Source organism: Marinobacter sp. HL-58, from assembly GCF_001314605.1.
Lineage (GTDB): Bacteria > Pseudomonadota > Gammaproteobacteria > Pseudomonadales > Oleiphilaceae > Marinobacter.
This window is the reverse complement of the sequence record NZ_LIHP01000002.1, coordinates 113,964-171,634: the sequence shown is the minus strand read 5'-3', so window position 1 is coordinate 171,634 and position 57,671 is coordinate 113,964. Positions and strand designations below refer to the sequence as shown.

The 57,671-nt window shown below is 58.9% G+C and carries 51 protein-coding genes (2 of these 51 cut by a window edge); 11 read left to right on the top strand and 40 right to left on the bottom strand.

Annotated features, from left to right (window positions below):
- The 5 genes from HLUCCO03_RS02945 to HLUCCO03_RS02925 all read right to left on the bottom strand — a co-directional run.
- Positions 1-180, bottom strand: partial view of an NADH:ubiquinone reductase (Na(+)-transporting) subunit D gene (locus HLUCCO03_RS02945; protein ID WP_027832491.1) — the 5' portion only. It extends 486 nt beyond the left edge of the window; 180 of the gene's 666 nt are visible here — the first part of the coding sequence; the start codon lies at positions 178-180; its stop codon lies off the left edge, out of view.
- Positions 181-182: 2 nt separating this feature from the next.
- Positions 183-986, bottom strand: coding sequence for a Na(+)-translocating NADH-quinone reductase subunit C (locus HLUCCO03_RS02940; RefSeq protein WP_027832492.1), 804 nt, complete (start codon positions 984-986; stop codon positions 183-185).
- Complete coding sequence (locus HLUCCO03_RS02935) at positions 979-2,184, bottom strand: NADH:ubiquinone reductase (Na(+)-transporting) subunit B (protein WP_027832493.1); 1,206 nt, start codon at positions 2,182-2,184, stop codon at positions 979-981. The genes HLUCCO03_RS02940 and HLUCCO03_RS02935 overlap by 8 nt, the downstream gene beginning before the upstream one ends.
- Before the next feature lie 3 nt (positions 2,185-2,187).
- The gene (locus tag HLUCCO03_RS02930) at positions 2,188-3,534 is read right to left on the bottom strand and encodes a Na(+)-translocating NADH-quinone reductase subunit A (RefSeq protein ID WP_027832494.1); all 1,347 of its coding nucleotides are present in this window, start codon (positions 3,532-3,534) and stop codon (positions 2,188-2,190) included.
- Positions 3,535-3,877: 343 nt separating this feature from the next.
- On the bottom strand, positions 3,878-5,347 hold the full coding sequence (locus tag HLUCCO03_RS02925) for a glyceraldehyde-3-phosphate dehydrogenase (RefSeq protein WP_027832495.1): 1,470 nt from the start codon (positions 5,345-5,347) through the stop codon (positions 3,878-3,880).
- A gap of 199 nt (positions 5,348-5,546) precedes the next feature.
- Here HLUCCO03_RS02925 and mfd point away from each other — a divergent pair, with 199 nt between their 5' ends.
- Positions 5,547-9,056 carry a transcription-repair coupling factor gene (mfd, locus tag HLUCCO03_RS02920; protein ID WP_027832496.1) on the top strand — a complete coding sequence of 1,170 codons (3,510 nt, stop codon included), beginning with the start codon at positions 5,547-5,549 and terminating at the stop codon, positions 9,054-9,056.
- A 23-nt stretch (positions 9,057-9,079) separates the two neighbouring features.
- A complete protein-coding gene (locus tag HLUCCO03_RS02915) occupies positions 9,080-10,024 on the top strand; it encodes a CsiV family protein (protein ID WP_036198172.1) in 945 nt (314 codons plus the stop codon).
- On the opposite strand, the gene HLUCCO03_RS02910 is transcribed toward HLUCCO03_RS02915, so the two are convergent.
- The 5 genes from HLUCCO03_RS02910 to HLUCCO03_RS02890 all read right to left on the bottom strand — a co-directional run bounded on the left by HLUCCO03_RS02910 (position 10,005) and on the right by HLUCCO03_RS02890 (position 14,295).
- Positions 10,005-10,787: an S-methyl-5'-thioinosine phosphorylase gene (locus tag HLUCCO03_RS02910; RefSeq protein ID WP_027832498.1), complete on the bottom strand. Its 783-nt coding sequence runs from the start codon at positions 10,785-10,787 to the stop codon at positions 10,005-10,007. The two genes, HLUCCO03_RS02915 and HLUCCO03_RS02910, sit on opposite strands and share 20 nt — an antisense overlap.
- The gene (locus HLUCCO03_RS02905; protein ID WP_027832499.1) at positions 10,784-12,025 is read right to left on the bottom strand and encodes a mechanosensitive ion channel family protein; all 1,242 of its coding nucleotides are present in this window, start codon (positions 12,023-12,025) and stop codon (positions 10,784-10,786) included. Before HLUCCO03_RS02905 ends, HLUCCO03_RS02910 begins: the two co-directional genes overlap by 4 nt.
- Before the next feature lie 76 nt (positions 12,026-12,101).
- Positions 12,102-12,608, bottom strand: a complete 507-nt coding sequence (locus HLUCCO03_RS02900; RefSeq protein WP_036197585.1) for a L,D-transpeptidase — start codon at positions 12,606-12,608, stop codon at positions 12,102-12,104.
- A 58-nt stretch (positions 12,609-12,666) separates the two neighbouring features.
- Complete coding sequence (locus tag HLUCCO03_RS02895; protein ID WP_027832501.1) at positions 12,667-13,341, bottom strand: TetR/AcrR family transcriptional regulator; 675 nt, start codon at positions 13,339-13,341, stop codon at positions 12,667-12,669.
- 60 nt (positions 13,342-13,401) lie between these two features.
- Positions 13,402-14,295, bottom strand: a complete 894-nt coding sequence (locus HLUCCO03_RS02890; protein ID WP_027832502.1) for a hypothetical protein — start codon at positions 14,293-14,295, stop codon at positions 13,402-13,404.
- Positions 14,296-14,502: 207 nt separating this feature from the next.
- Between HLUCCO03_RS02890 and HLUCCO03_RS02885 the strand changes: the two genes are divergently transcribed.
- Complete coding sequence (locus tag HLUCCO03_RS02885; protein WP_027832503.1) at positions 14,503-15,117, top strand: riboflavin synthase; 615 nt, start codon at positions 14,503-14,505, stop codon at positions 15,115-15,117.
- Here HLUCCO03_RS02885 and HLUCCO03_RS02880 read toward each other — a convergent pair.
- The 5 genes from HLUCCO03_RS02880 to HLUCCO03_RS02860 all read right to left on the bottom strand — a co-directional run bounded on the left by HLUCCO03_RS02880 (position 15,096) and on the right by HLUCCO03_RS02860 (position 24,417).
- Positions 15,096-16,241, bottom strand: coding sequence for a methyltransferase (locus HLUCCO03_RS02880; protein WP_027832504.1), 1,146 nt, complete (start codon positions 16,239-16,241; stop codon positions 15,096-15,098). The genes HLUCCO03_RS02885 and HLUCCO03_RS02880 overlap by 22 nt on opposite strands.
- A gap of 162 nt (positions 16,242-16,403) precedes the next feature.
- Complete coding sequence (locus tag HLUCCO03_RS02875; protein ID WP_027832505.1) at positions 16,404-17,255, bottom strand: UDP-2,3-diacylglucosamine diphosphatase; 852 nt, start codon at positions 17,253-17,255, stop codon at positions 16,404-16,406.
- A gap of 82 nt (positions 17,256-17,337) precedes the next feature.
- Complete coding sequence (locus tag HLUCCO03_RS02870) at positions 17,338-18,384, bottom strand: methyltransferase (RefSeq protein ID WP_027832506.1); 1,047 nt, start codon at positions 18,382-18,384, stop codon at positions 17,338-17,340.
- A 403-nt stretch (positions 18,385-18,787) separates the two neighbouring features.
- Entirely contained in the window at positions 18,788-19,465 is a 678-nt protein-coding gene (gene can, locus HLUCCO03_RS02865; RefSeq protein ID WP_027832507.1) for a carbonate dehydratase, read from the bottom strand.
- Between the two features lie 65 nt (positions 19,466-19,530).
- Positions 19,531-24,417: an NAD-glutamate dehydrogenase gene (locus HLUCCO03_RS02860; RefSeq protein WP_027832508.1), complete on the bottom strand. Its 4,887-nt coding sequence runs from the start codon at positions 24,415-24,417 to the stop codon at positions 19,531-19,533.
- A gap of 143 nt (positions 24,418-24,560) precedes the next feature.
- Between HLUCCO03_RS02860 and HLUCCO03_RS02855 the strand changes: the two genes are divergently transcribed.
- From HLUCCO03_RS02855 to HLUCCO03_RS02830, 6 genes are read left to right on the top strand one after another with little or no spacing between them, the layout of a single operon-like run.
- On the top strand, positions 24,561-25,523 hold the full coding sequence (locus HLUCCO03_RS02855) for a MoxR family ATPase (protein ID WP_027832509.1): 963 nt from the start codon (positions 24,561-24,563) through the stop codon (positions 25,521-25,523).
- Positions 25,524-25,534: 11 nt separating this feature from the next.
- Positions 25,535-26,479: a DUF58 domain-containing protein gene (locus HLUCCO03_RS02850; protein ID WP_292016605.1), complete on the top strand. Its 945-nt coding sequence runs from the start codon at positions 25,535-25,537 to the stop codon at positions 26,477-26,479.
- Between the two features lie 19 nt (positions 26,480-26,498).
- Entirely contained in the window at positions 26,499-26,969 is a 471-nt protein-coding gene (locus HLUCCO03_RS02845) for a DUF4381 domain-containing protein (RefSeq protein WP_027832510.1), read from the top strand.
- Positions 26,963-27,985: a VWA domain-containing protein gene (locus HLUCCO03_RS02840; protein ID WP_027832511.1), complete on the top strand. Its 1,023-nt coding sequence runs from the start codon at positions 26,963-26,965 to the stop codon at positions 27,983-27,985. Before HLUCCO03_RS02845 ends, HLUCCO03_RS02840 begins: the two co-directional genes overlap by 7 nt.
- Entirely contained in the window at positions 27,978-29,786 is a 1,809-nt protein-coding gene (locus HLUCCO03_RS02835) for a VWA domain-containing protein (protein ID WP_027832512.1), read from the top strand. The genes HLUCCO03_RS02840 and HLUCCO03_RS02835 overlap by 8 nt, the downstream gene beginning before the upstream one ends.
- On the top strand, positions 29,780-31,528 hold the full coding sequence (locus tag HLUCCO03_RS02830; RefSeq protein ID WP_292016604.1) for a BatD family protein: 1,749 nt from the start codon (positions 29,780-29,782) through the stop codon (positions 31,526-31,528). Before HLUCCO03_RS02835 ends, HLUCCO03_RS02830 begins: the two co-directional genes overlap by 7 nt.
- Positions 31,529-31,533: 5 nt before the next feature.
- Here HLUCCO03_RS02830 and ccmI read toward each other — a convergent pair whose 3' ends face one another.
- The 9 genes from ccmI to ccmA are packed head-to-tail and all read right to left on the bottom strand — an operon-like array spanning position 31,534 to position 38,779.
- Positions 31,534-32,811 carry a c-type cytochrome biogenesis protein CcmI gene (gene ccmI / locus HLUCCO03_RS02825; RefSeq protein WP_027832513.1) on the bottom strand — a complete coding sequence of 426 codons (1,278 nt, stop codon included), beginning with the start codon at positions 32,809-32,811 and terminating at the stop codon, positions 31,534-31,536.
- 57 nt (positions 32,812-32,868) lie between these two features.
- The gene (locus HLUCCO03_RS02820) at positions 32,869-33,351 is read right to left on the bottom strand and encodes a cytochrome c-type biogenesis protein (protein ID WP_027832514.1); all 483 of its coding nucleotides are present in this window, start codon (positions 33,349-33,351) and stop codon (positions 32,869-32,871) included.
- The gene (locus HLUCCO03_RS02815; RefSeq protein WP_027832515.1) at positions 33,351-33,887 is read right to left on the bottom strand and encodes a DsbE family thiol:disulfide interchange protein; all 537 of its coding nucleotides are present in this window, start codon (positions 33,885-33,887) and stop codon (positions 33,351-33,353) included. Before HLUCCO03_RS02815 ends, HLUCCO03_RS02820 begins: the two co-directional genes overlap by 1 nt.
- Positions 33,884-35,896 (bottom strand): heme lyase CcmF/NrfE family subunit, encoded by a 2,013-nt coding sequence (locus HLUCCO03_RS02810; RefSeq protein WP_027832516.1) that lies wholly within the window; start codon positions 35,894-35,896, stop codon positions 33,884-33,886. The genes HLUCCO03_RS02815 and HLUCCO03_RS02810 overlap by 4 nt, the downstream gene beginning before the upstream one ends.
- A 39-nt stretch (positions 35,897-35,935) precedes the next feature.
- The gene (gene ccmE / locus HLUCCO03_RS02805) at positions 35,936-36,412 is read right to left on the bottom strand and encodes a cytochrome c maturation protein CcmE (protein ID WP_027832517.1); all 477 of its coding nucleotides are present in this window, start codon (positions 36,410-36,412) and stop codon (positions 35,936-35,938) included.
- 14 nt (positions 36,413-36,426) lie between these two features.
- The gene (gene ccmD / locus HLUCCO03_RS02800) at positions 36,427-36,654 is read right to left on the bottom strand and encodes a heme exporter protein CcmD (RefSeq protein WP_027832518.1); all 228 of its coding nucleotides are present in this window, start codon (positions 36,652-36,654) and stop codon (positions 36,427-36,429) included.
- Between the two features lie 4 nt (positions 36,655-36,658).
- On the bottom strand, positions 36,659-37,402 hold the full coding sequence (locus HLUCCO03_RS02795; protein ID WP_036197588.1) for a heme ABC transporter permease: 744 nt from the start codon (positions 37,400-37,402) through the stop codon (positions 36,659-36,661).
- Positions 37,403-37,425: 23 nt separating this feature from the next.
- Positions 37,426-38,088 carry a heme exporter protein CcmB gene (gene ccmB, locus HLUCCO03_RS02790; RefSeq protein ID WP_292016606.1) on the bottom strand — a complete coding sequence of 221 codons (663 nt, stop codon included), beginning with the start codon at positions 38,086-38,088 and terminating at the stop codon, positions 37,426-37,428.
- Between the two features lie 52 nt (positions 38,089-38,140).
- A complete protein-coding gene (gene ccmA, locus HLUCCO03_RS02785) occupies positions 38,141-38,779 on the bottom strand; it encodes a cytochrome c biogenesis heme-transporting ATPase CcmA (protein WP_027832521.1) in 639 nt (212 codons plus the stop codon).
- 217 nt (positions 38,780-38,996) lie between these two features.
- On the opposite strand from ccmA, the gene HLUCCO03_RS02780 reads away from it, so the two are divergent.
- Together HLUCCO03_RS02780 and HLUCCO03_RS02775 are read left to right on the top strand one after the other, a co-directional pair.
- The gene (locus HLUCCO03_RS02780) at positions 38,997-40,262 is read left to right on the top strand and encodes a flagellar hook-length control protein FliK (protein WP_367142334.1); all 1,266 of its coding nucleotides are present in this window, start codon (positions 38,997-38,999) and stop codon (positions 40,260-40,262) included.
- Positions 40,259-40,576: an EscU/YscU/HrcU family type III secretion system export apparatus switch protein gene (locus HLUCCO03_RS02775; RefSeq protein ID WP_027832523.1), complete on the top strand. Its 318-nt coding sequence runs from the start codon at positions 40,259-40,261 to the stop codon at positions 40,574-40,576. Before HLUCCO03_RS02780 ends, HLUCCO03_RS02775 begins: the two co-directional genes overlap by 4 nt.
- Here HLUCCO03_RS02775 and HLUCCO03_RS02770 read toward each other — a convergent pair.
- From HLUCCO03_RS02770 to flhA, 16 genes are all read right to left on the bottom strand, one after another.
- Positions 40,562-41,665: an AAA family ATPase gene (locus tag HLUCCO03_RS02770; protein ID WP_027832524.1), complete on the bottom strand. Its 1,104-nt coding sequence runs from the start codon at positions 41,663-41,665 to the stop codon at positions 40,562-40,564. The genes HLUCCO03_RS02775 and HLUCCO03_RS02770 overlap by 15 nt on opposite strands.
- A complete protein-coding gene (locus tag HLUCCO03_RS02765; RefSeq protein ID WP_027832525.1) occupies positions 41,662-43,938 on the bottom strand; it encodes an ATPase, T2SS/T4P/T4SS family in 2,277 nt (758 codons plus the stop codon). The genes HLUCCO03_RS02770 and HLUCCO03_RS02765 overlap by 4 nt, the downstream gene beginning before the upstream one ends.
- A 26-nt stretch (positions 43,939-43,964) precedes the next feature.
- Positions 43,965-44,357, bottom strand: a complete 393-nt coding sequence (locus HLUCCO03_RS02760) for a DUF2802 domain-containing protein (RefSeq protein ID WP_027832526.1) — start codon at positions 44,355-44,357, stop codon at positions 43,965-43,967.
- Between the two features lie 68 nt (positions 44,358-44,425).
- The gene (locus HLUCCO03_RS02755) at positions 44,426-44,914 is read right to left on the bottom strand and encodes a chemotaxis protein CheW (RefSeq protein ID WP_027832527.1); all 489 of its coding nucleotides are present in this window, start codon (positions 44,912-44,914) and stop codon (positions 44,426-44,428) included.
- A 128-nt stretch (positions 44,915-45,042) separates the two neighbouring features.
- On the bottom strand, positions 45,043-45,741 hold the full coding sequence (locus tag HLUCCO03_RS02750; RefSeq protein WP_027832528.1) for a chemotaxis protein CheW: 699 nt from the start codon (positions 45,739-45,741) through the stop codon (positions 45,043-45,045).
- Complete coding sequence (locus tag HLUCCO03_RS02745; RefSeq protein WP_027832529.1) at positions 45,734-46,531, bottom strand: ParA family protein; 798 nt, start codon at positions 46,529-46,531, stop codon at positions 45,734-45,736. The genes HLUCCO03_RS02750 and HLUCCO03_RS02745 overlap by 8 nt, the downstream gene beginning before the upstream one ends.
- A 195-nt stretch (positions 46,532-46,726) precedes the next feature.
- Positions 46,727-47,509 carry a flagellar motor protein MotD gene (gene motD / locus HLUCCO03_RS02740; protein ID WP_027832530.1) on the bottom strand — a complete coding sequence of 261 codons (783 nt, stop codon included), beginning with the start codon at positions 47,507-47,509 and terminating at the stop codon, positions 46,727-46,729.
- 31 nt (positions 47,510-47,540) lie between these two features.
- Positions 47,541-48,278, bottom strand: a complete 738-nt coding sequence (locus HLUCCO03_RS02735) for a flagellar motor protein (RefSeq protein WP_027832531.1) — start codon at positions 48,276-48,278, stop codon at positions 47,541-47,543.
- Positions 48,278-49,417, bottom strand: coding sequence for a chemotaxis response regulator protein-glutamate methylesterase (locus HLUCCO03_RS02730; RefSeq protein WP_027832532.1), 1,140 nt, complete (start codon positions 49,415-49,417; stop codon positions 48,278-48,280). Before HLUCCO03_RS02730 ends, HLUCCO03_RS02735 begins: the two co-directional genes overlap by 1 nt.
- Positions 49,418-49,455: 38 nt before the next feature.
- Positions 49,456-51,588: a chemotaxis protein CheA gene (locus HLUCCO03_RS02725; protein ID WP_027832533.1), complete on the bottom strand. Its 2,133-nt coding sequence runs from the start codon at positions 51,586-51,588 to the stop codon at positions 49,456-49,458.
- A gap of 17 nt (positions 51,589-51,605) precedes the next feature.
- A complete protein-coding gene (locus HLUCCO03_RS02720; RefSeq protein WP_027832534.1) occupies positions 51,606-52,394 on the bottom strand; it encodes a protein phosphatase CheZ in 789 nt (262 codons plus the stop codon).
- A 21-nt stretch (positions 52,395-52,415) separates the two neighbouring features.
- Entirely contained in the window at positions 52,416-52,799 is a 384-nt protein-coding gene (cheY, locus tag HLUCCO03_RS02715) for a chemotaxis response regulator CheY (protein ID WP_027832535.1), read from the bottom strand.
- Positions 52,800-52,965: 166 nt separating this feature from the next.
- Positions 52,966-53,697 (bottom strand): RNA polymerase sigma factor FliA, encoded by a 732-nt coding sequence (locus HLUCCO03_RS02710; protein WP_027832536.1) that lies wholly within the window; start codon positions 53,695-53,697, stop codon positions 52,966-52,968.
- Between the two features lie 30 nt (positions 53,698-53,727).
- On the bottom strand, positions 53,728-54,540 hold the full coding sequence (locus tag HLUCCO03_RS02705) for a MinD/ParA family protein (RefSeq protein ID WP_027832537.1): 813 nt from the start codon (positions 54,538-54,540) through the stop codon (positions 53,728-53,730).
- Positions 54,541-54,594: 54 nt separating this feature from the next.
- A complete protein-coding gene (gene flhF / locus HLUCCO03_RS02700) occupies positions 54,595-55,890 on the bottom strand; it encodes a flagellar biosynthesis protein FlhF (RefSeq protein ID WP_027832538.1) in 1,296 nt (431 codons plus the stop codon).
- Between the two features lie 59 nt (positions 55,891-55,949).
- Positions 55,950-57,671, bottom strand: partial view of a flagellar biosynthesis protein FlhA gene (gene flhA, locus HLUCCO03_RS02695; RefSeq protein ID WP_027832539.1) — the 3' portion only. Its footprint extends 447 nt past the window's final position; the window shows 1,722 of its 2,169 coding nt (coding positions 448-2,169); its start codon lies off the right edge, out of view; its stop codon occupies positions 55,950-55,952.

Below are 57,671 nucleotides of genomic sequence, written 5' to 3'. Positions count from 1 at the left end.
CAGCGATACCGCCAGGTTTGAGAAGGCGGTTACGGCGATAACTGCAGCACACATGACCAGGGTCACGTTCATGCTGGTGGTCACCGCCAGTGCGGAACAGATACCCAGTATCTGCAGCGCAATCGGGTTGTTACTGAAAATCGGTTCGAAGAGAACCTGTTTGGCTGAAGCGTCTGCCATGATCAGACCTCCCCTTCACGAAGTTTTTTCAGGTAGGGTGCAAATCCCCGGTCGCCCATCCAGTAGTTGACCAGATTTTCCACGCCGCGGCTTGTTAGGGTGGCACCGGAGAGCGCATCCACCTTGTGCTCCCTGTCGGCGGCGTCGGAGCTCACACCACCCTTGACCAGCTGGATCCTTGGTTCCTCACGCTCATCACCGTAGACTTCCTTGCCCACCCACTGGCGCTTCCAGCGCGGGTTGTCCACTTCGCCACCTAGGCCCGGGGTTTCTGCATGATCATAAAAACCAAGCCCTTCAATGGTATTGGCGTCACCTTCCAGGGAGACAAAGCCATACAGGGTAGACCAGAGCCCGTAACCGTGAACCGGCACTACAACACGCACCAGCTCGCCGTCCTCTTCCAGGACATAAACCTTGCCCACGTTCGGGCGGCGCTTGATGCCTGCCTTGTCTTCCTTGGAGGGAATACTGCTGGACCGCTCGGGGTCAGAGGCGGCCTTGTACATATCGTACTTCATCGCGTCTTTAACACCGACTTCGGACGGTTCAACGTACTCACCGGTATCCAGGTCCACCAGGCGAACGTCGAAGCGGGAGAACGCCTCTTCGATCTCTTCGGTACTGGCGCCCGGCTCAAGCATGCCTGCTGCTGCAAGCATGTTGGAGCGAATATCCAGATTCTGGTTCGTCACCTGGACCGGCCTTAGCATGACCGCAGCGGTGGAAACCACAACGGAGAATGCAATACTCAGCACCAGCGCAACCATCAGCGTTCTGGAGACAGTTTCTTTAGCTTTAGCCACGAGCGAGCCTCCGTTTGATGTTGGCCTGAACCACATAGTGGTCCATCAGCGGTGCAAAGAGGTTGGCAAACAGGATTGCCAGCATGATGCCTTCGGGGAACGCCGGGTTGATAACACGGATCAGCACGGTCATTACGCCCACCAGGATACCGAAACACCAGCGGCCGGTGTTGGTCATGGCAGCCGAAACAGGGTCCGTGGCCATGAACATCATACCAAAGGCGAAACCACCCATTACCAGATGCCAGTGCGGAGGCACGTCAAACATCGGATTGGTCTCCGAGCCGACAATATTCAACAGCAGTGACATACCGATCATGCCGATCAACACACCGCCGACGATTCGGTAGGAGGCAATCTTCATTACCAGCAGTATGATGCCGCCAATCAGCACCGCGAGCGTAGACGTTTCACCCATGGAACCCTGGATGGAGCCCATAAATGCCGACATCCAGCCAATCTCGGTTTCCAGCGCTTCCAGTCCGCCGCTGGCAGCCCAGCTGAGCGCGGTTGCACCGCTGAAACCATCGACCGCGGTCCAGACCGTGTCGCCGGAAATCTGCGCCGGATAGGCGAAATACAGGAAGGCACGACCAGTCAAAGCCGGGTTCAGGAAGTTTTTGCCGGTACCACCGAAGACTTCCTTGCCGATCACCACACCGAAGGTGATACCCAGGGCTACCTGCCACAGTGGGATCGTCGGCGGGCAGATCAGCGCAAAAAGCACGGACGTGACAAAGAAGCCTTCGTTCACTTCATGACGGCGCACGGTTGCGAACAACACTTCCCAGAAGCCACCCACCACGAACGTCACGAAATAGATGGGTACGAAATAGGCCAGGCCGTAGACAAAGTTGTCCCAGAGGCTGGCAGCATTGTTGCCGGCAAGGGCGCTGATAAACGCAGTACGCAGGCCACCGTCGCCCATCAGGGCATCCGGATTCTCAGCCAGGTAGCTGTTGGCCTGAAAGCCAATGTTCCACATGCCGAAGAACATTGCCGGGAAGGTACACAGCCACACCGTAATCATGATGCGCTTGAGGTCTACACCATCACGCACATGGGACGTGGTCGAAGTGACCGATCCGGGAGTGTAGAAAATGGTATCGACGGCTTCGTACAGAGCATACCAGCGCTCGTACTTGCCACCTTTTTCAAAGTGGTGTTCTATGCCATCGAGAAACTGTCGAATTGCCATCTGTTAGCCCTCGATCTCGATTCGGGTCAGGTTCTCACGGAGAATCGGACCGTATTCGTATTTACCCGGGCACACGAACGTGCACAGTGCCAGATCTTCTTCGTCCAGTTCCAACGCACCCAGTTTCTGCGCCATCTCTGTGTCGCCGACAATCAGCGAGCGCAGCAGCTGCGTTGGCAGAATATCAAGCGGCATTACCTGTTCGTACGCACCGACCGGAACCATGGCGCGTTCGCTGCCATTCGTGGTAGTGGTGAAGTCAAACAGCTTGCCCCCTGCCAGCTTCGACAGGTAGATATTCAGGACCGAGAACTTGTTCGGGCCCGGAGAAAGCCAGCCCATGAACTCCCGCTTATAGCCTTCTTCCAGAACCGAAACCTGGTTGGCAAAGCGACCAAGGTAGTTACAGGGCCCGTCGCCACGACGACCACCGAACACGGAACCGGAAATGGTGCGAACCTCGCAGTCTGTGGCAATCTCACCATCGAGAAGTTCCTGAAGGCTTGCACCAATGCGGGTACGGATCAGGCGCGGTTTCAGGGCTTTGGGCCCACCAACAGCGATAATCTTGTCTACGGGAAGCTCACCGGTTTCGAACAGCTTCGCAATATCGATAACGTCCTGGTAACCGATGCTCCATACCACCTTGTCTCCGGCAATCGGATCAAGATAGTGGATGTGGGTACCCACATTACCGGCAGGATGAACGCCATCAAACTGTTGCACTTCCACCTTGTCGTCGGACGGCACCGGCACATCGGAACCGGGCTTGCCGGTTACAAATACCTTTCCATTGGTCAGTTTGGTGAGAATCTTCAGGCCCTTTTCAAAGGCTGCACCATTCTCGCGGATGATAACCGTCGGATCTGCCGCCAGGGGATTGGTATCCATCACAGAGACAAAGATGGAGTGTGGCGCAGAGTCAATGGCGGGCACCTTGCTGTAGGGACGGGTCTTGAAAGTTGTCCACAAACCTGATTCAACCAGGTTATCAACAACCTGCTGACGCTCCAGGCCGGCCACATCGGATTCGCTGTAACGCGCGAAGGTCTCAGCATCGTCACCGTCAATTTCAATGACAATGGATTGAAACACGCGGCGCTCACCGCGGTTTATTTCCTTGACCACACCGGCAGCCGGTGAGGTATAACGAACGCCTTCGGTCTTCTTGTCCGTAAACAGCAGCGTACCGCGCTTTACACGGTCCCCTTCTTTCACAGCCATCGTCGGCTTCATGCCGATATAGTCAAAACCGATCAATGCCACATGGCGAACGGGTTTGCCGTCAGTAATGGTCTGTTCAGGAGCGCCGCTGATGGGAAGATCCAGGCCTTTTTTGATCTTGATCATTAGCCTCATCCAATCATCAGAAACTGTTCGATGGATTTGTAACGCCCGACGCTTGCAGCCCAGTAACCGATCCGGCTTGTACCGACTGGCGTTGCCAGAGCGGTTAAGGCACCAGTGCCAACGACGTGCCAGGCATCCGGCGACAGGAAAGCGATGGGAAGCGGGTGTCAGACGTACCCAAAATCGCGCCAATTATAGAGATTAAGGAATACTATTTCCACCAGAAACCCTGCGTACTTTGTGCCCGAACGTAAACACAGGATGGTTTACAGGCACGCAAAAAGAAACCCCGACCGCAAAAACGGCCGGGGTTTCTTTTTCAGGCGGAATTACCAGGAGCTGATCAGCCCCTGGCCCGTTTCGGGAAGATCGGATAGGTTACGCCTGCCATCTGATTGACGACACGGATAACCTGGGCACTGTAGCCCGCCTCGTTGTCATACCATACGTAGAGAATCAGGCGCTTGCCGCTGGCGATGGTGGCCTGGGCGTCGACGATACCGGCGTGACGGGACCCCACGAAGTCCGTGGAAACCACCTCCGGAGAGTTCACGAAGTCGATCTGCTTTTGCAGTTCCGAGTGCAACGCCATCTCCCTGAGATACTCATTGACCCCCTCCACCGTGACTTCTTTCGCCAGGTTCAGGTTCAGAATCGCCATGGATACGTTCGGCGTTGGCACACGAATGGCGTTACCGGACAACTTGCCCTTGAGCTCCGGCAAGGCTTTGGAAACCGCCTTGGCGGCACCTGTTTCGGTAATAACCATGTTCAGGGGCGCACTACGGCCGCGGCGGCTGCCCTTGTGGTAGTTATCGATCAGGTTCTGGTCGTTGGTGTAGGAGTGAACGGTCTCGACGTGCCCGTCCTCAATGCCATATTCGTCCACGATCGCCTTGAGTACAGGGGTGATGGCATTGGTCGTACAGGACGCCGCGGACAGGATGCGATCGCTGTCGGTAATCCAGTCGTTGTTGATGCCGTGCACGATGTTCTTGATATCGCCCTTGCCCGGCGCAGTCAGCAAAACACGGCTGACGCCCTTTGACTTCAGGTGCAGGCCAAGGCCGGCCTCATCACGCCAGATACCGGTATTGTCCACCACGATGGCGTTATTGATACCGTACTGGGTGTAGTCCACCTGGTCGGGGCCCGGGGAATAGATCACCTTGATGAAATTGCCGTTGGCGATCAGGGCGGAGTTTTCTTCGTCTACCGTGATGGTGCCATTGAAGGGACCATGGACGGAATCGCGGCGCAGCAGGCTGGCGCGCTTCTCCAGATCGTTGGCAGCACCGCCCTGACGCACCACAATGGCCCGCAGGCGAAGATTGTTACCGCCACCGGCTTTCTCGATAAGGATACGGGCCAGCAGGCGACCGATACGGCCAAAACCGTAAAGCACAACGTCCTTGGTATCGTTTTCCGCATCCTGCTCGGACTGCGTCTGATACTGGCCGACAATCGGACCGATTTCGCGCTTGAGGAACTCCTCGAGGGAGCCGCCCTCATCCTTGAACTTTACGGCCAGCTTGCCAATATCGACATGGCCCCGCCCCAGGTCCATCTTGTCCATGGCTTGCAGGATAGGGAGCGTGTTGTGAACCGACAACTCGTTGTCTTCAACCTGGCGCACGAACCGGTGTGCACGAATGATATCAATAACCGACTGGTTGATGATGGCGCGACCATAAACGGAAGTGACCACATTGTTTTTGCGGTAAAGGCGGCCAATCAATGGAATCATGGCTTCCGCAGTGGATTCTCTTTCCGTCCAGTTGGACAAGTGCTGGTTGATCTGTTCGTGACTCACGCTTGAACCTCTGCAGTTGGGACCTGGAAAATTAGGCGCACATTATCCAATGTTCTGCTTCAGACAGCAAATACGGACATCCACTCTCCCTGTCAGCAGTATGGCACTGGTGTCATGACAGCGACATCCCCGGTCGGTAGAATACGCGCCTCGCCATTTCCCGCGCCACCAATATAATATCAGGAGAACCACAATCACCATGAGCCAAGGTGACTCCCAATCCGAAAACGCAACTGCGCTGGTGGCGCCCACTGCGCTGCACAAGGCGGCGGATCATCGTACCTGGGGGCAGTTACACGGTAGCAGCGACGCTCTGGCAATCTGCGAGAGCGCACAGGCTCACGCCGGACTGACACTGGTCATTACCCGCAGTACCGACGAAGCCATCCGGCTGGAACAGGCCATGCGTTTCTACCTTGGCCTGCCCGCCGATGAAGACCAGGCCGCCATAACACCGGACGGCCTGGAGGTGTTGTCGCTGCCGGACTGGGAAACCCTGCCCTACGACCTGTTCTCGCCGCACCAGGACATCACCTCCAGGCGTATCCGGGCGCTGCACCGACTACCCTCAACCAACCACGGTGTACTCGTTGTGCCGGCGCGCACACTGATGCATCGCCTGCCACCAGTCAGCTACCTGCAGGGCAACACCCTGCTGCTGGAGGTGGGGCAGTCGCTGGACATTGACACCTGGCGCATGCAGCTGGAAGCGGCGGGTTACCGGCATGCAGAGAATGTCTATGAGCACGGTGAATACGCGGTGCGCGGTGCCATCCTGGATATTTTCCCCATGGGCGCCACGCTGCCCTACCGGATTGACCTTTTCGACGATGAAATCGAGACACTCCGTACGTTTGATCCGGAAACCCAGCGCTCCATCGACCGGATCGAAAAAATTGAACTGTTACCGGCCAACGAGTTTCCCTGGCACAAGGAAGCCCGCTCAGGGTTCCGTAACCGCTGGTTCGAGCAGTTTCCCCATGCTGACAAGGACGCGCCGATCTATCAGGATGTCACCCACGGCATTACCCCACCGGGAATCGAATACTACCTGCCGCTGTTTTTCGAACAGACAGCAACCCTTTTCGACTACCTGCCGGGAGAAACCCTGGTATTTACCGCTGCCGGCCTTCATGAGGCTGCCGAACATTTCGATGCGGATACCCGGGCACGCTACGAGGAGCGCCGCCATGACCGGATGCGGCCCATTCTTCCTCCGGCACAACTGTTCCTGCAGCAGGACGAACTGTTTGGTCAGCTCAAGCATTTCCCCAGAGTCACGCTGACCACCGAGACAACCGACTCGGCCGGCGGGAACAATTGCCCTACCGACGTTCTGCCCGATGTGTCCATGGACGGCCGTGCGGCCGATCCGGCTGCCCGTCTCAAGCGCTTTATCAATGAATTCCACGGCCGGGTGCTGATATGCGCAGAGTCCTCGGGGCGCCGCGAGGCACTGATAGAGAACCTGGCCGATCACGGACTACGGGTGACGGCGCTGGACAGCTGGCGAGACTTCACGGAGGACCGGGACTGCACTCTTGGTATCACCGTGGCGCCAATGGAGTACGGCCTGGTTCTGCCCCAGCAGCACATTGCGCTGGTGACAGAAACGGCGCTTTTCGGTGAACGGGTATTGCAGCGCCGGCGTCGGGAAAAGCCCACCGAAGCGGACGATTCCGGCTATCGTGATCTCTCCGAACTGCGAATTGGCGCTCCGGTGGTGCATATCGACCACGGTGTCGGCCGCTACCAGGGGCTGGAGACCATCACCGTGGAAGGGGAAGCCAGCGAATTCCTGATGCTGGAGTACGCCGGCGGTTCGAAACTCTATGTGCCGGTCTCCAGCCTGCACCTGATTTCCCGCTATACCGGCTCCGATACCGACCACGCGCCCCTGCACAAGCTGGGCACTGATCGCTGGAGCAACGCCAAACAGAAAGCCCTGGAGAAGATTCGCGACACCGCGGCCGAACTTCTGGATGTCTATGCACGCCGGGAAGCGCGCAAGGGTTTCTCCTTCGAGGACCCCAAGGAAGCCTACCGGGCCTTTGCCGCCGGCTTCCCGTTCGAGGAAACACCGGACCAGCAGGCAGCCATCGAGGCGGTTTTCCAGGACATGATCAGCGAGAAGCCCATGGACCGCCTGGTCTGTGGTGACGTGGGCTTCGGCAAAACCGAAGTGGCCATGCGTGCGGCCTTTATGGCCACCTACTCCGGCAAACAGGTGGCGGTGCTGGTGCCCACCACCCTGCTGGCACAACAGCACTACGAGTCCTTCCGGGATCGCTTTTCCGACACCGCCGTCAACGTGGAACTGCTCAGCCGCTTCCGTAGCGGCAGCCAGACCAGCAAGGCCCTTGCCGCCATCGAAGCCGGCAAGGCGGACATTGTGATTGGCACCCACAAACTGCTGCAGGGTGATATCCGATTCAGGAACCTGGGCCTGGTAATCATCGATGAAGAACACCGTTTCGGCGTACAGCAGAAAGAACGCCTGAAAGCCCTTCGGGCCGAAGTCGACATGCTGAACCTGACAGCCACCCCGATTCCCAGGACCCTGAACATGGCCATGGGCCACCTGAGGGATCTGTCGATCATTGCCACTCCGCCTGCCCGGCGCCTGTCCGTCAAAACCTTCGTCCGGCAACGGGACGAAGCCATGGTCAAGGAAGCCATCCTGCGGGAAGTCCTCCGTGGCGGTCAGGTGTATTTCCTGCACAACGATGTGGCCACCATCGAGAAAACCGCCGAAGATCTGCGGCGGCTGATTCCCGAGGCCCGCGTGGGTGTCGCCCACGGCCAGATGCGGGAGCGTGAGCTGGAACAGATCATGTCGGACTTCTACCACAAACGCTTCAACGTGCTGGTGTGCACCACCATCATCGAAACCGGTATCGACATACCCAGCGCCAACACCATAATCATCGAACGTGCCGACAAATTCGGGCTGGCCCAGCTGCACCAGTTGCGGGGACGGGTCGGGCGCTCCCACCACCAGGCCTACGCCTACCTGCTGACACCACCACCCAGATCCATCACGGCAGATGCCAAGAAACGCCTGGAGGCCATCTCGGAAGCCCAGGACCTTGGCGCCGGGTTCATGCTCGCCACCCACGACCTTGAGATCCGCGGGGCGGGAGAGCTTCTGGGCGAGGAACAGAGCGGACAGATTGAGAGCATCGGCTTTACCCTGTACATGCAACTGCTGGACGAAGCAGTACAGGCCATTCGCGAGGGCCGGACTCCCAATGCCGAGCTGCCCCTGAGCCACGGTACCGAAATGAACCTGCGGATACCGGCGCTGATCCCCGACGACTACCTGCCCGATGTTCACAACCGGCTGATGCTCTACAAACGCATTGCCAGCGTCAGCGACAGGGAAGGATTAAAAGAACTTCAGGTTGAAATGATCGATCGCTTCGGATTGTTACCGGAGCCGGCCAAAAATCTCATCCGCCAGTCGGAGCTCAGGATCCGCGCGGAAGCCCTGGGAATTGTGAAAGTGGACGCCGGCAAGGAATGGGCACGGCTGGAATTTGGCAGTTCCACCCCGGTGGATCCGCTGGTGCTGGTTAAAAAAGTGCAATCCTCACCGGATCAGTATCGGCTTGAAGGTGCCAACAGTTTCCGTTTCCGGCTGAACGACACCTCAACCAGTGGTAAACTCGACGGCATTTCCGACATGCTGGACCAACTGGTTTCATGATACCCCCGGCCCAGAGGCCCCTGATGAACAACAGGAACATTGGAGCAAAGCCCTTGCGAACGCCCGGTAACGTATTACTTGAAAAGTCTTTTATGATTTTTGCAGTGGCGCTGATCCTGTCACCACTGGCATCAGCTCAGCAATCCTCCGAGGAGGCTGCAACCGTTGATATTCCGGAAGAGCAAGACGGAAACGGCGAAGCGACTGAACCGGGCGAACCCCGCAAAGACTACTATCGTGCCGAGTTCGTGATCCTTGAGCGCAAGACCGCACCCGAGAATATCAATGAACGGATGGCCAGCCGCATCCCCGAACCCCCCAGCCCGGATATCGAAGAAATCCTGCGGGCAGTCAACCGGGATGGCAGCAGCGAAACCACCCTGGAACTGGTTTCACGGAGTGACCTTCACCTGAACTCGGCCGCCAACCGGCTGGAAAACAGTGGCCGGTACCGGGTACTGCTGGCCACGGGCTGGTACCAGTCGTTCCCACCTGACTTTGAAGGAGAGCCATTACGGGTAGCCATTGGTGACTGGCTGGAAGAAGCGGGGCACCGCGAGGTGGAAGGCCACATTACCATCGACAGGCAGCGCTACCTGCATGTTGGCGTGCAACTCAACCACTGGCTCCCCGGGTCCGTTGAGAGCCATTCACCCAGCCCTGACGCGCTGGCACCAGGTGAGGGCAAGGAAGACAACATTCAGCCTATTGAAGGCGACGGAGATTCTCTGCCTGCTGGCGGCGACGCAGCCCCGCTCGACGAAGACACCGAAAGCGCGGTGGCCGCCCTGGCGGACACCGGAGACGTAACCGAGGGAAACCAGACGCTGATTTCCGGCGCCAACTGGCCACGGGCAGAGCTGCTGACCTGGATCCGCGAGACTCGACGCATGCGCAGTGAGGAGGTCCATTTTCTGGACTCACCCACCATCGGCGTACTGGTTTTCTTCAAGAAAATTGAGGAGTAAGGCCGCCGAGGCCAGCCATTGAGACTTCGAGGATCCGCTTGATGCCGGACATCCCCTGTTCGATGGCGGCCTCGATTTCAGTCATCGTAATGATGTGGTCAGACTTTCCGGCGGCCCGGTTTACCACCAGTGCCAGGCACACATAGTTCATCTGCAGTTCAGCGGCCAGCGCGGCTTCCGGCATACCGGTCATACCCACCAGATCACAGCCGTCCCGCTCGAGCTTCAAGACTTCCGCGGCCGTCTCCAGTCTCGGCCCCTGGGTGGCCCCGTAGACACCGAAATCGGAAAATGACAGTGCTTCGTCCCGGGCGGCACTGATCAGCAGTTCACGGGCCTTTTCAGTGTAAGGCCAGGTGAAGTCGATATGCGTGGTCTCTTCCAGCTCACCCTCGAAAAAGGTACTTGCCCTGCCCCAGGTGTAATCAATGATCTGGTCAGGAATGACAATGTGCGCCGGCCCCATGTCAGGGTGAATCCCACCGACGGCATTGACACCCACAATGGTGCGGACACCGGCATCATGGAGTGCCTGCACATTGGCGCGGTAGTTGACCTGATGCGGAGGAATACGATGGGGATTACCGTGGCGGGCAAGGAATACAACCGACTGGTCGCCCAGACGCCCCTCCACCAGCTTCGACGAGGGTTGCCCCCATGGTGTATTCACAGAACGCTCACCCGTTATCTGCAGCCCCGACAGAGTCGTGAGCCCGGTACCGCCAATAATGCCTACCGGCTGCCCGGTATTCTCTGTGCTCATGATGAATCCCCTGTTGCCTCTGCACTGTCCCCCTGCGTCTCGCTGGAGTTTTCGCTGCCGTCCACCGGCGCACTGGAAGCCCCGGGCTCGGCACTGGAAGCATCCCTGTCACTGCCCTTGTCGGACCCGTTACCGGCCACGCGTACACCATCGGGCATGTGAAGTGTGCGTGTCGGGAAGGCAACCTCCGCCCCGTGGGCTTCGATAATATCGCTGATCTTCAGCAGCACGTCCTGTTTGACTTCATGAAACCTTACCCACTCGATGGTCCGGGTGAAGGTATACACCATGATGTCCAGTGACGACGCATTGAAAGCCAGGAAATTGACGATCAGGGTCTGGTTCTGGTCAATATCCTCATGGTTTTCAAGCATGGATCGTATGTCTGCAACAATCTGCGCCATACTACCGACATCCGCATAGCGAATCCCGATGGTCTCTGAAATGCGGCGGTTGAGCATTCGGGAAGGATTTTCCACGGCGATGGAAGTAAACGCCGCATTGGGAACATAAAGGGGGCGCTTGTCAAAAGTCCGGACCGTTGTCAGGCGCCAGCCAATCTGTTCGACAGTACCCTCAATGTTGCGGTCCGGCGACCGGACCCAGTCGCCCACCTTGAAAGGCCGGTCCAGGTGAATGATAAAGCCGCCAAAAAAGTTGGCCAGCAAGTCTTTTGCCGCAAACCCGACCGCGATACCGCCAACACCGCCAAACGCCAATACCCCGGAAATACTGAACCCCATGGACTGAAGCGCCGTCAGCGAGGCAGTGATAATAACGACGGCGCGGGAAAGCTTGCTGATGGCATTGACCGTGGTGTAATCCATCGGCGTTTTCATCTTCAGAGGCGACGTCAGCATCTCCTCCCCCTGCTTGATCAGTCGCAGCAGGGTCCATACCAGCAATACGATAAAGCCAAGCTGAAGCAGCTTGTCGTTGGCGGAAAATATCTCGGCATCCGAGTAACGGTGAGCAACCTCCGCCGCCCAATACACCCCCTGCAACCAGACAAAAGCCACCACCGGCTTTCTGGCGGCATGGAGCAAGGCATCGTCCCAGAGGTTGTCGGTTTTTTTGAATCGACGCTCGATGGCACCCACGGTGAAACTGGCAATATAGGCAACCACAGCGGTACCGAACACCAGGGCAAACACCACCAGCCCGACCCGCCAGCCCTCCGACAACAGGTTCCAGTCCTGTATCCAGGTATTTACTACGGCAGGCGTTTCTTCAATCATCGACTCCCCCGGTTCGGTGACGGGTTGCGGTTACACATGGACAAGGTATTCACTCTGCTTGCCAGGAATGCCGTCTTCACTCAAGGAATACAGGTGTACCCGGCCTGAGCCGGTCGTACAGGGCGGCGACATCCGTATTGCGCATGCGGATACAGCCATGTGAACGAGGAACACCCATGGGTTCTGAATCCGGTGTGCCGTGAATGTATATGAAGCGGCGAAAACTATCGACCCCGGGGCCACGATTTTTGCCGCGCTCCAGACCACACAGCCATAGGATCCGGGACAGAATCCAGTCACGGCCGGGAAACTGCTCAGCCAGTTCCGCCGAATACACTTCGCCCGTCGGCCGGCGGGCCACAAACACCGCATTCAGGGGGGCATCCCCACCAATCATCGCCCGCACATAATGCCGGCCTCTCGGTGTACAGCCACTGCCGTCCTTTTCACCAGGACCATTCAGCGCAGTTGAGACGGAGAAGGAAAGCGGATCTGAGGCATCATCCGCGTACAGGGTCAGTGCCTGTGCATCCAGACTGATCTCTATTCGGGGGACTGGCGTTGAAGAACCTTCACTTGGCATGCGGTGTTACGCTCCCGGCGGACAAACCAAACCGGAAGCCTAACCGAGAGCGGCCGATTCAGGCAACCGAGGTTTTGGAGGCCGGCGGTACCAGCATGGCGTCCTCGGCCTGCATTCCGGCAGCAAGGAAGGGAACCAGGCGTGCGGCGATTTCCTGAACCGTGGTCTCCACGCCCAGCTTGTTCTGCAGGATATCCCTGAGCGCATCGCTGCTGGACATGGTGAAGGCGGTGGCACCCAGCATGAACTGGATACGCCAGTAGCGATCCACCGCTGACAACTGGGGGGTTGCCTCTTTCAGCAGACGCATGAAGCGGCTGAAAGGCTGGCTGTACTCCTGCTCGAGAAACTTGCGCAGATGCCCCTGGGACTGGGTATAGGCAAGACCAAGCAGGCGCATGAATATGGAAATACCTTTCTCGTTGCGCTGAGGCATGCGCACGGCGCTCTCCGTCAAAGCCCAGAGTGTCTGGTTCAGCGTGGGTGGTTCACCATCACACCGGGCCTCAAGTTCGTCGAAGGCGTTCTCGAGTGTTGCCGAGAAAGGCGTTAGAAAGCGGGCAAATACCGCATGAATGAGGGCATTCTTGGAGCCGAAATGGTAATTGACAGCGGCCAGATTTACCTTAGCCTTACTGGTAATCATCCGAAGCGAGGTTTCTGAAAACCCCCGTTCTGCGAAAAGCTCTTCCGCCGCATCCAGAATCCGGTCAACCGTATCAGACTGAGCCATTTTATTATCAGTGCCTCTAGCAAACGTCTGTTTGAAACATACGTTTGATCGGCAATCCTGTCAAGTTCTCCTCTCCGGCTCGGATACCACAGACTCCCATCCTTTATCGATTGCCCGCTGATGGCCCTCGAAAAATGCCTGCTGAACACGGGAATACGCCTTCTCAGCCTCCAGGAGGTAAACAAGATAAAGACGGATATGTTCCCGGCGAGTCATGTTGCGGGCCAGTGACCGACGCTCGGACAGGGCCAGCAGTTCGCTGAAGCGCATTGCCTTGAGAGCAGGATTGAATTCCGCCATGCGGGCACACTGCCACACAAGGCCCTCCTTCCCCTCCAGATGCTCGATGTGCTTACGTGCATCCCGCAGCAGCCGTCGACGCCGTATGATCAGATCCATGTAGGATGGCCGCGAGGTATAAATTCGTCGAATCGCCGGCACTCCCATGAGCAGGATAATAACAAATGCACCGAATCCGCCACCGGCAATCCAGGCAGGCACGAAACCGGTCATCCCGCTCAGAAAGACAATGGCCGCCAACAGGGTACTGAATAACCAGAGATCCCGGTTTCGTCGCGCTGTTGACAGGGTGTAGTTGTCGGGCCAGTCAGGCAGTGCCAGTAGCTCAAAATCCAGCAGCAATACCCGGTCACACTGCCGCAGCATGAGCCTGAGCTTGCGCTGCCGGGACTCCGCCAGGGTCTGCTCAATATCTTTCGATTCCTCACCGGCTGCATCCTTCGCGACGGAACCGGATTCAGCCGCCGCTTCATCCTGCCCCGGGGCAGCAACCGCCTGCCCCGCTTCCGGAGCCACAGCATCCGTTTTTACCGGATCCGCATTACCTGCCACCCCTTCGGACGCAGGTGGCCGGGGATCCGCAGGACGCCCCTTCCTCAGCAAGGGTGTCTCGGGACTGGTGCTCTGCTCGGCTGTGTTGTCGTTCTCTGCCATCACTGGTTACCCATTCACTGTACCCGGACCAACACCCACGAAACTGAGCCCGCCCATTACAGCTATCGACTGCCCGGAAGAATCCTTGAGACCAGGGACAACCCGGCCCACTGCCGAACACGGCTTGGCATGTGCCCTTGCGATCGCTATCCTTGCTCCTTCCAGTGTAGCCGGTACCGGCTACCTACGTCGTTTAGAGGGGCAGGAATGTTTACAGGCATTGTTCAGGGCGTTGCCACCATTGACAACCTGGTCGTCGAGCCCGGGCTCAGCAGCTTCACCATCCGCTTCCCCGACGATCAGATTCAGGATGTCAGCATCGGCGCATCGGTTGCCATAAACGGGACCTGCCTGACCGTCACCCGCCAGGAAGGCAACCGGCTCTTTTTCGACGCCATGCAGGAAACACTGCGGGCCACCACACTTGGCGACCTGAAAACCGGGGATCGGGTCAATTTCGAAAGGGCGGCCAGAATTGGCGACGAGATCGGCGGGCACCTGCTTTCCGGTCACATCCATACGACCGCAGACATTGTCTCCATTGACCGCCCCGAGAACAATTGCACCCTGGAATTCGAGGTACCGGAATCCTGGGCCAGATACCTTTTCCCGAAGGGCTACATTGCCATCAACGGTTGCAGCCTGACCATTGGTGAGGTTCGGGAAAACCGTTTCAATGTGTACCTGATTCCGGAAACCCTGCGGGCCACCACGTTCGGCGATGTTTCCGTTGGCGACCGGGTGAATATCGAGGTGGACAGCCAGACCCAGACCATCGTCGACACCCTTGCGCGCATGGGCTACGACCGCCCGGCCTCGTGATTGAAAGCCTCGAACACCACAAACCGGGGGTCGGCATCCAGCTGGTTCACGCCTGAAAAGAAACGCTTCAGGCTCTGGTGATAGCCCAGGTGGCGATTGCCCACCATCAGCATGCGCCCGCCAGGAACCAGGTGGCGGGCCACTTGCCGGAACAGCTGCAGGGCGATGTGATCCCCCACCACACCCCCCTCGTGGAATGGCGGATTCAGCAGAACCAGCTCGAAATCGCCGGCGTCTTCGGCAATACCGTCGCTGTGATGAAACACCACGTCGGCATCGGGAAAGGCATTGAGGACATTGTCGCGGGCACTGACAACCGCCTGGCTGGAAACATCGGAGAAAGTCACCACCAGCTCCGGGTTTGCCACCAGCGCAGCGATTCCCAGCACACCGTTGCCACAGGCAAGATCCAGCACCCTGGTTCCGGACGGCAGGGCGGAAGCCTCCCGGGCAACAACAGGCAACAGCAACCGGGCGCCGATATCCAGCCTGTCTCTGGCAAATACCGCCGGCATCGCCATCAGTTTATGGCCGGAATCCGGCAGAGGATAACCTTTCCAGAAATCAGCCCAGCCTCTGAGCGTCTGGTCACCGGGAGCAGCGACGATCACCCTGGCCTTCTTGCGGGCAGGACAGACCTCCCTGGTATGGACCAGATCCCCGAACAGGGCAGCACTGCTGTCGGGCAGGTGTTTGATCATGCCCCCGGCGATCAATACCCCATCCGGTGCCAGCACTCCGTTCACCCACCGCAACAGGCAAATCAGGTAGTCCACCTGCCGGGGGATCCGCATGACTACGAGGTCAAAGGGCCCCTCCGGAGGTTCCAGCCAATTGAACGTGGATGGTACTTCCTGCCCGGATGGTGTATTGACAATCAGAGACGAGACCAGTGAATGGCTATCGGCAAATGAAACCGGCTGAAAGGGTGCCAGCCCCAGGGTCAGGGCACCGAACTGATCATCCACAACCAGCACCCGGGGCCGGTCCTCGGGGCTGTAACGGGCAAACGTCTGTTCCAGCAGCTGCTCGTCCGCCGCGTCCCAGGCCCTCAGTGAACGGCCGCCGCCGGGACGCTTCAGAGGCAGGGAACCACCCGCGAACTCCAGGATATCGCTTGTCATTTCGGGCCTTCAGTTTTTCCATTCAAACCAGCGACCATTCTAGGCTGATTACTCTAGAAATTAACCCTAATCTGTACAAACGATTTCAGGTTGCTCCTCTTTTTCTGGAAGCGAACCTTTTGCCCCTCACCCCAGGGGCTTTTTTTTTGGCCCGCGAAACCGTTATTTCGGCGCAGCGTTGATGTTTTCGATGAAGGCGGGAGACAGCACGTCGATGACCGGCCTCTGGCCGCCGAAAAATTCCGGTGCCGGCTCGGTGGGCTCAGAAGCAATGATGCCGGGCTGCTCGGACCAGTGCAGGATGTCCAGACGGCCATTGTATTGCTCAACCAAAGCCGTGCAGTGCTCGACCCAGTCACCGTCGTTGCAGTAGAGGCCATCCTGGCTGCGCAGGAAACCGGCGGAATGAATGTGGCCGCAGATAAAGCCGTCATAGTGCCCGCGCTCCGCTGCGGTCAGTGCCGCAAGTTCAAAGCGGCGAATGAACGACCGTGCCTTGCCAATACGGCTCTTCACCCAGGCTGCCAGCGACCAGTAGGGTTTCCGGCGCAAACGCCGCCAGGCGTTGAACCAGCGATTGAGGCGCAGTAACACACCGTGGGCATGATCGCCCACGAACAGCATCAGCGGGCTGCACCTCACCACCTGATCAAACTGATCCCCGTGGCATACCACGAAACGGCGACCGTCCGCGGTGGTGTGTATCGCCTTCTGTTTCAGCTCGATCCCGGCCAGGGTCTGGCCGCAGAAATGCCTGAGAAAATCATCATGGTTACCCGGCACATAGACAACCCGGGTGCCCGATGCAGCAATGGCGATGAGCCGTCGCACCACCGCCTGATGGGCTTCCGGGAAATGGACCCGGCGCTGCATGGCGATCAGGTCGACGATATCGCCCACCAGGTAGAGGGTGTCACAGGTGACGTTATCGAGAAATTCCAGGAGGTAGTCCGCCTGACAGTCTGCAGACCCCAGGTGAACATCGGAAATGAAAACGCTGCGGTACTGATGCATCGGCTTCTCCCACCGGCCAGTTCAAGGACTATGGGTACCTTGCTCAATGCCGGTGACGAGCGTATGACAGCTGTGCGACAGTTCAGTGACGACGGGCAGACCAGACCGTGAACCGTTTGTCGCCGGTAATGGCTTTGACCTGCCCTACATGCCGGCGAATCAACTCTTCGTAGGGCAGGAAGCTGTTTGCCACCAGCCGCAGCTCCCCCCCGGGCTCCAGATGCTCTGCAACCTGCCGCAGAAACTGCCCGGTCATTGAGGTGTCAGTCCGGATGCCGGTGTGGAAGGGTGGATTACTCACTACTGCAGCGTATTTGCCATTCACCTGCTCCAGTCCATCAGATGCTGTTATGACACCGCCTGCGGCGGCATGCTGATAGGTAGAGCGGGCACACAGAACAGCCTGGGACTGCACGTCGACACCATCAACTACGATGTCGGGTTGCCCGAGGGAACGTCGGTAGAGCTGAAGCCAGGTGCCGATGACCCCGGCGCCGCAGGCGAAATCAAGTACAGGCCCCTGTGTCAGCGGAACATCCGCCAGCGAGTCAAGAAGCTTCGCGGTGCCGGCATCCAGCTCACCAGCGCTGAAGATGCCGGGCAAACCGGCCACCTCAAAACGGATACCCGCACACTCAACCGGGTGCCATTGCAGCCACTTCCGTACATCAAATTCGCCAAGGGGCTGGATGTCGTCGGCCTGCCAAACCTGACTGTGACGGGCGCTGTCTACCTTGACGGCCCCGGGAGCCACGGCTTGGAGCTGTTTTGCAGCACCGGCAACACCCTCTTTTTTCTCACCCACCATGATCAGCCGCGCACCCTTTGCAGCCAGCCAGCGCGCCAGTTCCAGCCGCAGAGCCAACTCGGCCCGGGCCTTGGGGAGAAACACCACCACGGTATCCGCCTGCGCCGGCTCCAGGGCCGGGTCGTCATAGCCGAACGCAGCCCTCCAACCATCGATTTCACCAAGCTGCTGCCAGAGGCCGAAATGCTCGGTTACAACCAGTCCTGTGCCAGTCAGGGCGGCAATCAGACCAGTATCCACCGGGCCCAGTATGGCCAGTCGTCCATTGAGGGATTGGCGGTTTTTCAGCAGTGCTTCGTGGGAGTTGGGCAATACAGACATGAATCGGCTATTCCGGGCTTGGTATCAGACGGATACTCTAACCGGAATAGGGCCCGGAGTCTCGACCCGGGCCTTCAGAAACCGAAATAACGGGAACAGCAGGGATTACTTGTACCTCGCGACCGTGTTCGCCCGCAATGCATCCTCGGGCGACATCCCCCACTCCTCTGAGGAAGCGGATGGTGAAGCGGTTTGATCAGACCTGCGACGGGCCTGTGCCGCCTGCGATGCTTTACGCTGGCTCAGTGCACTGAGGGCTTTCTGCATGATTTCGCGCATTTCCAACCTCCTGAATTGCTACAACCACAGTGTAACAAGCCAGCCTGAGGCTAACTGTGATGACAGCGAGGGTCAGATAGTGACGCCCATCACGAATATTTGACACAATTTGACACCATTGGTGTCACTTTTTTTGACGCCCTGCGCGGACGGGTCTCATAACCAGTTCATCAATGCTGTTTTGCCTGGTGCTTTCACGATCGGCCTCGCAGGCGATGGACAGCCCCATATCCCGCAATATACCGTCAGCCACATCATAGACAAACCCGTGAACCGTCAGGGGCTGCCCTCTGCGCCAGGCTTCCTGAACAATGTTGTTCTGACAGACATGGCCAACCTGCTCAACGACATTGAGCTCGCATAACCGGTCGACGCGGTCCTGCTCGCTGGTCAGCTGATCCAGTACCGGGCCATACTTGTCACGCACGTCCTGAACATGCCTGAGCCAGTTTGAAATCAGCCCGAACCCTTCATTGTGTAACGCGGCCTTTACCCCGCCACACCCGTAGTGCCCCACAACCAGAATGTGCTTCACCTTGAGCACGTCAATGGCAAACTGGAGCACGGAAAGACAGTTGAAATCCGTGTGCACCACCACGTTGGCCACATTGCGATGGACAAACAGTTCGCCTGGCATCAGGTCAACGATCTGATTGGCTGGTACACGGCTGTCTGCGCATCCGATCCACAGGTACTCGGGGGCCTGCTGATTGGAAAGCCGGACAAAAAAGTCCGGGTCCTGGCTTTTGATGCCATCCGCCCAGGCCTTGTTCCTATCCAGCAGTTTATCTAGCTGGCCCATCAAGCCTCCTATCTGAAAATCAACGGAGCCGGGATTGAACGGCAATCAGCACCATAAAGCAATACTCAAGTAGTCTGAGCGACAAGGTCGTCGTGCTGTTCATGCATGGTGGTCTGAGCCAGGTCCAGCAATTCCCGCAGCGCTACCGAAAACATGGCGTACTCCGGTTCTCTGACGCCTTTGAGTTCCGTGAGCATGGATTTCCAGCGATTGATCATCGCGGAGTGCCGCTGCATCCAGTTCTCGACACAAAGATTCACGTCGGCCGGCTTCTCCGCCAGCTTGAGTACGCCGGTGGTTAACGCCCGTTGCTGCCAGTCCAGATCTTCACGGAAGCTCTCCCGCGCCAGCGCCTGCCAGTGCGAAGCCGGCACAAGCGCTGCAATGGCGTTGGCAAACCAGTTCAGGTCCAGTTTGTCACCAAGGTCATAATAGAGATTGGCGACGGTCTTCAGTGGCATCCCCGTGGCCTCTCGTGCCTCGATAATACCCAGTGACGAGTAAAGATAGCTGGTACCGGACACCACCGACGCCAGATCCGCCGGCAACCCGGACTCCACCAGCTCATCGTGCCGCCGTTTCCAGTCGGCGCGGGCCTGGTCACCCAGATAGTCAGGCAGGTCAGCGGTGATTTTCCAGACACTGTCGGCAAACCGCTCCATATGACTCTGGATACTGAGCTCGGCCCTGCGGTTGCGAAGCAGCCAGCGAACCGACCGGCGAATCAGGCGCATCAGGTCACTCATCAGCTCCATCTGCAGGTTTGCGGGAATGAAGTAATCCAGGTATTCGATCTTGTCCCACCAGGTATCCAGGCGGAACACATCCCGGGCAATGATCCATGCCAGCGCTATGGAAGCTGCATCGGCCCCGGTTGACTGTTTCAGGCGTTCAACAAAGGTAATCCCCATGTGATTGACCATGTCGTTGGCAATCTGGGTGGCGATGATCTCCCGGCGCAACTGGTGTTCACCAAGTTCCCTGGAGAACTTGCGGGTCAGGTCCTTGGGGAAGACCTTGTACATCTCTCCCGCCAGTAGCGGTTCGTCCGGTAAGCTGCTGTTAGTCAGGGTCTGTTTCAGATCCCCTTTAACATAGGAAATCAGCACCGAAAGCTCTGGGCGCGTCAGCCCTTTCTTGTCCAGCTTCCGTTCCGACAGGGTTTCATCGTCCGGGAGAAATTCCAGACTTCGGTTCAGTTTCCCCTCGCTTTCCATGGTATTCATCAGGCGGCGGTATTCCTCCAGTCGGGTCACTGCCCCCATGCTGGCAATACTGATGGCCTGGGTCTGACGGTAGTTGTTCTTCAGCACCAGTGCGGCAACATCATCCGTCATTTCCTCCAGCATGACGTTGCGCTGCTTGTCTGTGAGATCTCCCATGGCTACCGCGTGGTTCAGCAGGATCTTCATGTTTACTTCGTGGTCCGAGCAGTCCACACCACCGGAGTTATCAATGAAGTCGGTGTTCAGTCGCCCGCCTTTGAGAGCAAATTCAATGCGCCCCATCTGGGTCATACCAAGGTTGCCGCCCTCGCCCACTATCTTGCAGCGCAGTTCCGAGCCGTTGATGCGCAGGGCATCATTGGCCTTGTCCCCCACGTCGGCATGGGATTCGTCACGGCCTTTCACATAGGTGCCAATGCCGCCAATCCAGAGCAAATCTGCCTGGGTCTTGAGAATGTGAGTGATCAGCATATTGGGCGGCACGCGGTCGGACTTGATACCCAGCAGCTGTTTCATCTCGGGACTGACCGGAATCGACTTGGCGCTTCGGCTGAACACGCCACCACCCTTGGAAATCAGGCTGGTGTCGTAGTCGGTCCAGGAGGAACGCGGCAGTTCGAACAGGCGCTTGCGCTCCTTGTAGCTTTTCTCCGCATCCGGTGTCGGGTCGATAAAGATATGGATATGGTTGAACGCCGCCACCAGCTTCGTCTTTTCTGACGACAGGAGGCCATTACCAAACACATCCCCGGCCATGTCGCCAATGCCGATGGCCGTGAATTCATCCAGGGCCGGATTGATGCCCAGTTCCCGGAAGTGCCGCTCCACGGATACCCAGGCACCGCGGGCGGTAATGCCCATTTTCTTGTGGTCGTAGCCATTACTGCCACCGGAGGCGAACGCGTCGCCCATCCAGAAGCCGTATTCCGCCGCCAGGCCGTTGGCTATGTCCGAGAAGGTGGCCGTACCCTTATCTGCGGCCACAACCAGGTAGTGGTCGTCATCATCGTGACGGATAACCGACTCCGGCGGTTGGATGCCGGCGTCCACCAGGTTATCGGTGATATCCAGCAAACCGCGAATGAAGGTCTTGTAGGCCTCGATACCCTCGGCCTGGAAAGCTTCCCGGTCCGACATGTCGGGCAGGCGCTTGGCGACGAAACCGCCCTTGGCGCCCACCGGTACAATGACCGCATTCTTGACCTGCTGTGCCTTGACCAGCCCCAGAATCTCGGTGCGGTAGTCCTCGAAGCGGTCGGACCAGCGCAGGCCGCCGCGGGCAACCTTGCCACCACGCAAGTGCACACCTTCAACCCGCGGGGAATAGACGAAAATCTCGAACATGGGCAACGGCAGCGGCATGTCCGGAATCTCGGAGGGATCAAACTTCACACTGATGTAAGGTTTGGTACGGCCGTCCTTGTCCGGCTGATAGTAGTTGGTTCGCAGGGTGGCCTGCATCAGCTCCAGGAACAGACGCAGCACCCGGTCTTCACTGAGGTTTTCAACTTCATCAAGGCCGGCATTGAACTCGATTTCCAGCTTTTGCTGTGCCGCCGCGCTCTTGCCCTGGCTCTGGTACCGGGCGGGATTGAACCGGACCTCGAAGAACTCCAGTAACAGCCGCGTCAACTCGACATGATTGACCAGGGTGTTGGATATGAACGTCTGACTGTTGGAAAAACGGATCTGGCGCATATAGCGGGCATAGGTACGCAACAGGGCGATTTCCCTCCAGCTCATGTAGGAGGAAAGCAGCAAACGGTTGAAGGCATCGTTCTCGGCATCGCCGTACCAGACCCGCCGGAACAAATCCTCGAATATCGGCCGGATCCGGTGAATGTCCACTACCTTTCCGCTGTGGGCCTTCAGGGTGAAGTCGTGAATCCAGACAATATTGCCACGACGGTCGCTGACCTCGAACGGATGTTCGCCAATGACCCGGAAACCAAGATTTTCGAAAATCGGCATCACATCTGACAGAGGCAGAGGCTCATTGGGATAGAACAACTTGAAGTGCAGCGTGGTTTCGTCTTCCTCCAGGGCCCGGTAAAAGCTCATGGTGAGATGTTTTTCACGGGCCGCACCGGAAATATGTTCCAGGTCTATGGCCGCCCGCCTTGGCGAGAACATATCCTTGTAGCTGGCCGGAAAACCGGCGGAATAGAGCCGGAACATCTCGTTGCCCTGCTCTTCCCCGTAGGCTTCATTCAGGGCTTCCAGCAGGCCATCACGCCAGGACTGGGCAAGCTCGATAACCTTCTCGCGAATTTCCGAGATCGGCAGTTGACGGTTTTCCACCTTGGGCACGCGAATGGTGAACTGCACCCGGGCCAGCACGGACTCCGAAAAATGGGTGACAAACTCGATATCCTCGGCATCAAGGGTATCGTGCAGCACCTGCTCGACCTTCAGGCGCAGTTCCGTGTTGTAGATGTCCCGCGGGAAAAACGACAGGCAGGTCACGAACTGGCCATAGACATCCTCCCGCATGAACAGCTCAATGCGTCGACGTTCCTGGATATAGAGAATACTCTTGGCAACTGACAGCAGTTCAGCGGGTTCAATCTGGAATAATTCGTCCCGCGGATAGACGGTAAGAATCTGGTCGAGCTCCTTGCCCGCGTAATCGTCCTTCAGAAAGCCCGACCGCCTCATTACGGACTGGACCTTGCGCCGCAACAGGGGAATCTCGTCGGGGCGCTCGTTGTATACGCGAGCGGTGTAAAGGCCCAGGAAACGACGCTCGCCGACCACCTCCCCCTTACTGTTGAACTTCTTGACGGCAATGTAGTCCGGGTAGGCCGGCCGATGAACCCGTGAACGCTGCGCGGACTTGGCAAAGATAAAAATATCATCTGTTCGCGTCATTTCATGCCGTGTGCGCTGTGGCAGCTCGTTAAGCCGCACCGGGTCTGGACGCTCATTGTTGACCCGAAGAATGCCCAATTCGGAGTTCTCGACACGCCGAACCACCATGCCTCTTTTATCTTTGACAAAGTCATACTCATCGTAGCCCAGAAAAGTGAAGTGATCCCTGACCAGCCACTCCAGAAAGGCCTTTGCCTCTTCCTTTTCCTCGTCGTCGATACCAGCGGTAGTGCTGGCCAGTTCACGGCTGATCTCGTTGACTTTTTCCGTCACAATCGGAAAATCGCTGACGGCGATACGGACTTCGTGGAGGATCGTCTGAAGCGCCTCCTCCAGGGACCTGAGATCCTCGGCGCTGCTGTGCCGGTCAATCTCCAGAACAATGAATGCCTCATACCCGGCATTGGCGGACTTTTTCTTGGGCGGATGCAGTTTCTTCAACTTGCCCTGGTCATCCCGCTCTACCTGGAGAATGGAGTGCTGGATCGAGTGGGTGCCGATTTCGCGCTGGTTGATGGCAATCCGCAGCGAGTCGATCAGAAACGGCATGTTGGGATGGAGAATAAAAATAACGGTATGAGTGGACTGCCAGCCATCGCTTTCCAGGTCGGGATTGAACACCGACACGTGAGTTTCATCGGCAGTCCGCTTCTGGAGAAACTGCCAGGCCGCAAGAATGGCGCCGTACGTATCCGAAAACCGGCGACTCACCAGCTCTTCGAGAGGAATGTGGGCATAATGCTGCTTTGCGAATTCACTGATTTTTTTCGCTTCGGTTTTGGCTATTTTCTCTGCGAAAGCTTCGTCCAGCTGCTGAAAGAACTGTTCCTTGCTGGCGATTGTCAGCGCATTCATAGTCGACCTCTATGAGTGTGAAATAAACGTAATCGGCGTACTGTCACATAAGCATAGTCAAACCCTTGATTTTTGCGCCGCAGATGCGAAAACTGCGGCAACTACTTACGCGAACCGCCCTGCACCAGGAGTAGACATTCCCCATGGCATTACAGCATACGTTTGGTGAGCTCAGGTCTCAGTTAGCAAAACGAATAATCGGCCAGGAAAAACTGGTGGACCGGTTGCTGATTGCCCTACTTGCCGATGGTCACCTGTTGGTAGAGGGGGCGCCAGGCCTTGCCAAGACAACCGCCATCAAGGCACTGGCCGATCATCTGGAAGGTGACTTCCACCGCATCCAGTTCACCCCGGACCTGCTGCCGTCAGACGTCACCGGCAGCGAGATATACCGGGCGGAAACCGGGCAGTTCGAATTCCAGCACGGGCCGATATTCCATAACCTGGTATTGGCCGATGAGATCAACCGTGCGCCGGCGAAGGTTCAGTCAGCACTGCTGGAGGCCATGGGTGAACGCCAGGTCAGCGTAGGCATGCGAACCTTCCCGCTGGACCGCCTGTTCATGGTCATGGCCACCCAGAACCCCATCGAGCAGGAAGGCACCTACCCGCTTCCGGAGGCTCAGCTGGACCGGTTCCTGATGCACGTGGTCATTGACTACCCTTCCGCCGAAGCGGAGAAAGCCATCCTGCATCTGGCCAGAAATGACTATCGGCGGGGGCAGGTTGCCGCGGAAGTCCGTCTGACGGCAGACCAGGTGTTTGACGCCAGGAACGCCGTTTCAGACATCTACATGTCGGAACCCGTCGAGCAGTACCTGCTGGCGCTGGTGCTGGCGACACGGGATCCGGCCACGATTGACCCGGAACTTGCCCGCTGGACCGCCTTCGGCGCCAGCCCCAGGGGTACCATTGCGCTGGACCGCTGTGCCCGCGCCATGGCCTGGCTGGAGGGGCGGGACTATGTCAGCCCGGACGATGTCCGCAATATCGCCTTTGATGTACTCAGACACCGTATACTGCTGACATTCGAAGCGGAAGCCGAGGGCCTGACGGCAGATGCCATCATCCAGCGACTGATCGACCGCGTTCCGGTAACCGCCTGACTACCGTGACCATGACTGCACCCGAGCCAGCCACCCATATCTCACTGCCCGGCCTGATCCGGCTGCAGGCGGACGCCCGGGCCCTGAAACTGCCGGCCGCAAGGCCCGTCAGGTCACGCCAGGCCGGGCTTCAGCGCTCCCCCCGGCGGGGCCGTGGCATGGCCTTTGCCGAGGTGAGACAGTATCAACCCGGTGACGATATCCGCAGTATTGACTGGCGGGTGACCGCCCGGCGGCAGTCGCCCCATACCAAGCTGTACGAGGAAGAGCGGGAGCGGCCGGTACTGTTATTGTGCGATCTTGGCCCGTCACTGTTCTTTGCCAGTACCGGGGCGTATAAACAGGTACGTTGCGCCCAGCTGGCGGGCATCCTGGCGTGGCTGGCGCTCTGGTCCGGGGATCAGGTTGGCGGGATCGTGTTCAACGGCCGTGAGCTGACGGTACAGCGCCCTGCCCGTCGCAAGAAATCGGTGTTGCAGTTCCTCGATACCCTGGCAAGGCAGCAGACGGTCTCACGCCACGACCAGAACCCGCACCCTGCCAGCCGTGGCACCGCAGATCTGGATACCGCGCTCCAGGAGGCGCGACGGGTTGCCCACACCGGCAGCCGCATTTTCGTGATCAGTGATTTTCTGGCTATTTCCGGAGACACGTCACGCCTGCTGGGGTCACTGGCGCGCCACAACACCGTCAGCGCGCTCCGGGTAATTGACCCGCTGGAGCTTAAATTACCGGAGAGCGGTCGCTTTGCCATCGCCGGCGAAGACGGACCGGTATGGTTCGACAGCAGCAACCCCCGGTTCCAACAGGCCTATGCCGAAAAGGTCCGGCAACATACAGAAGCACTGGGGGAATGTTTCCGCACCGCCGGGGTACAACCGGCCAGCGTGATGACCAGCGACCAGCCGGCACTGATCCTCCAGACACTGCTTGGCCCCCGTGGCCACATCGGATAACAGGACCGGTTGAAACCCCATGATGGAACAGGACCCACTGAGCCAGCTCAGAGACATACACCTTCCCCAACCGGGCGGCTTCTGGCCACCGGCTCCGGGTTGGTGGATTCTGCTGGCCATCATCACGGCCCTGGTTGTGCTGGTGTTCGTCCTTCTCCGGCGCAAACAGCGCAGGAACCGTTGGCTGGGCTTGGCAAAGAAACAACTGCGTCATCTGGAGCAGACCGCTTCGGCCGACAATCAATGGTTTGCCGCCCTGAACCAGTTGCTGAAACAGTCAGCCCGGATGCGCTACCCGGAACGGGTACCGGAATCCCTGTCCGGAGAGCCGTGGATCCGTTTTTTGCTTGAAACCAGCCCGAAAGACCGTATTGCTTCACGGCCAGTGGTTGAAGCCATGGTCAACAGCGCCTGGCAGCCACAACCGGCGTGCAGCCCCGAAGAGGCACTGGCCTTTGCACGGGTCTGGCTGGGAGGTCAGAAATGCTGAGCCTGGCCTATCCCTGGGTAATGTTACTGGCACTGTTGCCCCTGCTTATGCGCCTGCGTCGCCGCAGCAGCCAGTCGGTAGAGGCACCGGTCTTCCCCGTGGGTCACTGGTTGTCCGACCTGCCCGGTGTCAGCCGCAGCGGCAGCCGGGTTCCCCTGTGGCAGCAATTGCTGCTGTTGCTGACCTGGTTATTGCTGGTGCTGGCCATGGCCCGGCCACAGCACGTGGGAGAACAGATACAGATGCCCGTCAGCGGACGGGATCTGCTGCTGGCCGTGGACATTTCCCCGTCCATGGATGAGCAGGACATGGTAATACAGGGCCGCAGTATAAACCGGTTGCAGGCGGTCAAACGGGTTCTGGATGACTTTATCCAGCGCCGGGAAGGCGACCGGCTGGGGCTCCTGCTCTTCGGAACCGAACCCTACATCCAGGCCCCCCTGACCTTCGACAGGGCCACCGTTCAGACCCTGCTGGACGAATCCGGCATCGGCATGGCCGGGCGCGCCACGGCCATTGGCGATGCCCTGGGCCTGGCCGTCAAGCGCCTGAGGGACCGCCCCCAGGAACAACGGGTCGTCATACTGCTGACCGATGGCGCCAATACAGCCGGGGAGGTGGCACCGGACAAGGCTGCCGAGATTGCCAAAGCGGCGGGCGTACGCATCTACACTATTGGCATCGGTGCCGAATCCATGGTGCAGCGCGGGTTGCTGGGCTCCCGCCAGGTAAACCCTTCCCGTGATCTGGACGAGGATCTGCTGAAACGGATCGCCCAACAGACCGGTGGGGAGTATTTCCGTGCCCGCAGCCTGCCTGAACTTGAGATGATCTACGAGAGTATCAACCAGCTGGAACCCATCGAACTCGAGGGAAAGCATTACCGCCCCGTGACTGAACTCTATTTCTGGCCTGCCGGCATTGCGGCCGTGATCTGGATACTGATGCAGGGGTTCAGGCTGGCAGCGGTCAGGCGCCGGTCCGCAAACCTGACGCAGGAGGCCCGCAATGGCTGACTTTCACTTCCTTCGTCCGTTGTGGCTGTTGCTGTTACTGGCCGCCATGCTCCTGCCGCTGATTTTAAGACGCTTCCATCAGAGTGACAGCGGCTGGAGCAGAATCATTCCCGACAGGTTATTGCGGCCCATGATCAGCCGGACCGGAGCCGCAGGCACGCCCCGGAAATCCCCGGTATGGCCGGCAGTGGCCGCGGTGGTCATTCTGGCCATCGCACTGGCCGGGCCGTCCTGGCGCCAGGCGCCCACTCCTTTGCAACAGCAGAATGACAGCCTGGTTATTGTGCTGGATCTTTCCCTGTCCATGCTGGCCACCGATGTGGAGCCAGACCGGCTGACCGTGGCCAAACGCAAGATCCGCGACATCCTCAAGGCCCGGGAAGGGGCGCTCACCGCGCTGGTGGTGTACGCGGCCGATGCCCATGTTGTCACACCGCTGACCGATGACCGCAACACCATCGAAGGCATGCTGGATGTACTGGAACCGGTCATCATGCCAGCCGCCGGCAACCGGACGGATCTGGGTGTCCAGCGCGGTCTTGAACTGCTGGAACAGGGAGCCCCCGGAAACGGACGGCTGCTGTTGATTGCGGACGATGTCGGGGAGCGCTACAGCGAACAGGTCGGCACCCACCTGGCAGGCAGCCGCTTTGGCCTCAGCACACTCACCGTCGGCACGACGGAAGGCGGCCCCATACCACTGGCACGCGAGGGGTTCATCAGGGACAACGGTGACATCGTCATTACACGCGCCAACCCGGACAACATGGAAAACCTGGCAGACGAGAATGGTGGCAAAAGCCACAAACTGACCATTACCGACGACGACATTCTTGCCCTGGAGCTTCGCCCCGAAGATTCCGCAGACTGGCAAGACAGCGATCAGGACCTGACTGTGAGCCGCTGGCAGGATGATGGCTACTGGTTGCTCTGGCTGGCAGCGCCCCTGGCGCTGATAGGCTGGCGTCGAGGTGCCATGGTGGTGCTGCTGTTCACCCTGCTCCCTCTCACCCCTCGCCCGGCCATGGCGCTGGAATGGGATAGCCTCTGGTCACGACAGGATCAGCGGGCGCCGGAACTGATAGAAAAAGATCCCGGCCGGGCGGCCCGAATACTGGATGATCCCGCCTGGAGAGGCAGTGCCCTTTACCGGGAAGGCGACTACGAGCGCGCAGCGGAAGCCTTCGCCGAGGCGGGAACGCCTGCAGCGGAGTACAATCGCGGTAACGCACTGGCCCGGGCCGGCAAACTGGAAGAAGCGCTGGACGCTTACGACAAAGCATTGGAACAACAGCCGGACAACGAGGATGCACAACACAACCGTGAGCTGGTAGAACAGCTTCTGGAGCAACAGCAGAACGAATCCGGCGAAGAAGGCGACGAATCCTCCGACCAGGACGGGGACCAACAGCAGGACAATCAGCAGAACTCCGAAGGCGGCTCTGACAACCAGAACCAGCAGGGTGATTCCTCCGATCAGCCGGGCGACCAGCAGCAGAACAACCAGCAGAATGACCAGCAACAGGAAAATGAATCTCAGGGTGACAGCGACGAGCAGGAGCAGGAGCAGGAGCAGGAACAACCCTCTGGACAGGAGAACCAGAGCGACGCCGATAATACCGATTCCGAAGGCCAGCAGTCCCGGTCGCCAGCAGAGCTGGAAACATCACCACTGGACCAGGGCCAGGAACAATGGCTCCGGCGCGTTCCTGACAACCCCGGAGGCCTGCTGCGGAGAAAATTCCTGCAACAATACCAGGAACGGGAAACACCATCTGACGAGGGCGATACACCATGGTAAGCCGGCTGACCTATCTGTTTATTGTGATATCGCTGCTTGTCGCCATGGCAGGGCCAGCGGCGGCAAATGACCTGACAGTCGAACCCGACAGGACCCGCCTGTACGAGGGTGAAGTGCTGACCCTGACGGTAAAAGGCAGCACAAAAATCGATATCAATCTCGGTAATCTGTTCGAATTCGACATGTCCAGCCTACCGAAACCGGACATTGAAAAGGTTGAGGACGATTTCGAGATTCTGGCCCGCAATCAGCAGTATTCCATCCGCACCATCAATAACGAGATGATCGGCGAGATCACCTGGACCTATCAGTTGGCACCCAGGTCCACCGGGGAACTGACCATTCCCGCCCTGAAATTCCGCGACTCTGAATCGGAGCCGGTCAAGATCCGGGTTATCAGTGGCACGGCCCCGGACCAGGAAGAAGACGCCTCCAGGGACAGCTTTATCGAACTGTCCGCCGACAAGGACGAGGTCTATGTGCAGGAGCAGCTGGTTCTTACCATCAAACTGTTCTTCACAGGCAATCTTATTCGCGGTGAACTGTCGGAACCCGAGCACCCCCACGCAATCATCGAATCACTCGGCAAGCAGAATGAATACACACGCTACCGGGATGGTGTGCGCTACCGGGTCGTGGAACGCCGCTACGCCATTTATCCCCAGAAAGAAGGCGAACTCAGTCTGCAGCCCATCCGGTTCGAGGGACAGGCACGGAACAACGATGGCCAACTGAAATTCCTCCGTGACAATGCCACCCTGTTCGATGTGCCGGTAAAGGGCGTACCGGCAGAATTCAGCGGCGACACCTGGCTCCCCGCCCGCAACCTTGAGCTGAGTGAGTCCGGGCTGCCGGACAACCAGGAACTGACAGCGGGCCAGAACCTCACCCGAACCCTGACGCTCCAGGCTGACGGCTTGCCTTCGGAAACCCTGCCTCCCTTCCCGGAGAAACTGCCCGACGGCATCCGCTCCTACCCCGAGAAGCCCGAACGAACCACCACCCCCGGCAGTGAAGGACTGGCGTCCCAACTCACACAGACAATGGCGCTGGTTCCGGTGCAGCCCGGGGAGCTGGTTTTGCCGGAGATCCGGATCCCCTGGTGGGATACCGAAAGTGATACCGAACGGGTGGCTGTTATCCCCGCCAGAACCATGACTGTCGAGGCCATTCCCGGCCAGATAGAGACACTGCCCGACACTGCAACCGACAAGGCGGACGCCACGGCTGAAGACGACAGCACAGACACGGAAAACACCACACAAGGGGATTCCGACCCGGGCTTCTGGCCACTGGCCACGCTGGCATTTCTGGGGGCCTGGCTGATAACACTGGCTGCCTGGTGGTTTTCCCGACGCAAGCCAGCGGCTGAATCCGCCACCGAGAGCCCCTGGGACAGGCAGGAGAAGATCTTGTTCAAAGATCTTTGTGCAGCCGCCCAGGCCGGTTCAGCCCGGACGACCGAGTTACTGGTACGCTGGATGGCCGTAAGGCACCCGGAACAGACGTTCCGCAGCGTAGTGGATGTTAACAGGTACCTGCAGGACAAGGATCTGGCGGCGGAGATCGAACAACTCCAGCAACGGTTATTCGGAACGCCAGAACAGCAGGCTACGATGCCCTGGGACGGTAATCGTCTGGTGGCAACGCTGATCCGGATTCGCGGCGCAGCCAGCCCACACACCGCAGACGAGGCGCTTCCGCCGCTCTACCCGGATGGCTTGCGAACCAGCGGAAGCTGATACGCCTACTGCACCAGTTGAGTGTCTATAACCAGAGTGGCCGGGTCGGCATTATCGGCAGTGACCGGAACCGGGTCATCCAGCTGACCCTCCCAGTCACCTGCCTGGGCCCGGGCATTCCCGGACCGCGACAGTCGTGCCTGTACACGCACCTCGCTGGCATCCGACAACTTGTTATCAGGAGACATGTTGAAACGGTCATCCAGGCGCACATCTGTCGGCAACTGGCCTGCTGTCAGCCGGGCAACTGCCAGTGGTGGGCCGTCCTGACCTGAAGCGCTGCGGGCCAGCACAAACAGCGTGGTGTCCTCGGGAATATCGTCACGGAATGTCTCGTCAATCTCTACCCGCACGGTGACGCCCGGCCCGGAGGCAGCTTCCGTATCTCCGGCAGGCGCCTCACGGCCAAGCCGCTCATAAGCCTGCTCAATGCCACGCTGAATGGAGCCGATCTGAGGATGATCCGGTGCCACTTCAGCGATGCGCTCCCAGTATTCGATCGCTTCTTCGTAATTTTCCTGGCCGAATGCGTAGATACCCAGCAAGCCCAGCGCATTGACCTCGTCCGGATTCAGGGCACGGGCTTTTTCAATGGCCTCGGACACCTCCGGGCTCATATCACCCTGGCCGCCGAAAAACTGAGCTTGCGCGGACAGACCCCAGGCCACCGCTTTCCCGTTGTCGTCATCCTCAATATTGTCAGCAAGCTGCTCGAAGGCCCAGGCTGCATCACTGAATTCCTCAAGGCGCATGTAGGTGCGGCCCAGCATCGCCCAGCCGTCCGTATTCTCCGGATTTGCTTCAAGGCGTTCACGCAGTTGTGCGGTCAGCTCCTGCATCTGGCCGAGCCGGTCACCGTCCGCCGCCGCCATTTCCTGCATGTCACGAAACTGTTCAACGTCATCCATGGCGCCCCATTGCTGATACAGGAAAACGGCGGCGGCGGGTACAACCAACAGGCTTGCCAGGACCACAACCACCGTGCTTTTGCCTCCTTTGACCTGTGCCGGCGATTCCAGGATGCCCCGATCCGCGTCCGGTACATCGTCCAGCATGCTGCCCGCCAGCTCTTCCCGGAGCTGCCGGTAACTTTCCTCGTCCATCGCGCCGGCCTCGTACTCCTGGTCCAGCTCCGCCATGCGGCTGCGGTACGCCAGCAGGTTCTGGTTACGCAGGTCCAGTTCTGCGCGGCGCCCGGAACGATGGAAGAACAGCGGCGCCACAATGAACGCCAGGGCAAGAATGATCAGTAATGCGGATGTCAGCCAGAAAGTCTGTGTCATAGAACGGTCATGGTCCGGTTAAAAAAATGGGCAATAAAATCAGTTATCGGCGGGCTCTCAGGATGTGCGATCAGAGCTGTCTCCGGCAAGAATCCTGGAGGCGCGTTCGCGCTCCTCGTCTGTCAGCGCGGTTCCGGTTTCGTCGTTACGACGGGCGCGGATCACAATGCCGGCAACCACCAGCAAACCGATCAGCACGGCAATGACCGGTGTAGCCCACAGCAGCAGGGTACGGCGCTCCACCTGGGGCTTGTAACGCACAAACTCGCCAAATCGGGCCACCAGGGCACCGACAATCTCTTCATCGGAGGCACCATCCGACATCATCTGGTAGGCCTCGTCACGCATGTCTTTGGATATGGGGGCGTTGGAATCAGCAATATTCTGGTTCTGGCACTTGGGGCAGCGAAGTTCCGAAATCAGGTTATGGAACCGTTGCTCTTCCTGCTGTGTGTCGAAACTGTACACATCACTGGGCTCGGCGGTTACCGCCGGCCCGTACATCATCAAGAAAAAGGCGATCAGCACCGGGCGCAACATCAGATCTTCTCCCTGTACTGTTCAATCAGCGGTTCCAGATCCTGTTCCCAGACCTTCTCATTGACCACGCCCACATGGCGATGGCGAACGATACCCTCGGCATCGATAACGTAGGTTTCCGGGGCCCCGTAGACACCCAGATCAAAACCGAGCCGGCCACGGGGATCATAGATTGATACCTGGTACGGGTCTCCCAGCTTGTCCAGCCAGTCCAGCGCATCATCACGATTGTCTTTGTAGTTCAGGCCAACAATTCGAATTCCCTTTTCTTCCGCCAGCCACACCAGGTCATCATGCTCATCCCGGCAGGCCGGGCACCAGGTGCCCCAGACATTCAGCAACGATACCTGCCCCTTGAACAACTCGGGATCCAGCTCCCGGCCTTCATCATGCAGGTCGGTCAACAGGAATTCCGGCACCGGCTTTCCAATCAGGGCCGACTCCAGTTTATTGGGGTCCTTGCCGATGCCGGCAAACAGAACCACACCCAGTACCGCCGCAAGGACAACCGGGATAAACAGGAACATCCGCTTCATGAAACGGCTCCTGCCGGGTCAACCCGGCCCTGATCTCCTGTTTTTGCCGAATCGACAGCCTCGCCCTGAGCGGCCTTGTCACGAACCCGGTAACGACGATCCGCGATCGCAAGGAAACCACCAGCGGCCATAAACAGCGAACCGAGCCACAACCAGCGCACCAGGGGCTTGTATTGCAGACGGATGGCCCAGGCTTCATCGGAAACCCGTTCGCCAATAGCCACGAACACATCACGGAACAGTCCGGCATCAATGCCCGCTTCGGTCATGGTATTGCGCTGTACCATGTACTGGCGTTTTTCGGGGTAAAGGGTCGATACCACCCGGCCGTTATCGTCAGAAACCTCAAAACGTCCGTATTCCGCTGTAAAGTTCTTGCCCCGGCGGTTGCCGATCTCGGTAAAAGACACCTCATAGTCACCCACCGACGCCGTATCCCCGGGCGACATACGCACATCCCGCTCAATACCGTAATTGGACACCACCGTTGCGCCGGCCATGGTAATGGCCAGGCCCAGATGCCCGAGCACCATGCCGTAATAACTTCTAGACTGGCGTTTCAGCCCGTGCAGGCGGCCGTTTCTGGATCCGGACTTGTCCCAGATGTCCCAGAAGGTTGCCACGCTGATCCACACCGCCGCAAAAACACCACCAAACGCCCAGGGCTTGAAGCCTCCGTAGGCGAGCATGACGGCGGCGGTTACCACGATGCTGACAGCCAGCGGCCACAACAGCTTGCGGCCCAGCCAGCCACCGTCGGTTTTCTTCCAGCGTGAGAATATACCTGCACCCAGTAACAGGCCGGCGGCAATACCCAGCGGACTGAAGGTCAGGTTGAAGAACGGCTCACCGATGGAAAGCCGCCCCATATCAAGATAATCCAGTACCAGGGGGTACAGGGTGCCTACCAGAACCAGAAGCGTCGCGGCTACCAGCAATACGTTATTGAGGAGCAGGAAAATCTCCCGTGACAGGCTGCCATAACGGGAGCGCACGTGCACAACCGGTGCCCTGAACGCATAGAGCGTCAGGCTTGAGATGATGGTAATGGCCAGCAACACCAGCAGGAAGGTACCCCGGTCCGGGTCGGACGCGAAGGCATGCACCGATGTCAGCACACCGGAACGCACGAGGAAGGTTCCCAGCAGGCTCAGTGAGAAGGTGACAATGGCCAGCAGAACCGTCCAGCTTTTGAACACGCCTCGTTTCTCGGTGACAGCAAGACTGTGCATCAGCGCGGTGCCTGACAACCAGGGCAACAATGAAGCATTCTCCACCGGGTCCCAGAACCACCAGCCGCCCCATCCAAGTTCGTAATAGGCCCACCAGCTACCCAGGGCGATGCCCAGCGACAGGAAGGCCCAGGCCACGGTTGTCCAGGGTCTTGACCAGCGTGCCCAGGCGGCGTCGAGCTTGCCATTGATCAGCGCTGCGATGGCAAATGCAAAGGCCACCGCAAAACCAACGTACCCCATATACAGCATGGGAGGATGAACGATAAGCCCGAAATCCTGCAGTAGCGGATTCAGGTCGGCACCATCAGAGGGAACATCGGGCAGTGTGCGGTCAAAGGGATTGGAGGTAATGATGGTAAACAACAGAAAGCCCACTGTGATCATGCCCAGCACGGCCAGTACCTGTGACACCATCACCGCCGGCAGCCGGCGACTGAAAACGGCAACGGCCAGAGCCCAGCCCACAAGCATCAGTATCCAGAGCAGCAAAGACCCCTCGTGGCCACCCCATACGGCACTGAACTTGTAGTACCAGGGCAACATGCTGTTGCTGTTATTGGCCACGTAGGCCACGGAAAAGTCATCGGTCACGAAAGCGTGGGTCAGTATCCCGAAGGCCAGCGCCACAAACACAAACAGCCCCGAAGACAGGGGCCTGGCGAAGGCCTGAAGCTGGTCACGACCGGTCACCGAGCCCACAAGTGGGACCACGGAAAGCAACACTGCCAGCAACAGCGCGAGTATCAGTGCAATCTGTCCGAGTTCCGGATACATCAGGGTTCTCCAACTAGTTCAACAGGGATGCCTTCAGGTTCAGTAACTGGCGGCAGCGTCACTTTCCGCACCGGACATGGCCGCCCGCTTGCCAGCCGCTTTTTCCAGCGCCTCATTCACTTCCGGAGGCATGTAGTTTTCATCGTGCTTTGCCAGCACCTGGTCGGCCACAAAGCGACCATTCTTATCAAGCCGGCCCATGGCAACAACGCCCTGCCCCTCAGCAAAAAGATCCGGCAGGATACCGGTGTATTCAACGAGGACGGACGAAGAGAAGTCGGTAACCTTGAACTCCACTTTCAGGCTTTCCGGATCCCGCAGTACCGAGCCATCCTCCACCATCCCGCCAGCTCTGATACGGACATCCACTGGCGCTTCGCCATCCGCAATCTGGCTCGGATCATAAAACAGGTTGATATTCTGCCGCAGCGCATAGGTGGTCAGGCCCACTGCCACCGACACACCGACAAGCAGGAAAAGTACAATGGTCAGCCGTTTTTTACGGATCGGATGCATGGTTTGTCTACCGGTCAGTCTTGTGAAGGTTCAATTCGGGTAAAGCTGGCGCCAGCCGGGCTGGTATTCCTTACCTGCGTGCTGTTCATCCGGCGGCGCTGCTGTGCAATGACAAAACGGCGCTGACGGAGCGACCAGAAGGCAATGGCACCCATCAGCACGAAAAACACGAAGTAGCAGGACCAGACATAGGGGCCGTGCCCTTCCATAGCGATAAATGCTCCGAACGAGTCGAATGCCATCGGATCAGCTCCCCCTTGCCTGGATCAGTTCTTTTACCCAGCGGGTGCGACCTTCCCGCAGCAGGATTTCGGTCTGCATCCGCAGGCAGGCAAGCCAGCCGAAAACAAGATACAGGCCCAGCACCGACAGTAACAGCGGCACCCACATTTCCGGCGGCATGCTGGGCTTTTCCGTCAGCTTGAACGTGGCCGGCTGGTGGAGGGTATTCCACCACTCCACGGAGTATTTGATGATAGGTATATTTACTACGCCCACCAGCACCAGAACGGCAACCGCACGTGCCGACGATTTTTCATCCGATATGGCTGCCCCCAGGGCAATCACACCGAAGTAAAGAAACAGCAGGATCAGCATGGAAGTAAGCCGGGCATCCCAGATCCACCAGGTTCCCCAGGTGGGCTTACCCCAGACCGCTCCGGTAAACAGGGCCAGGAAGGTCAGAATCGCACCCACCGGCGCCACCGCCTTGACAAACACATCCGCAAGCTTCATGCGCCATACCAGGGTTACCAGGCCTGCCACCGCCATCATGATATAGACAGACTGGGCCAGGAAGGCCGCCGGCACATGAATAAAAATGATACGGTAGCTGTTGCCCTGAAGATAATCCTGGGGTGCGAAAGCCAGCCCCCAGCCAATGCCCGCCGCCAGCATGGCCACGCCAACCCAAAGCAGCCAGGGCATTAAGGTTGCGGCAATACCGAAAAACCACTTCGGCGAGCCCAGCTTGTGAAAAATTTGCCACATCAGGTTGCTACCCTTTTACCTTTTTAACTGTTGGACAGACTGATTCGCAAAGCGGCGGCCGATGCGAACGGCGCCAGGGTCAGGGCCAACACCAGAAACGCCCCCATCAGCGCCAGCTGCCCGCCTACCGGCGCACCTTCGGAGGCGGCCGTGACCGTTCCGGTACCGAAAATCAGCACCGGAATGTACAGCGGAATGATCAGCAGTGACAAGAGCACGCCCGCTGCCCGCAACCCCAGGGTTAATGCTGCCCCGATGGAACCGATCAGACTGAGCACCGGCGTTCCGATCAGCAGCGTTAGACACAAAACCGCAACAGAGTTCCCCTGCAGATGCACCATTACCCCGAGAACCGGTGCCAGCAGCACCAGTGGCAGCCCTGTCAGCACCCAGTGCGCAAGGGATTTCGCCATGACCAGCAGAAACAGTGGTTGTGGCTGGAGCACCAGTTGCTCCAGCGTGCCATCATCGAAATCATGCCGGTAAAGGTGATCCAGTGACAAAAGTACCGACAGCAATGCCGCTACCCACAGGATACCGCTGCCGGCCTGCTGGAGAAATGACACTTCCGGGCTAACCCCGAGGGGAAAAAGGGTTACGACCATCACGAAAAACAACAGTGGATTAAGCAGATCCTGGGGCTGACGGAGTGCGATTTTCAGGTCCCGGATAAAGACAGCCTTCATGGCGGTTGCCGTGCCCACAGAGGTGTCGGGTGAGCGCAGGGTAACGGTGAACTCAGTGGTCATAGCCGTCACCTCCCCCCAGTGTAACCCGGTGCATGGATGGCAACCGCAGATCATGGTGGGTTGTCACGATAACAGCACCGCCATTTTCCACTCGCTCCACCAGCAGTTTTTCCAGAGCCGCTACCCCGTGAATATCGATGGCGGTGAACACTTCATCCAGTATCCACAGGGGCTCGTCTGCCACCAGCAACCTCGCCAGTGCCACCCTTCGCTGCTGTCCAGCAGAAAGATTGCGGCAGGGCACCGTCTGGAAGCCATCAAGGCCGGTTCCTTCCAGTGCCTGCCAGAGCACTTTGTCCGGCAGTGAACGGCGGCCCGCCATCAGGGCACGCAGGTTTTCCATCGGAGAAAGTAGCGGTTTGATACCGGGGCGGTGTCCGAGATAAAGCATGTTGCGGAGAAATTCTTCCCGGTAGGTATGGCGGTCATGGCCGCGCCAGAGCAGGTCGCCGCTGTAACTGTCGTTCAGCCCTGCCAGTATCCGCAACAGTGTGGTCTTGCCGGAACCGTTGGGACCCTCGACACGGATCAGCGTACCGGGCAGTATGGCAAAGGAGAGGTTCCGGAACAGTATCCGGCCATCCCGCTCACACTCAAGATTCACAGCCTGTAGTAACGGCTCAGACATCGGGGCCCCAGGGCTATAGACTTTACTGACCCGGCGGGTTCAGACGTTAACAAAGGCAATCCTTGCCAGCGGCGCGTATTATAACGAAAGCGTCCCGGAAATACTCTTGTCTGACATCAAAACAGTGACAATGAAATTACCAAACGGCACCCCCGCACCGCCACCCAGAACAGACGCACCCGCGCCAGCTCCTTCCCGGCCAGCGGGACAGCAATCCGTGGCCACATCGGAAGCGGCCTCCGCCAGGGTACAGCTTGATCAGCTCAAGCTGGGCGACCGTGAAGCCACACTGGCACGGGTAGCCGAAGTGCTCAACCGCCAGTCATCCGCGGGCGCGCAACTGTTGCTGGAAATACGCGGCCAGGCTCTGACCGTTCAGGCCGCTATCGGGGATACCGCCCTGGAAACCGGCGACTGGGTCAAGGTAATGCGGGCAGGCAATGAACTGCAACTGATGGGCAAGCTGGCGCAGGCACCGGAAGCCGGCATTGCTCGGGCCCTGGCCCAACGCCTGCCCTGGCAGCAGTCCATTGATGCCGGCCTGGCGAAACTTGTGGCGGCGCTGACCCAGGGTGTGAAACAGGATCCGCTTCCCGGCCAGTTGCCCTCATCGCGGCCGGCACAACCTCTCCCGGAAGCTGCCAGGCTGGCCATTGAACAGCTGGTGGCCAGATTACCGTCGGGGAATCAGCTGACACCCGGAGCCGGTGCCCAGGCGACCACGCCCCAACAGGTGCAACAGTGGATATCGGAAAGCGGGCTGTTTGCCGAGTCTCGCCTGGCGCAGGCCCCTTCTGCCCAGCTACCGGATCTCAAGCTCGCGCTGGGCAGAGTCATTACGGCACTGCTGGCGAACCAGGGCAGCACCCCGGAGCAGTTCAACCGGCTGACACCCATCGCCACCCCGGAACTGATGCAGGCGCCACTGCAGTTTCCGCAGCCGATGACGACGGCTCAGGCACGCAGTGATGGAGAGCCTCCCAGTGTCGGCCAGATGCTCCGTCTGCTGGCGGGAATGCTTAACCGTATCACGGTCAATCAGTTACACAGCCAGGTTCTGACAGCACGAGGCGGGGGTGATACGACAGCACCTGCCTCCACCCTGCTCCTGGACCTGCCCTGGCTGACACCCCAGAATGAACCAAGAATTGCGCAGCTCAGGATCGATCAGTATCCGCATGAACAGGAATCACAACGACACTCCTCACCCTCGGCATCGACCGAATGGCGGCTGTCACTGGCCATGGACCTGGATGAAGCAGGGCCACTGCACTTTGATATTGCCCTGCGCCAGCAGGCGGTCAGCGCCCGGGTATGGGCAGAGAAACAGGCCACCCTGCGCACGGTGAATCAGGAACTCCCCGCCCTGCGCCAGAGCCTCACCGACCTTGGCCTGGAGGTAACCGAGCTGGAGTGCCGCCGGGGAATACCCCAGAGCAGCGTTACCAGACTTGAACACAGACTGGTGGATACACGGGCATGACATCGGACAGACAACATCGGGACGGTCGGGCCGCCGTAGCGCTCAAATACGATGGTGAGCAGGCCCCCACCATCACCGCAACCGGCACCCACGAACTGGCGGAGGAGATTATCCGCATTGCCCGTGAGCATGACGTTCCCCTGTATGAAAATGCAGAACTGGCCAGCATCCTGGCCCGGCTCTCCCTGAACGAAGAAATCCCGGAATCGCTGTACCGGGTTATCGCCGAGATTCTGGCGTTTGCGTTCCATATCCGGGGGCTTACTCCCGGTGACCGCAAGCCCGGCGCCGGGGATGCGTCAGTGGATCAGTGAACGAAGTGCCCAGACCTGCTGCCAGTTATCGCCGTGCCTCGGTGCCACGGCCGTCTCGAAATAATGCTTCAGTCGGCGCCGGTCTTCCGGCTGGTCCTTCAGTGCCGAGCCGATAATATGGTGCATCAGCTGCTCCACCGTCATGGCGCCGCCACCGTAATACCAGGCATTAAGGCTGGCCGCGTGGGCGACGGACACCGCTTCCGCCGTCGACAGGGCCGAGCCCGCCAGCCGGTCAGTGCTGCGGCCATCCAGGGTCTGGCCATTGCGGAGCTCGTGGAACATGGTCACCAGAATCTCGACCACCGATTCATCCGGATCCACGCTGATGCCTGCCCGGTTATTGGCCTTGCGAACCTCCCGCAGCACCACACCCAATTCATCGGACAGGTTGCGGATCGGGCGGATTTCCTCGAAATCCATGCGCCGTTTCAGGGCCGCACTCATCCGGTGAACACCCTCGTCGATACTGTTGGAGGTGGCGATAACGTTGAAGCCTTCCCGTGCCAGCACCACCCCTTCCTCGCCGGCCAGCTCCGGGATCACAACCACACGGTCTGACAACACGGAAAGCAGGGCATCCTGCAGCGCCTGCGGGCAACGGGCAATTTCCTCAAACCGCACCATGCGCCCCTCCATCATGCCCCGCAGCAGGGGGCTTGGCACCAGCGCCTTCAGGGACGGGCCCTCGGCGCGGAGCACCGACTCGTTCCAACTGTACAGCAACTGCCCGACCTGGTTCACCGCCCCGCCCTGGAGCGTGAGGGTGGAACTCCCGGAAATGGCCGCTGACAACAATTCCGATAACCAGGACTTGGCCGTGCCGGGCTCCCCTACCAGGAGGCACCCGCGACTCGTGCACAGGGAAATGATAATCCGCACCACCATCGCCCGGTCGGCTACGAATTTCCGCTCGATACCGAGTTTCTCGTCCCCCGTGACAAATTTTTCCACGGCACGGGGTGACATCTGCCAGCCGGGAGGTACCGGCCCGTGGTCCATGCCCTTCAGCTTATCCAGCTCTGCGGCGTAGACGACCTCTGCCGGCTCACGCTGGGCCGCTTTACGGGCCTGATCCTTGCTGTTCATTCCTGCCTCCTGCGGCCACCACGGACTTCCGGCGCCATACGCTCCCGCGGGAGGATACGTGGCAGTTCCGAAAGCGGGATAATGCCTTCAATCACATGGTCCAGTGCGCTGTCCCGCATGGTTATCAGGCCTGCATCCAGAGCCCGCCAGCGGAGTTCTCCGATGGGCGGCTGGCTGGAAATGGCATTACGGATATCGGAATCCACCTCCATATATTCAACGATCGCCACCCGGCCCCGGGTACCGCGGCCGTTACATTTGTCACAGCCGGCCCCTTCAAAACACCGGAAATCGGCCGGGGGGCCGTCCGGAAACACCTCGGACAGAATCGCTGCATCCGGCTTTGCCGGTTTCCGGCAATGCCCGCAGATTCGTTTGGCAAGACGCTGGGCGATCACCGCCAGCAACTCTCCGGCAATCGAGTTGGGGTGCACACCCAGGTCGTACAGCCGCTGCAGCGAATCCACGGCGTCATTACAGTGCAGTGTCGAAAGCACCACATGACCTGTCTGGGAGGCCCTGATCGCCTCCATCGCGGTTTCCTGGTCGCGGATTTCGCCAACGAGAATGACATCCGGGTCCTCGCGCACAAACGCTCTCATGGCGTCGGCAAAGCCAAAACCGATCTGCGTCCGAACACGGGTTTGCTGAATGTTGTCGATGGAGTATTCGATCGGATCCTCAACTGTGATTACCTTGCGGCGACCATCGTCAGCCAGGGTCTGCAATCCGGCATAGAGTGTGGTGGATTTGCCTGAACCGGTCGGGCCGACCACCAGCACGAGGCCGGCGGGGTTATCCAGAAGCCGCTGATACCTGGCCCCGATCATCGGCGACATCCCGAGCTCGGCAATGGTCATCGCGCGCCCGGTCTGGGGTAACAGCCGGACAATCGCATGCTCACCGTGAAGCGAAGGCTGGGTCTGGATACGCAGGTCGTAAGCCATGTCGCCCAGTTGCAGTCGGGAACGCCCGCCCTGTGGGAGCCTGTGCTCGGCAATGTTCAGCTCGGCCCTGAGCTTGATCACATTGATCACCCCTTTGATTTCCCGGGGTGACAACTGGTACTGGGGCAGATCGTGAAGGTCGCCATCTACCCTGAGGCGGATACGGATGCGATCCCCGTACTGCTCGATGTGAATATCACTGGCTTTTTCACTGACCGCATCCATCAGGATGGCCTCGTACACAGACACCAGATACGGGCTGACGTGGCTGTTCCCGACGTCATTACCCAGGAGCTGGTCCTTGCCCCCTCCGGTGTCCTGCGTCTCATCGACGCCGTGATCAGCAACAAAACTGCGACCCTTCGCGGTCAGATCCAGAGCGGACCAGATACGACGAAAATCGTTCGGCGTGACCAGCAGGCACTCGATTACCTGATTCGGCGTCAGGCGCTCCAGCTGGTCAGTCCGCACATCCGGATCATCTGTCACAACCGTGATCTTGCCGTCATCCTCGGCAACCGGAATCAGGCGTGACAGGTCCAGAAAGGTGCGGGAAAACCGGTGGAACAGCGCCGGGTTCAGGTTCGGGAGAACATCATCCGCATCCGTAAAGATCATGCCCCGCTGCCGGGCGAGGGAGCGGTAAAGGTCTATCTCCTCAAGGTTCAGCTTGCGCCGGAGCACATCCAGCAGCCGACAATTCTGCTTCTCGGCTTCGGCCCGGGCCTCCGCCAGAATCTTGTCATCCACCACACCCTGATCAATCAGGATCTGCTCGACATTGCGGTTGAAATCCACCCAGCCCAGAGTGCGAACCCGATCCAGATCTGCCTGCCGTCGCAGGAACATCGCCAGGCTGGGGACGGGGCCGGCACGGCCTTCCAGGCAGACCAGCCTTCCCCCTTCCCGCAGGAAACGGGTCATGGACTTCCAGTCGGAGATAAAGGTAGTGCACAGCACCAGATCACAAGGCTGATCAGGTTCAGGTGCCTCTTCAGCATCTGCAATCACCACATCCACGTTGTGCATGCCGAGCCGGAAAAACCGTTGCCTGGCCGCTTCTGCAACCACCGGGTTCTTTTCCAGGTAGATAACCCTGTGGGCCAGTTCTGACAGCACTGCAGCGAGATAGCCTGAGCCACCACCCACGTGCATTACAACCTGGTCCGGTTCGATCTCGGGCATCAGGGAGAGGATATGCCTGACGGTTTCTTCTCGGGGGATGGAATGGCCGGTAATCGATGGAATGAGATCGGAACCGGAAACAAATTCATGGCGGGATACAGATCTGAGGGCCTCAACGGCCCTCGAGTACACTCTCTTCATTCAACAGCGTCCATCACAGCATGGGATCAGGCCGCCTGACGTTTTCTGAGTGCTGATACCAGCTCGGCCTCGGGGCGGGAAATCCCGCACGTGTTCATAAGATCGTCGATATCGGCCCCGAGATCAACCAGTCTGGAGGCTTCGTCGTAGGATATTCTGAGGGGGTCATTCTGGCGCATCTCATCCAGCATACCCCTCAGTTCATGGAGCTGACGCTCGCAGGTAACTACCCGCTGCCCTACCCCCATACTGCCACTGGCGGTTGCATGCAGCTCCCGCCCGAGGGTTTCACTTCGTTCTTTAATCTGTTCGCGAAGCTTGCGGATTTCACGGCGTGACAGCATGCCCTGGACAAACAGCAGGGACAGGGCTGCAGCTGTCATAAGCCAGGGAGCCTGGGAAGGAAGATCTGCAAACATGATGGACGTCCTCGGTTAATTGTTCCACTGGGCGTCCATCCTGCCTGCAGGCCGGCGGCAGCCGGCACTTACAGTGCGGAGATTTCAGCCCACTCGTGGTCTGACAACATCTTGTCGAACTCGACCAGTATGATCAGCTCGCCGTTCTTGTTACACACACCCTGGATGAACTTGGCACTTTCCTCGTTCCCCACATTGGGTGCCGTCTCGATTTCACTGGCTTTCAGGTACACAACCTCGGCCACCGAATCCACCAGGATTCCCATCACCTGGTTGGAGGATTCCATCACCACAATGCGTGTCGAGTCGGTGACCTCCGCATCCGCCAGACCAAAACGACGGCGGGTATCGATAACGGTGACCACATTACCCCGCAGGTTGATGATGCCCAGAACATAGTCAGGGGCACCCGGAACCGGCGCGATCTCCGTGTACCGCAACACTTCCTGGATCTGCATGACATCAATGCCATAGGTTTCATCGTCCAGTCTGAAGGTTACGTACTGCAGTACCTGATCATCCTGGGCCTGATTTTGTTGTCCGCTCGGGGATGCCATAGCCTTGTGTCTCCTGTGGGCTGCCCCTGCGGGCAACCTGATCGTCAAAAATTCATCATCAGTGCCCAATACTATAGTTAAGGGCACAAACCGTGCCAGCACAGCACGGTTTCATTCAGTAACCGGATTCAGCTCAGATCCAGGTGCTGTTCACGCTCGGCCCGCACCAGCAGGTTCGCCATGGTTTGTACATCAATCAGCGCGCACATGTGGTCGATGACAGTACCCGCCAGCCACGGCCGCTTACTGCGGGCAGTCCGCCAGCGCACTTCATCCGGCTTCAGGGTAAAGGACTGGGCAACATCGTCACAGGCCAGCCCCCACTCGCTGCTGTCCAGGCGGATCACGAATCGGTAGTTATCCCGGGCATTGGCCGGGGCCCGGCCCGCCATGATCCACTCGGCGGTATCCACCACCCTCAGGTTGTGGTCCCGGTCCGGACGCATGCCCATATACCATCGCGGGCTGCCGGGAATCGGCTTTACCGGCTCTTCGATACGATGAATGGCGCCCAGCAGTATCAATGGCACCGCCAGTTGCAGCCCCGCCACCGTGAAGATCAGGCATTCGAAGGGCCTGTCTGACCACTCCGGGCGGCCGGGCGGTTCCGGCTCCGGCTCCGGCTCCGGTGGTGACGGAATATCGGCGGCCCGGGTTTCCTGCACCGGAGGCGGCGGCGCGACACGTTTACGTTCGCGAACCACCGGTTTTGGCGGTTCCGGCTCATCCCGCAACGCTGTGTCCGTTGCCGTATGCAGCAGTTCATCCAGATAGCTGGCAATCGCCGCGTCGGGACCGGCCAGCTGCGTCAATTTCCTGTCAGCCATGACGGCGTTCCCTCACCGACCCTACCCGGGCCACCAGGTCATCCAGTAAATGACGGTAAGCACGCACACCGTGTGTCTGTGCATCCAGTGCCGAGGGCGTCAGCCCTGCCTGGCTGGCATCACGGAATTTTGTATCCACGGGGATGGCAAACTGCCACAGGGATTCGCGGTAGGTTTTGCGCAACAGATTAAGGCTGGTTACCGATGCCTGGGTGCGCCGGTCAAACAGCGTCGGCACGATGGTATAGGAAAGCTCATTTTTCTGGGAACGCATGATCATGGTCAATGTGTGGAGCATGCGCTCCAGGCCCTTGATGGCCAGAAATTCAGTCTGTACCGGAATGATCAGGTGCTGGGCCGCCGCCAGGGCATTGACCATCAACACACCCAGAGATGGCGTGTTATCCAGCAGCACGTAGTCGAAGTCGTCCCATAGCTGGGCGAGGGCACGGGATATGATCAGGCCCATCCCCTCGACGCCCACCATCCGACGCTCCAGGGTTGCCAGTGCGGCACTGGCCGGCAACAGCGAGAGCCCCGGGCAGCTGGTATCGGTAATCAGTTGCGCCGGCAGGCCTTCTGGCACCTTGCCCTGGTGCTGGAACAGGTCGAACACGCTGTGAGCGATGGTGTCCGGATCGTACCCGAACCAGCTGGTCAGGGAGCCATGGGGATCAAGATCCACTACCAGCACCCGCTTGCCGCTCTCGGCGAGCAGACCGCCCAACGCAACAACCGATGTGGTTTTCCCCACACCGCCTTTTTGATTGGCTACTGCCCAGATTCGCACGCTGCACTCTCCAGTAAAATCAGCCCCGGAATTGCCGGAAACCATAGGGAGTTATCGGCCATCATCCGCTCAACTTGAAAAATTTCGGCAAGGGATTGCCGGCATGAAACATGTACGGGAGTTAATACAGATATTGTGCCAACTTGCCTATAGGGACCTTCCGTCATCCTCCGCAGGTCCCTGACTGTAAAGCGGTTATCGCATGGCTCCGCGGATACTGGCATCACGGGATACCAGCAGCACGACGCGGCGGTTGCGCCGCCGCCCCTCCTCGGTATCATTCCGGGCAACCGGTTGGAACTGTCCGTAGCCCACGGCTGCCAGGCGCTCGTTTTCAATCCCTTCCATAGACAGCATCCGTACAATCGCCGCGGCCCTGGCGGCCGACAACTCCCAGTTGGAAGGAAATGCACTGGTGCGTATCGGGCGGTCATCGGTAAAGCCCTCCACCCTGACGGCGTTATCACGGTTACGGAGCACGCCGGCGATTTTTTCCACCACCTCAAAGGCGTCGTAATGAGGTTCCGCGTCGCCACTACCGAACAGCAGGCTGTTGCGCAGGCTGAGCTCAAGCCATTCATCGCTGGTTTCCAGGGTAACCACACCCTGGTTGATCAATTCGTCGAACTCCAGTGACAGCTGGTCCGCCATGGCCCTGAGAGCCTCTGTGCGCCCCGCCTCACTCATTGATGGATTCTGCGGCGCTTCGGTGACAGGCGGATCAATCACGTCTTCCGCCGCCCGGGGTGTTGAACGGCGGGGCTGATCACCCACTTCAATAGGCTGGAAGGAACGCTGGGGCGCATTGAACACGCCTGTCATGGTTTCCGATAACACCTTGTACTTGCCCTCGTTCACCGAGGACACGGAATACATCACCACAAAGAAGGCAAACAGCAGGGTAATGAAGTCGGCATAGGAAATCAGCCATCGTTCCTTGTTGTGGAGGTCGTCGTCCTGGCGCCTGCGACGTCTCATTGTTCACCACCTCCATGCCAGCACGCCTGCACTACAGGAAGCCCCTCAGGCGCAGCTCGATGGATTTCGGGTTCTCGCCATCGGCAATGGCAATGATGCCGTCGATCATCATGTCTTCATAACGGGTACGTTCCCGGACGATGCCACGCAACTTGTTGGCAACAGGGAAAAACAGCAGGTTGGCCAGAGCCACACCGTAAATGGTGGCCACAAACGCCGTGGCAATACCGCTGCCCAGTGACTGGGGGTCTTCCAGGTTGGTCATCACCTGGATCAGGCCCATCACCGCACCGATAATGCCGATGGTCGGTGAGTAGCCACCCATGGCCTCGAACACCTTCGCGGACTCCAGATCCCGTTGCTCCCGTGATTCCAGGTCCACTTCCATGATACTGCGGATGGTTTCCGTTTCAGCGCCATCCACCAGCAATTGCAGCCCCTTGCGGGCAAAGCGCTCGGACTCCTTTTCCGCCAGTCCCTCCAGCCCCAGCAGCCCCTGCTTGCGGGCTTTCACACTCCAGTCGATAACCTTGCCAATGCCGTCCTCAAGGCTGATGTAGGGCGGAAAGAAGACCCAGCGGACCTGGGAAAACGCCCGCTTCAGCAACGGCCAGGACGTCTGGAGGATCGTGGCGGCAAAGGTACCACCAATGACAATCAGTCCGGCGGGGCCATTGAAGAGGGAACTGACCGCACCACCTTCCAGCAGGTTGCCACCAAGGATGGCAACGAACGCGAGAATAACGCCCAGCAGACTGAGGATATCCATCAGCTCACTCCCTCGACCAGTCGCGGGCCAATGTCCTCGAGGGGCAGCACCTGGTCCGTCAGACCGGCTTTGGCCACCGCCATGGGCATACCGTAGATCACCGATGTTTTCTCATCCTGGGACCAGATATCAGAACCACTCTGTTTCATCAGCCGGCAGCCTTCCTTGCCGTCTGCGCCCATGCCGGTGAGGATCACCCCGAGAGTCTTTCCGGGGAAACTTCGCGCCAGGGAACCAAAGGTGACATCCACACAGGGTTTGTAGTTGAGGCGGTCATCGCCGGGCAGGATCCGCACCCGGCCCTGGCCGCCCCGGTTTTCAATCATCATCTGCTTGCCACCGGGAGCCAGCAGAGCCAGCCCCGGTTTGAGCATGTCGCCATCGACCGCCTGGCGAACCTCAATCCGGCAGAGTTTGTTCAGGCGCTCTGCAAAGGCAGGGGTAAAACTGGCTGGCATGTGCTGGATCAGCACCAACGGGGCAGGAAATCCGGCCGGCAGTGCCATCAGCACCTTCTGCAGTGCAACCGGGCCGCCGGTTGAGGTGCCAATGGCTACCACGCTGTAGTGCTTCGCGGAACCACGCCGGGTTGCGGGCCGGGCCGGCGCCTGTGGCTCCGGTGCGGGCCGGGGCATTTCACGCCCGCGCTCGGGGCGTGGGCTCGCCGGGGCCGCGCGTTTTTCCGGGGCAGACGGAGCCGCCGGTGGTGTAACAGGCGAAGGGGCGGATTTTGCTCCCGGCCGGCTGCCGGCAACATCGAGGATACGATCAATCAGGATTTTCTGGAGCTGGCTGGAATCCCTGGCAATTTCCTCGAAATTCTTGGGCAGAAAATCCACCGCGCCGGCTTCAAGGGCATCGAGGGTAACCCGGGCGCCTTCATAGGTCAGGGACGAGAACATCAGCACGGGGATGGAATGCCGCTTCATGATTTCGCGAACGGCGGTAATACCGTCCATCACCGGCATTTCGTAATCCATGGTGATCACATCAGGCCGCAGCTTTTCCGCCAGTTCCACGCCTTCACGACCATTCGTGGCAACGCCCACTACCTTGATCTGACCTGATGCGGTCAGGATTTCCGTCAGCCGCTTGCGGAAGAAACCTGAATCATCAACGACCAGGACAGAAACCGTCATCCATTTCTCCTAAGTGCGGGCCCGCTGACAAGGGTGCTTCAGCCGTAATTCTGCAGCAGGCTCGGAACGTCAATAATAAGTGCGATACGGCCATCGCCGGTGATGGTCGCGCCCGCCATGCCCGGCGTTCCCTGCAGAGCACGACCGAGGGGCTTGATCACCACTTCTTCCTGGCCAATGAGCTGATCCACGACAAAGCCGACGCGACGGGTGCCCATGGCGACAATCACCACATGGGCGTTTTCAGGCTCCGGTTCTCCGGCCGCCCCCTTTACCAGCCAGCGCTTGATATGGAACAGCGGGAAGACCTTGTCGCGAACCACGATACACTCGCGACCATCAACGATATTCTTCTTGCTCAGATCCAGGTGGAAAATCTCCACCACGTTGACCAGTGGCAAGGCAAAGGACTGGTCCCCGAGCATGATCATCAGGGTCGGCATGATCGCCAGGGTCAGCGGGACCTTGATAACGATACGGGAACCCTTGCCGAGTTCCGACTCCACGTTCAGCTGGCCGTTAAGCTGGCCGATCTTGGTTTTGACCACATCCATGCCGACGCCACGCCCGGATACATCCGAGATCTGCTCCTTGGTGGAAAAGCCGGCGGCAAAAATCAGGTTATAGCACTCGGCGTTGCTCAGCCGGTCGGCAGCATCCTGATCGTAAATGCCTTTTTCCACCGCTTTACGCCGCAGCACATCCGGATCCATACCCGCGCCGTCGTCCTCGATGGACAACAGGATATGGTCGCCTTCCTGCTCTGCGGAGAGGGTAACGGTACCCTGACGGGGTTTGCCGGCTTTTTCACGGACGTCCGGTGCTTCTATACCATGGTCAACGGAGTTGCGAACCAGGTGGACCAGGGGATCAGACAGCGCCTCGACCAGGTTCTTGTCCAGGTCGGTATCTTCACCGTGCATCTCGAGGTTGATTTCTTTCTTGAGATTCCGCGCCAGGTCGCGAACCACACGAGGGAAGCGGCCAAAGACCTTCTTGATGGGCTGCATCCGCGTGGCCATCACCGCGGACTGGAGGTCCGTGGTGACCACATCCAGGTTGGAGACGGCCTTGTGCATGTGCTCGTCTTCACTCTGGGCACCCAGGCGCTGCAGGCGATTGCGCACCAGCACCAGCTCACCCACCATGTTCATGATGTCATCAAGCCGCTTGGTGTCGACCCGGACGGATGTCTCGGCGACCGGAGCGCTGGCGTCACGGGAAGGCATCGCCGGCGCAGCCGAACTCGCACCGCCTTTTTCGGCCGGCCCTGTTTCAGGCTTGCCAGCGGATCTGGCAGGTTTCTCTGTGCCCGGGCTGGCCGCTCCGGCATCCGGCTTGCCGCTGGCAGGGGATGGCGAAGCGCCGGAGCTTTCAGCAGTGGGACTTCCACCCTTGCCATGCAGGTCGTCCAGCAGCTTTTCAAACTCGTCGTCGGAAATCAGGTCATCACTGCCAGCGCCATTGTCGCCGGCGCCTGTGGTGGCTTCCCCCTTCTGCTCACCGGTCGCGCCGGCCTCCGGGGGGCCGGAAAACTGGCCCTTGCCATGAAGCTGGTCCAGCAGGGCTTCAAATTCGTCATCGGATATTTCGTCGTCACCGCTATCACCGCCTCCGGCGGACGCACCGCTGCCAGCGGAACCGGCCGCATTGCTGCCCTTCTCGTCTTCAAGGGCGTCCAGTAACTGCTCGAATTCGTCGTCAGTGATGTCACCGTTATCGTCGCTCGAGCCGGCCTCTTTCGCGGAATCGGCCACAGGCGTCGCAGCCGGGGCTTCGGAGGCGGGTTTTGCCAGCGCATCCAGGGCAGCGATAAGTTCGGCGGGGGCAGGTGTGGGCTCCTCGTGGTGGCGAACCTGCTCGAACATGGCGTTGACATGGTCCAGCGCCTCGAGCACTACGTCCATCAGCTCGGAGTCCACCTTGCGCTTGTGATTACGCAGGATATCAAACACGTTCTCTGCGGAATGGCAGCAGCTGACCAGGGCGTCCAGCTGGAGAAAGCCGGCACCGCCCTTTACCGTGTGAAAGCCGCGGAAAATGGCGTTGAGCAGATCACTGTCATCCGGATGTTGCTCAAGATCGACCAGTTGCTCAGACAGTTTTTCGAGTATCTCGCCTGCTTCAACAAGGAAGTCCTGCAGGATCTCTTCATCGGCATCAAGCGCCATGGGTTACCCTCTTTTCCTCAGAAACCGAGACTGGACAGAAGATCATCAACATCGTCCTGGCCCGATACAACATCTTCGCGTTCCTGGGCCTTGATCTGTGGCCCGACGCCCTGCTCCGCAGATACCTTGTCCTTCTCTTCCAGTTCGTGAACCGTGCCGGTGATCTGATCCACATGGCTGGCCATGACCACCAGGCTCAACAGGTGTTCCTCGACTTCCTTCACCAGCGTGGTGACCTTCTGGATAACCTGGCCGGTCAGGTCCTGGAAATCCTGTGCCAGCAGTATTTCCGACAGGTTTTCGTACATGGCGCCGGCGTCTGCGTTAAGGCTGACGAAGAAGGTATCGATACGGGCATAGAGTTCGCGGAATTCCTCCGGAGCCATCTCCCGGCGACGCAGCCTTTGCCACTCATCCCTCAGCTCCGCCGCCTCATCACGAATGGCGCTGGCCCGGGGCATGGCTTCTTCCACCAGGTCCATGGTCCGGTTTGCCGCCTTTCCGGTCATCTGAACAACGTATTCAAGGCGATCCGATGCGTCGGTCATTTTTGACAGCGCTTCGGACTGTTCGGCATTACGCGGATCAATCTGGAAGTTACGAATGGCCTCGTGGAGGCTGCGGGTGAGCCGGCCTACCTCCCGGTACAGACTCTGATCCCTTACCTCGCTGAGATCATTGATCAGGGTCATGGCCCGGCCATATTCTCCCGCATTCACCTGCTCAACCAGCTCAGCGGCCTGACTGCGGAGTTTTTCCGTAATCTCCGGGTCGAGGCCCTGTTGATTCTTGTCATTTTCGCTCATGGGAGCCCGTCCGACCTCTGATTACTGGATTCGCTCGAAGATTTTCTCAATCTTCTCCTTGAGTACCGCTGCGGTAAACGGCTTGACCACGTAGCCGTTAACGCCAGCCTGCGCTGCCGCCACGATCTGATCCCGTTTCGCTTCTGCAGTCACCATCAGCACCGGCAGGGTTTTGAGGTTTTCATCGGCGCGAACTGCCTTGAGCAGATCCAGCCCGGACATGCCCGGCATGTTCCAGTCCGTAACCAGGAAATCGTACTTACCGCTTCGAAGCATTGGCAACGCGGTATTGCCGTCGTCCGCTTCGTCGGTGTTGGTGAAACCGAGATCACGAAGCAGGTTCTTGATGATCCGTCGCATCGTGGAGAAGTCATCCACAATCAGGATTTTCATGTTCTTGTCCAATGGGACCTCCAGTTTTAAACGCCCGGAATTCGTTTCAGGCTTCCGGCCATCAGTCTAGCAAGCCGGGAGATTAACCGCTTATTGTGTGGCCTTTCGCCGGGTTGTAAAGCGCCGGTTACCAAAAGGCTACAGTAAAGAATGCTTTGCAACCTCAGCTCAACGGGACTTACTGTTGCCAGTCCGAGAGCCGCCCCCGCAGACGAAGTGCTGCCTGGCTGTGAATCTGGCTCACCCGGCTTTCGCTGACACCCAGAACCGCGCCGATTTCCTTCAGGTTCAGCTCTTCCTGGTAGTAAAGACTCAGAACCAGTTTTTCGCGTTCCGGCAGATCGCCAATCGCAGCGGCCAGGTTGTTCCGGAAGTTGTCCGATGCCAAACCATCCAGTGGATTATCACTGGCCTCTGCTTCGTCTATCGGCAGCTCTCCGGATTCATTGAGCTCATCGAGGCTAAAAAGTCGGCCACTGTTGGCATCACTCAGTGAGGAATGGTATTCATCGAGGCCCATGCCGAGTTCCTCGGCAACTTCCCAGTCCAGGGCTTCGCGGCCCAGTCGGTCCTCAACGGCCTTGATGGCCTTGGCAATGCGGCGGGAATTTCTGTGCACGGAGCGGGGAACCCAGTCCCCCTTGCGAATCTCGTCCACCATGGCACCACGGATACGGATGCCCGCGTAAGTTTCGAAGGTGGCTCCCTTGGTGGAACTGTAGCGCTGGGCTGCTTCCAGCAGGCCGATCATACCGGCCTGCATCAGGTCCTCGAGCTGAACCGAGGCCGGCAGCCGGGCCATGAGATGAAGTGCTATTTTCTTGACCAGCGGGGCCTGCTCCTCAACAAGCTGTGAGGGGCCCCGTGTGCCAGTCCTGTGGTAGATTCCAAGTTCTTTCGCCAATGTCATGTATCCGGCTTTTCAGTGACAGGATCAAAATCAGACTTCGACGAGCCGCTCCACAAAGAATTCCAGATGTCCCCTGGGGGACTGCGGCAATGGCCAGCTGTCAACCTTGTCCGCCAGGCTCTTGATGGCGAGCGATGCTTTGGCACGGGGATAGGCATCAAGTACAGCGCGCTGGCGCTGGACTGACTTTTTCACGGCCTCGTCGTAAGGCACTATACCCACATATTGTAGCGCCACATCCAGGAACCGCTCGGTGACCCTGGTCAGTTTTTCGAAAAGGTGACGGCCTTCCTGCTCATTACGAACCTGGTTCGCCAGGATACGGAAGCGGTTGGTGCCGTAATCCCTGTTCATCAGCTTGATCAGTGCGTAGGCGTCGGTTATGGAGGTAGGTTCATCACAGACAACCAGCAGCAGCTCCTGGGAGGCGCGCAGGAAGCTGACCACAGAATCGGATATGCCGGCTGCGGTATCCACGATCAGTACATCAATCTGGTCACCCAGTTCGCTGAAGGCGTTGATCAGGCCGGCGTGCTCGAGAGAAGTCAGCTGGGTCATACGCTGGGTACCGGAGGAAGCCGGTACAATCTTGATTCCGCCAGGGCCATCCACCAGCACGTCGCGCAGGTCGCACTCTCCGGCAATGACATCCTGGATATTCCGGTTGGCGGTAATCCCCAGCAACACATCAATATTGCCAAGGCCGAGATCGGCATCCAGCAGCACGACACGCCGCCCTTTCTGTGCAAGGGCAATTCCCAGGTTTACCGCAACGTTACTTTTACCAACGCCCCCCTTCCCGCCGGAAACTGCAATCACCTGTACCGGATGTGGTCTGCTCATACTGACTCTGATCTCTTGCCACGTTTAACCGCATAACCGCAGGCTCTGTTGTCGTCAAACAGCGACTGCCTCTTGCTGCTGGAGTCTTTTCAGCCTTTCCACGGCCAGCCGCACCAGCGGAATGGACTCGGCGTGGTGCAGGTCTTCCGGGATTTTCTGTCCGTCGGTGTAATAGGCCACCGGCAATCCCGTTTCCATGACAAATCCCAGCGATTCACCCAGGGTCAGTGCTTCATCAATTTTCGTCATCACACACCCCGTTAGATTTGCCATCTTATAGCAATGCCAGACGGATTTCATGATGCGTGGCTGGCTGGTTGCGGAAACCACCAGATGGGTACGGATACGATGATGACTGCGTGCCAGTTCGGTAAGTTGTTCTTCGTAGCCCTTATCGGTGCTGGTCAAGCCTGCGGTATCAATAAGCACAAGGTGCCGGTCGGATAACTCGTCCAGTATGTCGTCCAGGGAATGGGACTCATCCACAACCCGCACAGGCACGTTCAGGATACGTCCGAATACGAACAATTGCTCATGGGCTGCCACCCGATAGCGGTCGGTGGTGACCAGCGCAATGGAGTCGGCTCCGTGGCGAAGCACATAATGAGCCGCAAGCTTACCAATGGTGGTGGTCTTACCGGAACCGGTGGGCCCTACCAGGGCATAGACGCCGCCCTCTTCCGCCCACTCGCTGCGGGTTGTCTTCACACCTGCCGCCAGCATCTTCAGGGACTGTTTCCAGCCATCCTCAAGGCGCCCTGCCCGGTGACGCCGGGAAAGAGAGCCGGCAAGTTCCGCTCCAAGTCCGAATTCCTGCAGCCGTTCCGCCAGCCGTTGCTGAACAGCGTTCACCGCTGTTTTTTCAGGCTCCGGTTCGCGGCGGGCACTGACCAGATCCCTGAGGGAGCTGATTTCGGCACGCATCTGCGCCAGCTCCCCGGAGTATGTCGAGTCCGCTGCAACCGGTTCCTCCAGCGCCATGTCGCTGCCGGAAAACGCCTCGGCTGCCACACTGGCGTAGCCAGAATCCATGCCATTGTTCCGGCCACCCTGGGCAGCACGCTTTTCACGGACTTCCCGTATGCGATCCCGTGAACGGCCAAGCTCATCCTCCAGGCGGCGATGCTGTTCCGCCTGCAACTCTGCCAGCCGGGATCCATTGGTGGCCTCCCTCGCTGCAGCGCCCAGGCGCTGTCGCGCCATATTTTCGTCGTAATCAAGCGCTGTCACGATTTCGACGCCGCCATCCACCCGACGATTCGACAGAATCACCGCATCCGGACCCATCTGTTCCCGCACCTGACGCAATGCCTCTGCCATACTCTGAGCAAAAAACCGTTTTACTTTCATGATGACACTTCCTCCCCGGTAAGCGCTTGCCGGCGCCTTCCGCCTTGCCGCCCGCGGCCTTACTGGCCTACGGACGCCACAATGGTGATCTGTTTGTTATCCGGAATTTCCTGGTACGACAACACGTGCAATCGCTCTACTCCGAAACTTGCAAACTTTGCCAGTACCGGCCGTAACGGCCCGGACACCAACAATATGGCCGGCTTGCCCAGCATCTCCTGGCGCTGAACGCTGTCCTGGAGAGAGCGCTGCAGCTTCTCGACCATATTCGGCTCCAGCACCAGTCCGATGTCTTCCTGACCGCCGGATTGTTGACTCTGCTGCATGGACTTTAGCAATAACTGTTCCAGGTCCGGATCCAGCGTGATCACCGGGATTTCCGAGTCGTTGCCGCAGATGCTCTGAACAATCATCCGGCGCAATGCCTGGCGGGCCACCGTGGTCAGCAGTTTCGGGTCCTGGCTCTTTGGATGCACGTTCACAATCGCCTCTGCGATGGAGCGCATATCCCGGATCGGCACTTCCTCTTTCAGCAGATTCTGCAGCACTTTCAGCAACAGACTGATGGAGATGGTGGTAGGTACCAGCTCTTCCGCCAGCTTCGGCGATACCTTCTCCAGCTGATCCAGCCATTTCTGGACTTCCTCGTGGCCCAGCAATTCATGGGCGTGTTTCTGGAGGATCTGGTTGAGATGGGTGGCCACCACGGTACTGGCATCCACCACTGTGTAACCCAGGGTCTGCGCCTGGTCTTTCTTGTCCGGTTCAATCCAGCTGGCATCCAGGCCGAAGGCCGGGTCCTTACCCTCAATGCCCTCGATCTTGCCGAATACCTGCCCCGGATCAATGGCCAGTTCCCGGTCCGGATGGATTTCCGCCTCGGCAATGGTGACGCCCATCAACGTAATCCGATACACATTGGGCATCAGGTCCAGGTTGTCACGGATATGAACCGACGGCATCAGGAAACCGAGATCCTGGGAGAGCTTCTTGCGCACCCCCTTGATCCGGCTCAGTAACTGCCCGCCCTGGGATCTGTCCACCAGCGGAATCAGGCGATAGCCGACTTCCAGGCCGACAATATCCACCGTTGCCACATCGTCCCACCCGAGCTCCCGGGTCTCGCCCGGGGCAGGCAGCTGGGCACCCTGTTCACCGCCTTCTCCGGGAGATGAAATATCCCGGCCCGCTGGCCTTGCACCACCGCCCCGAACCGGAAACACTCCGTCTTCCTCAACCGTCTGGCGCTCCTGTTGCCAGATATACCAGGCAATCGCGCCGGCAATGGCACCAAGACCAAGAAAAGCCAGATGGGGCATACCCGGAATCAGGCCGAGAATGACAAGAATAACCGCGGCAATACCCAGCGCCTTGGGGGCGTTGAACATCTGCTGAAGAATCTGGCCGCCCATATCCTGGCTTGACGTAACCCGGGTCACCATGATGGCAGCGGAAGTGGACAGCAGCAGTGACGGAATCTGGGCCACGAGGCCATCACCGATGGTCAGCAGCGCATAGTTCTCGGTGGCGGTACCGAAATCAAGACCATGCTGCGCCATGCCGATGGCGATGCCGCCGATCAGGTTGATGGCAAGAATCAGCAGGCCGGCAATGGCATCACCTTTGACGAACTTGCTGGCACCGTCCATGGAACCATAGAAATCAGCTTCCTGGGCGATCTCTAAACGACGGTGCTTGGCCTCATCCTGGTTGATCAGGCCGGCATTGAGGTCCGCATCGATGGCCATCTGCTTGCCGGGCATCGCATCCAGGGTAAAGCG

Excerpts from the sequence above, each read along its gene's own strand:
- HLUCCO03_RS02935 (WP_027832493.1), bottom strand. The coding sequence starts at position 2,184 with ATGGCAATTCGACAGTTTCTCGATGGCATAGAACACCACTTTGAAAAA.
- HLUCCO03_RS02930 (WP_027832494.1), bottom strand. The coding sequence starts at position 3,534 with ATGATCAAGATCAAAAAAGGCCTGGATCTTCCCATCAGCGGCGCTCCT.
- mfd (WP_027832496.1), top strand. The coding sequence starts at position 5,547 with ATGAGCCAAGGTGACTCCCAATCCGAAAACGCAACTGCGCTGGTGGCG.
- HLUCCO03_RS02915 (WP_036198172.1), top strand. The coding sequence starts at position 9,080 with ATGAACAACAGGAACATTGGAGCAAAGCCCTTGCGAACGCCCGGTAAC.
- HLUCCO03_RS02910 (WP_027832498.1), bottom strand. The coding sequence starts at position 10,787 with ATGAGCACAGAGAATACCGGGCAGCCGGTAGGCATTATTGGCGGTACC.
- HLUCCO03_RS02905 (WP_027832499.1), bottom strand. The coding sequence starts at position 12,025 with ATGATTGAAGAAACGCCTGCCGTAGTAAATACCTGGATACAGGACTGG.
- HLUCCO03_RS02900 (WP_036197585.1), bottom strand. The coding sequence starts at position 12,608 with ATGCCAAGTGAAGGTTCTTCAACGCCAGTCCCCCGAATAGAGATCAGT.
- HLUCCO03_RS02895 (WP_027832501.1), bottom strand. The coding sequence starts at position 13,341 with ATGGCTCAGTCTGATACGGTTGACCGGATTCTGGATGCGGCGGAAGAG.
- HLUCCO03_RS02890 (WP_027832502.1), bottom strand. The coding sequence starts at position 14,295 with ATGGCAGAGAACGACAACACAGCCGAGCAGAGCACCAGTCCCGAGACA.
- HLUCCO03_RS02885 (WP_027832503.1), top strand. The coding sequence starts at position 14,503 with ATGTTTACAGGCATTGTTCAGGGCGTTGCCACCATTGACAACCTGGTC.
- HLUCCO03_RS02880 (WP_027832504.1), bottom strand. The coding sequence starts at position 16,241 with ATGACAAGCGATATCCTGGAGTTCGCGGGTGGTTCCCTGCCTCTGAAG.
- HLUCCO03_RS02875 (WP_027832505.1), bottom strand. The coding sequence starts at position 17,255 with ATGCATCAGTACCGCAGCGTTTTCATTTCCGATGTTCACCTGGGGTCT.
- HLUCCO03_RS02870 (WP_027832506.1), bottom strand. The coding sequence starts at position 18,384 with ATGTCTGTATTGCCCAACTCCCACGAAGCACTGCTGAAAAACCGCCAA.
- can (WP_027832507.1), bottom strand. The coding sequence starts at position 19,465 with ATGGGCCAGCTAGATAAACTGCTGGATAGGAACAAGGCCTGGGCGGAT.
- HLUCCO03_RS02860 (WP_027832508.1), bottom strand. The coding sequence starts at position 24,417 with ATGAATGCGCTGACAATCGCCAGCAAGGAACAGTTCTTTCAGCAGCTG.
- HLUCCO03_RS02855 (WP_027832509.1), top strand. The coding sequence starts at position 24,561 with ATGGCATTACAGCATACGTTTGGTGAGCTCAGGTCTCAGTTAGCAAAA.
- HLUCCO03_RS02850 (WP_292016605.1), top strand. The coding sequence starts at position 25,535 with ATGACTGCACCCGAGCCAGCCACCCATATCTCACTGCCCGGCCTGATC.
- HLUCCO03_RS02845 (WP_027832510.1), top strand. The coding sequence starts at position 26,499 with ATGATGGAACAGGACCCACTGAGCCAGCTCAGAGACATACACCTTCCC.
- HLUCCO03_RS02840 (WP_027832511.1), top strand. The coding sequence starts at position 26,963 with ATGCTGAGCCTGGCCTATCCCTGGGTAATGTTACTGGCACTGTTGCCC.
- HLUCCO03_RS02835 (WP_027832512.1), top strand. The coding sequence starts at position 27,978 with ATGGCTGACTTTCACTTCCTTCGTCCGTTGTGGCTGTTGCTGTTACTG.
- HLUCCO03_RS02830 (WP_292016604.1), top strand. The coding sequence starts at position 29,780 with ATGGTAAGCCGGCTGACCTATCTGTTTATTGTGATATCGCTGCTTGTC.
- ccmI (WP_027832513.1), bottom strand. The coding sequence starts at position 32,811 with ATGACACAGACTTTCTGGCTGACATCCGCATTACTGATCATTCTTGCC.
- HLUCCO03_RS02820 (WP_027832514.1), bottom strand. The coding sequence starts at position 33,351 with ATGTTGCGCCCGGTGCTGATCGCCTTTTTCTTGATGATGTACGGGCCG.
- HLUCCO03_RS02815 (WP_027832515.1), bottom strand. The coding sequence starts at position 33,887 with ATGAAGCGGATGTTCCTGTTTATCCCGGTTGTCCTTGCGGCGGTACTG.
- HLUCCO03_RS02810 (WP_027832516.1), bottom strand. The coding sequence starts at position 35,896 with ATGTATCCGGAACTCGGACAGATTGCACTGATACTCGCGCTGTTGCTG.
- ccmE (WP_027832517.1), bottom strand. The coding sequence starts at position 36,412 with ATGCATCCGATCCGTAAAAAACGGCTGACCATTGTACTTTTCCTGCTT.
- ccmD (WP_027832518.1), bottom strand. The coding sequence starts at position 36,654 with ATGGCATTCGACTCGTTCGGAGCATTTATCGCTATGGAAGGGCACGGC.
- HLUCCO03_RS02795 (WP_036197588.1), bottom strand. The coding sequence starts at position 37,402 with ATGTGGCAAATTTTTCACAAGCTGGGCTCGCCGAAGTGGTTTTTCGGT.
- ccmB (WP_292016606.1), bottom strand. The coding sequence starts at position 38,088 with ATGAAGGCTGTCTTTATCCGGGACCTGAAAATCGCACTCCGTCAGCCC.
- ccmA (WP_027832521.1), bottom strand. The coding sequence starts at position 38,779 with ATGTCTGAGCCGTTACTACAGGCTGTGAATCTTGAGTGTGAGCGGGAT.
- HLUCCO03_RS02775 (WP_027832523.1), top strand. The coding sequence starts at position 40,259 with ATGACATCGGACAGACAACATCGGGACGGTCGGGCCGCCGTAGCGCTC.
- HLUCCO03_RS02770 (WP_027832524.1), bottom strand. The coding sequence starts at position 41,665 with ATGAACAGCAAGGATCAGGCCCGTAAAGCGGCCCAGCGTGAGCCGGCA.
- HLUCCO03_RS02765 (WP_027832525.1), bottom strand. The coding sequence starts at position 43,938 with ATGAAGAGAGTGTACTCGAGGGCCGTTGAGGCCCTCAGATCTGTATCC.
- HLUCCO03_RS02760 (WP_027832526.1), bottom strand. The coding sequence starts at position 44,357 with ATGTTTGCAGATCTTCCTTCCCAGGCTCCCTGGCTTATGACAGCTGCA.
- HLUCCO03_RS02755 (WP_027832527.1), bottom strand. The coding sequence starts at position 44,914 with ATGGCATCCCCGAGCGGACAACAAAATCAGGCCCAGGATGATCAGGTA.
- HLUCCO03_RS02750 (WP_027832528.1), bottom strand. The coding sequence starts at position 45,741 with ATGGCTGACAGGAAATTGACGCAGCTGGCCGGTCCCGACGCGGCGATT.
- motD (WP_027832530.1), bottom strand. The coding sequence starts at position 47,509 with ATGAGACGTCGCAGGCGCCAGGACGACGACCTCCACAACAAGGAACGA.
- HLUCCO03_RS02735 (WP_027832531.1), bottom strand. The coding sequence starts at position 48,278 with ATGGATATCCTCAGTCTGCTGGGCGTTATTCTCGCGTTCGTTGCCATC.
- HLUCCO03_RS02730 (WP_027832532.1), bottom strand. The coding sequence starts at position 49,417 with ATGACGGTTTCTGTCCTGGTCGTTGATGATTCAGGTTTCTTCCGCAAG.
- HLUCCO03_RS02725 (WP_027832533.1), bottom strand. The coding sequence starts at position 51,588 with ATGGCGCTTGATGCCGATGAAGAGATCCTGCAGGACTTCCTTGTTGAA.
- HLUCCO03_RS02720 (WP_027832534.1), bottom strand. The coding sequence starts at position 52,394 with ATGAGCGAAAATGACAAGAATCAACAGGGCCTCGACCCGGAGATTACG.
- HLUCCO03_RS02710 (WP_027832536.1), bottom strand. The coding sequence starts at position 53,697 with ATGACATTGGCGAAAGAACTTGGAATCTACCACAGGACTGGCACACGG.
- HLUCCO03_RS02705 (WP_027832537.1), bottom strand. The coding sequence starts at position 54,540 with ATGAGCAGACCACATCCGGTACAGGTGATTGCAGTTTCCGGCGGGAAG.
- flhF (WP_027832538.1), bottom strand. The coding sequence starts at position 55,890 with ATGAAAGTAAAACGGTTTTTTGCTCAGAGTATGGCAGAGGCATTGCGT.